This is a genomic window from Laedolimicola ammoniilytica (assembly GCF_025567165.1).
GTDB classification, from domain to species: domain Bacteria; phylum Bacillota; class Clostridia; order Lachnospirales; family Lachnospiraceae; genus Laedolimicola; species Laedolimicola ammoniilytica.
Genome location: NZ_JAOQKC010000004.1, coordinates 92,252 through 149,922 on the forward strand (window position 1 = coordinate 92,252; position 57,671 = coordinate 149,922).

Annotated in this window: 58 protein-coding genes, 1 other RNA gene and 1 pseudogene (2 of these 60 running past the window's edge); 57 read left to right on the forward strand and 3 right to left on the reverse strand. The window is 51.4% G+C overall.

Annotation, left to right across the window (positions count from 1 at the left end):
* Positions 1 to 500 carry the 3' portion of a putative ABC transporter permease gene (locus OCV63_RS04160; RefSeq protein ID WP_158362236.1) on the forward strand. Its footprint begins 850 nt before the window's first position, so only the last 500 of its 1,350 coding nucleotides appear in the window; its start codon lies beyond the left edge, outside the window; the stop codon is at positions 498 to 500.
* Between the two features lie 104 nt (positions 501 to 604).
* Positions 605 to 944: a transfer-messenger RNA gene (gene ssrA, locus OCV63_RS04165) on the forward strand.
* Positions 945 to 1,051: 107 nt separating this feature from the next.
* On the opposite strand, the gene OCV63_RS04170 is transcribed toward ssrA, so the two are convergent.
* The gene (locus OCV63_RS04170) at positions 1,052 to 2,008 is read right to left on the reverse strand and encodes an aldo/keto reductase (RefSeq protein WP_158362238.1); all 957 of its coding nucleotides are present in this window, start codon (positions 2,006 to 2,008) and stop codon (positions 1,052 to 1,054) included.
* A gap of 192 nt (positions 2,009 to 2,200) precedes the next feature.
* Between OCV63_RS04170 and plsX the strand changes: the two genes are divergently transcribed.
* From plsX to pgeF, 23 genes and pseudogenes are all read left to right on the forward strand, one after another.
* The gene (gene plsX / locus OCV63_RS04175) at positions 2,201 to 3,205 is read left to right on the forward strand and encodes a phosphate acyltransferase PlsX (RefSeq protein WP_158362455.1); all 1,005 of its coding nucleotides are present in this window, start codon (positions 2,201 to 2,203) and stop codon (positions 3,203 to 3,205) included.
* Positions 3,206 to 3,209: 4 nt separating this feature from the next.
* Positions 3,210 to 3,443 (forward strand): acyl carrier protein, encoded by a 234-nt coding sequence (gene acpP, locus OCV63_RS04180; protein ID WP_158362240.1) that lies wholly within the window; start codon positions 3,210 to 3,212, stop codon positions 3,441 to 3,443.
* 100 nt (positions 3,444 to 3,543) lie between these two features.
* Positions 3,544 to 4,227: a ribonuclease III gene (rnc, locus tag OCV63_RS04185; protein ID WP_158362242.1), complete on the forward strand. Its 684-nt coding sequence runs from the start codon at positions 3,544 to 3,546 to the stop codon at positions 4,225 to 4,227.
* Positions 4,228 to 4,238: 11 nt separating this feature from the next.
* The gene (smc, locus tag OCV63_RS04190) at positions 4,239 to 7,799 is read left to right on the forward strand and encodes a chromosome segregation protein SMC (RefSeq protein ID WP_158362244.1); all 3,561 of its coding nucleotides are present in this window, start codon (positions 4,239 to 4,241) and stop codon (positions 7,797 to 7,799) included.
* 21 nt (positions 7,800 to 7,820) lie between these two features.
* On the forward strand, positions 7,821 to 8,759 hold the full coding sequence (gene ftsY / locus OCV63_RS04195) for a signal recognition particle-docking protein FtsY (RefSeq protein ID WP_158362246.1): 939 nt from the start codon (positions 7,821 to 7,823) through the stop codon (positions 8,757 to 8,759).
* 37 nt (positions 8,760 to 8,796) lie between these two features.
* Positions 8,797 to 10,008, forward strand: a complete 1,212-nt coding sequence (gene ilvA / locus OCV63_RS04200; RefSeq protein ID WP_158362248.1) for a threonine ammonia-lyase — start codon at positions 8,797 to 8,799, stop codon at positions 10,006 to 10,008.
* Between the two features lie 15 nt (positions 10,009 to 10,023).
* Positions 10,024 to 10,602 (forward strand): manganese efflux pump MntP, encoded by a 579-nt coding sequence (locus OCV63_RS04205; RefSeq protein WP_158362250.1) that lies wholly within the window; start codon positions 10,024 to 10,026, stop codon positions 10,600 to 10,602.
* 161 nt (positions 10,603 to 10,763) lie between these two features.
* Positions 10,764 to 11,096, forward strand: a complete 333-nt coding sequence (gene ylxM / locus OCV63_RS04210; protein WP_158362252.1) for a YlxM family DNA-binding protein — start codon at positions 10,764 to 10,766, stop codon at positions 11,094 to 11,096.
* Positions 11,097 to 12,449, forward strand: coding sequence for a signal recognition particle protein (gene ffh / locus OCV63_RS04215; protein WP_158362254.1), 1,353 nt, complete (start codon positions 11,097 to 11,099; stop codon positions 12,447 to 12,449).
* A 48-nt stretch (positions 12,450 to 12,497) separates the two neighbouring features.
* Positions 12,498 to 12,743, forward strand: a complete 246-nt coding sequence (gene rpsP / locus OCV63_RS04220; RefSeq protein ID WP_158362256.1) for a 30S ribosomal protein S16 — start codon at positions 12,498 to 12,500, stop codon at positions 12,741 to 12,743.
* Positions 12,744 to 12,802: 59 nt separating this feature from the next.
* The gene (locus OCV63_RS04225; protein ID WP_158362258.1) at positions 12,803 to 13,033 is read left to right on the forward strand and encodes a KH domain-containing protein; all 231 of its coding nucleotides are present in this window, start codon (positions 12,803 to 12,805) and stop codon (positions 13,031 to 13,033) included.
* A gap of 126 nt (positions 13,034 to 13,159) precedes the next feature.
* A complete protein-coding gene (gene rimM, locus OCV63_RS04230) occupies positions 13,160 to 13,666 on the forward strand; it encodes a ribosome maturation factor RimM (RefSeq protein ID WP_158362260.1) in 507 nt (168 codons plus the stop codon).
* Positions 13,666 to 14,388, forward strand: a pseudogene (gene trmD / locus OCV63_RS17615) (tRNA (guanosine(37)-N1)-methyltransferase TrmD); the annotation flags it as partial. The gene rimM and the pseudogene trmD, both read left to right, overlap by 1 nt.
* Positions 14,368 to 15,048 (forward strand): HAD family hydrolase, encoded by a 681-nt coding sequence (locus OCV63_RS17620; protein WP_262670646.1) that lies wholly within the window; start codon positions 14,368 to 14,370, stop codon positions 15,046 to 15,048. The pseudogene trmD and the gene OCV63_RS17620, both read left to right, overlap by 21 nt.
* Before the next feature lie 23 nt (positions 15,049 to 15,071).
* Positions 15,072 to 16,424 (forward strand): MATE family efflux transporter, encoded by a 1,353-nt coding sequence (locus OCV63_RS04245; protein WP_158362264.1) that lies wholly within the window; start codon positions 15,072 to 15,074, stop codon positions 16,422 to 16,424.
* A gap of 86 nt (positions 16,425 to 16,510) precedes the next feature.
* Positions 16,511 to 17,893: a uracil-xanthine permease family protein gene (locus tag OCV63_RS04250; protein ID WP_158362265.1), complete on the forward strand. Its 1,383-nt coding sequence runs from the start codon at positions 16,511 to 16,513 to the stop codon at positions 17,891 to 17,893.
* A gap of 227 nt (positions 17,894 to 18,120) precedes the next feature.
* A complete protein-coding gene (rplS, locus tag OCV63_RS04255; RefSeq protein WP_158362267.1) occupies positions 18,121 to 18,468 on the forward strand; it encodes a 50S ribosomal protein L19 in 348 nt (115 codons plus the stop codon).
* A gap of 120 nt (positions 18,469 to 18,588) precedes the next feature.
* Positions 18,589 to 19,167: a signal peptidase I gene (gene lepB / locus OCV63_RS04260; protein ID WP_262670636.1), complete on the forward strand. Its 579-nt coding sequence runs from the start codon at positions 18,589 to 18,591 to the stop codon at positions 19,165 to 19,167.
* A gap of 32 nt (positions 19,168 to 19,199) precedes the next feature.
* The gene (gene ylqF / locus OCV63_RS04265; RefSeq protein WP_158362271.1) at positions 19,200 to 20,042 is read left to right on the forward strand and encodes a ribosome biogenesis GTPase YlqF; all 843 of its coding nucleotides are present in this window, start codon (positions 19,200 to 19,202) and stop codon (positions 20,040 to 20,042) included.
* A 16-nt stretch (positions 20,043 to 20,058) separates the two neighbouring features.
* The gene (lepB, locus tag OCV63_RS04270) at positions 20,059 to 20,634 is read left to right on the forward strand and encodes a signal peptidase I (RefSeq protein ID WP_158362273.1); all 576 of its coding nucleotides are present in this window, start codon (positions 20,059 to 20,061) and stop codon (positions 20,632 to 20,634) included.
* Positions 20,635 to 20,643: 9 nt separating this feature from the next.
* Positions 20,644 to 21,312: a ribonuclease HII gene (locus OCV63_RS04275; RefSeq protein WP_158362275.1), complete on the forward strand. Its 669-nt coding sequence runs from the start codon at positions 20,644 to 20,646 to the stop codon at positions 21,310 to 21,312.
* 10 nt (positions 21,313 to 21,322) lie between these two features.
* Positions 21,323 to 21,682 carry a YraN family protein gene (locus tag OCV63_RS04280; RefSeq protein ID WP_158362277.1) on the forward strand — a complete coding sequence of 120 codons (360 nt, stop codon included), beginning with the start codon at positions 21,323 to 21,325 and terminating at the stop codon, positions 21,680 to 21,682.
* 18 nt (positions 21,683 to 21,700) lie between these two features.
* A complete protein-coding gene (gene pgeF, locus OCV63_RS04285; protein WP_158362279.1) occupies positions 21,701 to 22,552 on the forward strand; it encodes a peptidoglycan editing factor PgeF in 852 nt (283 codons plus the stop codon).
* Positions 22,553 to 22,841: 289 nt separating this feature from the next.
* Here pgeF and OCV63_RS04290 read toward each other — a convergent pair whose 3' ends face one another.
* A complete protein-coding gene (locus OCV63_RS04290) occupies positions 22,842 to 24,026 on the reverse strand; it encodes a ribose-phosphate pyrophosphokinase (protein ID WP_158362281.1) in 1,185 nt (394 codons plus the stop codon).
* 150 nt (positions 24,027 to 24,176) lie between these two features.
* On the opposite strand from OCV63_RS04290, the gene OCV63_RS04295 reads away from it, so the two are divergent.
* The 28 genes from OCV63_RS04295 to OCV63_RS04430 all read left to right on the forward strand — a co-directional run bounded on the left by OCV63_RS04295 (position 24,177) and on the right by OCV63_RS04430 (position 53,704).
* On the forward strand, positions 24,177 to 25,502 hold the full coding sequence (locus OCV63_RS04295) for a DUF512 domain-containing protein (protein ID WP_158362283.1): 1,326 nt from the start codon (positions 24,177 to 24,179) through the stop codon (positions 25,500 to 25,502).
* Between the two features lie 35 nt (positions 25,503 to 25,537).
* Positions 25,538 to 26,866 (forward strand): ribosome biogenesis GTPase Der, encoded by a 1,329-nt coding sequence (gene der / locus OCV63_RS04300; protein ID WP_158362285.1) that lies wholly within the window; start codon positions 25,538 to 25,540, stop codon positions 26,864 to 26,866.
* On the forward strand, positions 26,863 to 27,507 hold the full coding sequence (plsY, locus tag OCV63_RS04305) for a glycerol-3-phosphate 1-O-acyltransferase PlsY (RefSeq protein ID WP_158362287.1): 645 nt from the start codon (positions 26,863 to 26,865) through the stop codon (positions 27,505 to 27,507). Before der ends, plsY begins: the two co-directional genes overlap by 4 nt.
* Positions 27,508 to 27,518: 11 nt before the next feature.
* Positions 27,519 to 28,529 carry an NAD(P)H-dependent glycerol-3-phosphate dehydrogenase gene (locus OCV63_RS04310; RefSeq protein ID WP_158362289.1) on the forward strand — a complete coding sequence of 337 codons (1,011 nt, stop codon included), beginning with the start codon at positions 27,519 to 27,521 and terminating at the stop codon, positions 28,527 to 28,529.
* 15 nt (positions 28,530 to 28,544) lie between these two features.
* Positions 28,545 to 29,606: a hypothetical protein gene (locus OCV63_RS04315; RefSeq protein ID WP_158362291.1), complete on the forward strand. Its 1,062-nt coding sequence runs from the start codon at positions 28,545 to 28,547 to the stop codon at positions 29,604 to 29,606.
* Positions 29,596 to 30,138, forward strand: coding sequence for a hypothetical protein (locus tag OCV63_RS04320; protein WP_158362293.1), 543 nt, complete (start codon positions 29,596 to 29,598; stop codon positions 30,136 to 30,138). The genes OCV63_RS04315 and OCV63_RS04320 overlap by 11 nt, the downstream gene beginning before the upstream one ends.
* Positions 30,139 to 30,435: 297 nt before the next feature.
* Complete coding sequence (locus OCV63_RS04325; RefSeq protein ID WP_158362295.1) at positions 30,436 to 31,479, forward strand: ABC transporter substrate-binding protein; 1,044 nt, start codon at positions 30,436 to 30,438, stop codon at positions 31,477 to 31,479.
* A 142-nt stretch (positions 31,480 to 31,621) separates the two neighbouring features.
* Positions 31,622 to 32,551, forward strand: a complete 930-nt coding sequence (locus OCV63_RS04330; RefSeq protein WP_158362297.1) for an ABC transporter permease — start codon at positions 31,622 to 31,624, stop codon at positions 32,549 to 32,551.
* Positions 32,544 to 33,341, forward strand: a complete 798-nt coding sequence (locus tag OCV63_RS04335; RefSeq protein ID WP_158362299.1) for an ABC transporter ATP-binding protein — start codon at positions 32,544 to 32,546, stop codon at positions 33,339 to 33,341. The genes OCV63_RS04330 and OCV63_RS04335 overlap by 8 nt, the downstream gene beginning before the upstream one ends.
* 136 nt (positions 33,342 to 33,477) lie before the next feature.
* The gene (gene ilvN, locus OCV63_RS04340; RefSeq protein ID WP_158362301.1) at positions 33,478 to 34,011 is read left to right on the forward strand and encodes an acetolactate synthase small subunit; all 534 of its coding nucleotides are present in this window, start codon (positions 33,478 to 33,480) and stop codon (positions 34,009 to 34,011) included.
* Between the two features lie 63 nt (positions 34,012 to 34,074).
* Positions 34,075 to 35,130, forward strand: coding sequence for a ketol-acid reductoisomerase (gene ilvC, locus OCV63_RS04345; protein WP_262670647.1), 1,056 nt, complete (start codon positions 34,075 to 34,077; stop codon positions 35,128 to 35,130).
* A 7-nt stretch (positions 35,131 to 35,137) separates the two neighbouring features.
* Complete coding sequence (locus OCV63_RS04350) at positions 35,138 to 36,757, forward strand: ASKHA domain-containing protein (protein ID WP_158362305.1); 1,620 nt, start codon at positions 35,138 to 35,140, stop codon at positions 36,755 to 36,757.
* A gap of 136 nt (positions 36,758 to 36,893) precedes the next feature.
* Complete coding sequence (locus tag OCV63_RS04355; RefSeq protein WP_158362307.1) at positions 36,894 to 37,973, forward strand: carbamoyl phosphate synthase small subunit; 1,080 nt, start codon at positions 36,894 to 36,896, stop codon at positions 37,971 to 37,973.
* Positions 37,966 to 41,163, forward strand: coding sequence for a carbamoyl-phosphate synthase large subunit (gene carB / locus OCV63_RS04360; protein ID WP_158362309.1), 3,198 nt, complete (start codon positions 37,966 to 37,968; stop codon positions 41,161 to 41,163). Before OCV63_RS04355 ends, carB begins: the two co-directional genes overlap by 8 nt.
* A 249-nt stretch (positions 41,164 to 41,412) precedes the next feature.
* On the forward strand, positions 41,413 to 42,393 hold the full coding sequence (locus tag OCV63_RS04365; RefSeq protein ID WP_158362311.1) for an NAD(P)H-hydrate dehydratase: 981 nt from the start codon (positions 41,413 to 41,415) through the stop codon (positions 42,391 to 42,393).
* A 56-nt stretch (positions 42,394 to 42,449) separates the two neighbouring features.
* Positions 42,450 to 43,379, forward strand: a complete 930-nt coding sequence (locus OCV63_RS04370) for an AEC family transporter (RefSeq protein ID WP_158362313.1) — start codon at positions 42,450 to 42,452, stop codon at positions 43,377 to 43,379.
* A gap of 158 nt (positions 43,380 to 43,537) precedes the next feature.
* Positions 43,538 to 44,497 carry a 50S ribosomal protein L11 methyltransferase gene (gene prmA / locus OCV63_RS04375; protein WP_158362315.1) on the forward strand — a complete coding sequence of 320 codons (960 nt, stop codon included), beginning with the start codon at positions 43,538 to 43,540 and terminating at the stop codon, positions 44,495 to 44,497.
* A gap of 1 nt (position 44,498) precedes the next feature.
* Complete coding sequence (locus OCV63_RS04380; protein ID WP_158362317.1) at positions 44,499 to 45,236, forward strand: 16S rRNA (uracil(1498)-N(3))-methyltransferase; 738 nt, start codon at positions 44,499 to 44,501, stop codon at positions 45,234 to 45,236.
* 137 nt (positions 45,237 to 45,373) lie between these two features.
* On the forward strand, positions 45,374 to 46,528 hold the full coding sequence (locus OCV63_RS04385) for a cysteine desulfurase family protein (RefSeq protein ID WP_158362319.1): 1,155 nt from the start codon (positions 45,374 to 45,376) through the stop codon (positions 46,526 to 46,528).
* A 13-nt stretch (positions 46,529 to 46,541) separates the two neighbouring features.
* Entirely contained in the window at positions 46,542 to 47,726 is a 1,185-nt protein-coding gene (gene thiI, locus OCV63_RS04390) for a tRNA uracil 4-sulfurtransferase ThiI (RefSeq protein WP_158362321.1), read from the forward strand.
* A gap of 74 nt (positions 47,727 to 47,800) precedes the next feature.
* Positions 47,801 to 48,091, forward strand: a complete 291-nt coding sequence (locus OCV63_RS04395) for a hypothetical protein (protein ID WP_158362323.1) — start codon at positions 47,801 to 47,803, stop codon at positions 48,089 to 48,091.
* A 31-nt stretch (positions 48,092 to 48,122) separates the two neighbouring features.
* Positions 48,123 to 48,392, forward strand: a complete 270-nt coding sequence (locus OCV63_RS04400; RefSeq protein WP_158362325.1) for a nucleotidyltransferase family protein — start codon at positions 48,123 to 48,125, stop codon at positions 48,390 to 48,392.
* Entirely contained in the window at positions 48,376 to 48,783 is a 408-nt protein-coding gene (locus OCV63_RS04405; protein ID WP_158362327.1) for an HI0074 family nucleotidyltransferase substrate-binding subunit, read from the forward strand. Before OCV63_RS04400 ends, OCV63_RS04405 begins: the two co-directional genes overlap by 17 nt.
* A 69-nt stretch (positions 48,784 to 48,852) precedes the next feature.
* Positions 48,853 to 49,131, forward strand: a complete 279-nt coding sequence (locus tag OCV63_RS04410; protein ID WP_158362329.1) for a helix-turn-helix transcriptional regulator — start codon at positions 48,853 to 48,855, stop codon at positions 49,129 to 49,131.
* A gap of 209 nt (positions 49,132 to 49,340) precedes the next feature.
* Entirely contained in the window at positions 49,341 to 50,030 is a 690-nt protein-coding gene (locus OCV63_RS04415) for a response regulator transcription factor (RefSeq protein WP_019162604.1), read from the forward strand.
* On the forward strand, positions 50,027 to 51,058 hold the full coding sequence (locus OCV63_RS04420) for a sensor histidine kinase (RefSeq protein ID WP_009260048.1): 1,032 nt from the start codon (positions 50,027 to 50,029) through the stop codon (positions 51,056 to 51,058). Before OCV63_RS04415 ends, OCV63_RS04420 begins: the two co-directional genes overlap by 4 nt.
* Before the next feature lie 151 nt (positions 51,059 to 51,209).
* Complete coding sequence (locus OCV63_RS04425; RefSeq protein ID WP_009260049.1) at positions 51,210 to 51,875, forward strand: ABC transporter ATP-binding protein; 666 nt, start codon at positions 51,210 to 51,212, stop codon at positions 51,873 to 51,875.
* A gap of 14 nt (positions 51,876 to 51,889) precedes the next feature.
* A complete protein-coding gene (locus tag OCV63_RS04430; RefSeq protein WP_029732304.1) occupies positions 51,890 to 53,704 on the forward strand; it encodes an ABC transporter permease in 1,815 nt (604 codons plus the stop codon).
* Between the two features lie 3 nt (positions 53,705 to 53,707).
* Here OCV63_RS04430 and OCV63_RS04435 read toward each other — a convergent pair whose 3' ends face one another.
* Positions 53,708 to 54,748 (reverse strand): DUF6076 domain-containing protein, encoded by a 1,041-nt coding sequence (locus OCV63_RS04435; protein ID WP_009260052.1) that lies wholly within the window; start codon positions 54,746 to 54,748, stop codon positions 53,708 to 53,710.
* Between the two features lie 302 nt (positions 54,749 to 55,050).
* Between OCV63_RS04435 and OCV63_RS04440 the strand changes: the two genes are divergently transcribed.
* From OCV63_RS04440 to mobQ, 4 genes are all read left to right on the forward strand, one after another.
* The gene (locus OCV63_RS04440) at positions 55,051 to 55,275 is read left to right on the forward strand and encodes a helix-turn-helix domain-containing protein (protein WP_008368839.1); all 225 of its coding nucleotides are present in this window, start codon (positions 55,051 to 55,053) and stop codon (positions 55,273 to 55,275) included.
* Between the two features lie 146 nt (positions 55,276 to 55,421).
* Positions 55,422 to 55,625, forward strand: coding sequence for a hypothetical protein (locus OCV63_RS04445; protein ID WP_004614949.1), 204 nt, complete (start codon positions 55,422 to 55,424; stop codon positions 55,623 to 55,625).
* 286 nt (positions 55,626 to 55,911) lie between these two features.
* Positions 55,912 to 56,229: a DUF3847 domain-containing protein gene (locus OCV63_RS04450; RefSeq protein WP_009260053.1), complete on the forward strand. Its 318-nt coding sequence runs from the start codon at positions 55,912 to 55,914 to the stop codon at positions 56,227 to 56,229.
* A 2-nt stretch (positions 56,230 to 56,231) separates the two neighbouring features.
* Positions 56,232 to 57,671 carry the 5' portion of a MobQ family relaxase gene (mobQ, locus tag OCV63_RS04455; protein WP_077727571.1) on the forward strand. It continues 33 nt past the right edge of the window, so the window shows 1,440 of its 1,473 coding nt (coding positions 1-1,440); the start codon lies at positions 56,232 to 56,234; its stop codon lies off the right edge, out of view.

The following is a 57,671-nucleotide window of genomic DNA, read 5'->3' on the forward strand; positions in this document are numbered from 1 at the left end:
CCTTCAGTATCGTCTGGGGGCTGGGCTGCGCGCTTCTGACAGCGGTGCTGTACCGGTATAAGGATCGGAGTGACAGCTTTATTTTCTGCTTTGGTACGGTACTGGGCGGCGCTTACGAGTACATCTGCAGCGTCTTTACGGAGCTGATATTCGGTACGGTGTTCTGGGATTATAGTAAGATTCCGTTCAATCTGGGCGGCAGAATTAACCTCCTGTATTGTTTCTTCTGGGGCATCGCTGCAGTAGTCTGGATGAAGGTGCTGTATCCGCGGTTTTCCGGCTGGATCGAAAAGATTCCGAAGAAATTCGGAACCTGGATGACCTGGATTTTGCTGGTGTTTATGATTTTTGATATCTGCCTGTCGGGACTGGCCCTGAACCGCTATACAGTGCGGCAGACAGGTGAAGGCATTGAGACGGCGGCGGACGGGTGGCTGGATACCCATTTCCCGGATGAGCGGATGGAGCGGATTTATCCCAATGCGATTCTGGTGGAATAAAAAAAGACTTGATTTTTCAGAGGTTTCGGGCTATACTGGGAACACAGATTACCCGAAGTGGGCAAAACAGCTGCCGTTCACAGCGTTTCAGGCAGCTTCAACCAGGGCTTGTACTGGTTTCGACGGGGGTCTCGCAGCTGGTGAAGCTATCCGCAGGCGATGCGTCAAATCGCGAAATTAAAAATAAACGCTGAAGATAATTTAGCATACGCTGCCTAATGGCAGCTGTCGGCCTTAGAGCACCCGCACTTTAAGAATCCGGCATCGATTATGTGGGAAACGACATGCGTTAAGCTTTGCGCGCATGGGCGTATCATGAAGCTACTGAAGTCCGCAGGGTGTTAGTTCCCGGCTGACGGAGGGAATGTCAAAGAACTGACTACGATAGTAGAAGAACAGGGAACAGGCTTTCGGACAGGGGTTCGATTCCCCTCAGGTCCATTCCGCAATCCTTTTAGATGAGGGGTTGCGGATTTTTTATTAGGCAAGAATAAATAAGGTATCGTGCATATCCGAGAGGAAGATGTATCCGCGATACCTTATTTTGCAATCTAATACATAATCACAGCCCGCACCGGACACACCGGGCTGCAGTAGCCACAGGTCAGGCATTTGTCGTGGTCGACTTCCGCCAGGCCATTGTCGTTGTAGAAGATGGCCCCGGCGGGACAGGCGGCTTTGCAGGAGCCGCAGCCCTCACAGTCCTCCTGGTTAATGTAGACCTTCTTTTTGGAGACGTCCGGGTTGTAGGTCTTCGGCATGGAGCCGTCGAGATAGGCGACGAGATCGTCCACCTCCGCATTTTTTCCAAAGCCGATCATGACCGAATCGATCTCCTCTTTGGAGAATACATAGTCAAGAGCTTCCTGATAATGGGACGTGAGACTTCCGCCGCCGAAGGCCTTCATGGAAAAGACGCCTTTTCCAGCCCGGTGGCAGCGGCGGATGGCCTCGAGCATTTCCTCTTTGGAACCGAAAGCGTCGCCCTTTCGAATTCCCAGCCCCGCGTAATTGATCAGCGGAAAGACCACGTCCAGTTCCGGCATGGAAGCGGCGGCTTCTGTGACATCAATGTGATGGGTAGAAAGTCCGATGGCCCGCACCAGCCCCTTTGCCCGGGCGTCTATGAGGGCATTCCATGCTCCGGATCGTTCTTCTAATTGCCCCGAACGTACCTCATGCATGAGAAAAATATCAATGACGTCGCGCCCCAGTTCTTCCTGCGCTTCCAGCACTGCATCCATCATTCCATCATAATCAGTGCAGAGGGATTTGGAGGAAATGACTACGTCGTCAAAGCCCCCATGTTCCAGCGCCCTTTTGATATACGGATAGGTTCGGTAATACTGTGCCGTATCCAGAAAATTGAACCCATGCTCCAGGGCGTAGCGGATCACCCCAGCTCCCTGTTCCACAGGCAGAGCCAGCTGACTTGGACCCATGGGAAGCACCCCGAAGCCCGCGACAGAGACCCGGATGTCTGTGTTTCCTAAAATTTTTTTCTTCATAAAGGTTCCCCTGAATTCCTGAAATTGTGTAAAATATATTGTCAAAATCGTTGCATTTATTGTAATTATACATGGATTAGTGAAAAAATCAAACCCAAAAGAAACTGTTGATTTCTCATTTGATATTTAGTATTATGATAAAGGATCTGTATACATAGATCTGAAGATCAGGAGGAAAGATTCATGCAGGATATGATCAGAGTTGCGGTGGACGCAATGGGTGGCGACAATGCGCCGGACGAGATTATCAAGGGTGCCATGGAAGCCGTAGCGCTGCGGGAGGACATTCAGGTTCTGCTCGTGGGAAAAGAAGAGCTGATTCGGGAGAAGCTGAAAGATTATTCCTATAGAGAGCAGCAGGTAGAGATTGTGAATGCGACAGAAGTGATCGAGACGGCAGAGCCGCCGGTGGCTGCGATTCGAACGAAGAAGGATTCTTCCATTGTAGTCGGACTGAAGCTGGTAAAAGAGGAAAAGGCGGACGCTTTCGTATCGGCAGGCAGCTCAGGAGCCGTACTGGCAGGAGGACAGCTTCTGGTGGGACGGATCAAGGGCGTGGAGAGACCGCCTCTGGCACCGCTGATTCCCACAGAGAAGGGCGTATCCCTGTTGATAGACTGCGGAGCCAATGTGGATGCCAGACCATCTCATCTGGTACAGTTTGCGAAGATGGGTTCCATCTACATGGAGCATGTCATGGGCGTCAGGAATCCCCGCGTAGCCATCGTCAATATCGGAGCCGAGGAGGAGAAGGGCAATGCCCTGGTAAAAGAGACCTACCCGCTTTTGAAAGAGTGCGACGGTATCAATTTCGTGGGCAACATTGAGGCGAGAGATATCCCCCACGGACAGGCGGATGTCATCGTCTGTGAGGCCTTTGTGGGAAATGTGATCCTGAAGCTTTATGAAGGCGTGGGAGCCGTGCTGGTCAGCAAGATCAAGGCCGGTATGATGAGCACCCTCAGAAGCAAAATCGGCGCGCTTCTGGTGAAGCCGGCGCTGAAGGAGACGTTGAAGTCCTTTGATGCTACCGAATACGGCGGAGCGCCGCTTCTGGGCCTTCGGGGACTGGTAGTCAAGACCCACGGAAGCTCTAAGGCGAAAGAAGTCAAGAACTCTATTATCCAGTGCGTAACATTTAAAGAGCAGCGGATTAATGATAAGATCAAAGAGAATATTGTAAGAGAGGAAGGATGAAACAATGGAATTTGAAAAACTGAAAGAAATTATCGCGGATGTCCTGAACGTGGACGAGGATGAGATCACCATGGACACCACATTCGTGGACGATCTGGGAGCAGATTCTCTGGATGTATTTCAGATTATCATGGGAATCGAGGAGGAATTCGACATTGAGATCGCCCAGGAAGAGGCAGAGAAAATCGTATCCGTCGGTGACGCGGTGGAAGCCATTCGCAATCTGAAGAAGGACTAAGAAGATTATAAAACTTGTCTCAGAAAGGCCGCGGCTTTTCTGAGACATTTTTGTGTTGCTGTGAACGAAGTGGGCAGTAACACTTTTGTGAGGAGAACAAATGAAGCTGGAAGAATTAGAAAACAAACTGGGTTACCATTTTCACGACCGGAGGCTTTTGGAACACGCCCTGTGCCACAGCTCCTACGCCAACGAGCGCCACTGGGACAAGCTCATGAACAACGAGCGCCTGGAGTTCTTAGGGGACGCGGTGCTGGAGCTTGCCACCAGCGAATATCTGTATCAGAATTATCCGACCATGCCAGAGGGCGAGGCCACCCGTACCCGGGCCAGTATCGTCTGCGAGCAGACCCTGGCGCTGTGCGCGCGTGATCTGGGCTTGGGCGAATGGCTAATGCTTGGCAAGGGCGAAGAACTGACTGGAGGAAGAGACCGGGATTCCATCACCTCAGACGCCATGGAGGCATTGCTGGGAGCCATTTATCTGGACGGTGGTTTTGCTAATGCAAAAGAATTCGTACATCATTTTATCTTAAATGATATCGAGCACAAAAAACTCTTTTATGATAGCAAGACTATCCTTCAGGAGCAGATTCAGAGTGAGACCGAGGAACCGATCCACTATGAACTGGTGAAGGAAGAGGGACCGGATCACAATAAGCGGTTTACGGTAAATGTGGTATTGGGTGAGAAGGTGCTTGGAAGCGGCAGCGGCCGGACCAAGAAGGCGGCTGAGCAGGAAGCGGCGTACCGGGCACTTCTGGCCAGAAAAGTCCGCGGATAACGGGGTAAGGAATGTATTTAAAAAGTATAGAAGTACAGGGCTTTAAGTCCTTCGCAAATAAAATCGTATTTGATTTTCACAACGGCATTACCGGCATTGTGGGCCCCAACGGCAGCGGTAAGAGCAACGTGGCGGACGCAGTGCGCTGGGTCCTGGGCGAACAGCGTGTGAAGCAGCTGCGAGGCGGTACCATGCAGGACGTCATTTTCGCGGGAACGGAGAACCGGCGGCCCTTAAGCTACGCCTATGTGGCCATTACGCTGGACAATTCAGACCATCAGCTGTCCATCGACTACGAAGAGGTGACCGTATCGAGACGGCTTTACCGCTCCGGCGAGAGCGAGTACCTGATCAACGGCGCGGCCTGCCGCCTGAAAGACATTAACGAGCTGTTTTACGATACCGGTATCGGTAAAGAGGGCTATTCCATTATCGGACAGGGTCAGATCGACCGAATTTTAAGCAGTAAGCCCGAGGAGTCCAGGGAGCTCTTCGACGAGGCCACCGGCATCGTGAAATTCAAGCGTCGGAAGAACACAGCCCAGAAGAAGCTGGAGGACGAGAAGCAGAACATCGTCCGTATCAACGACATCCTGGCGGAGCTTGAAAAGCAGCTGGGGCCCCTGGAGAAGCAGTCCGCGGTGGCCCGGGAATATCTGAAGAAAAAAGAAGCATTAAAGCTTTACGATGTGAATATGTTTCTTCTGGAGACCGGGCGTGTCCAGAGGGCTATTACAGAGCTTGAGACAAAGATCGGCGACGCGGATCGGGAGCTGAAAGAGACCACCGAACAGTATGAGAAGATCAAAAAAGAGCATGCCCGCATCGAAGAAGAGTTAGAGGAACTGAACCGACGCCTGGATGAGACGAAGGAGGCTGCTTCCAGGGCAGGCCTTGGCCGCCAGCAGCTGGAGGGTCAGATTGAAGTTCTGAAGGAGCAGATTCATTCAGTGCAGCAGGGCGGCGAGCAGCTGGAAGGCCGTCTGAAAAATATCGCGGCGGATATGAAAGAGCGTCAGGAAGCCAGAGAAAAACTGGCGGCAGAGCAGGCGGAGCTTGCGAAGCAGCTGGAGGCCGCGACGGCAGTCTCCACCGAGGCGGACGCGCGTCTGCAGGAACTGCGGGCCCGGATCGAGGCGGAGAATACAGCCGCGGAGACCAGCAAGAACAGTATCATCAGCCTGTTAAATGAGCGGGCTTCCACGAAGGGCCGTCTGCAGCGCTACGATGCCATGCAGGAGCAGGCCCAGATTCGGAGAACCGAGCTGAATCAGAAGCTGCTGCTGGCGAAAAGTAGTGAGGAAGAGCAGCGGGGACAGTACGAGGGATACCGAAAGGAACTGGAAGAGGTTTCCGGCCGGATTATTGAGCTGTCTGAAATCCAGCGGGAGAAAGAGGCCGAGGCCGAGAGCCTGCGCCGGGAGCTGGGGAAAAAGAATGAGGAGCTGGAGATTGGCCAGAGCGCCTTCCACCGGGAATCCTCCCGTCTGGAATCTTTGCGGAACATGGCCGAGCGCTACGACGGCTATGGCAACAGCATCCGGAAGATCATGGAGCAGAAAAAGAACGTCCCAGGTATCGAGGGCGTAGTCGCAGATCTTATCAAGGTGGATCAGCGTTATGAGACCGCCGTCGAGACGGCTCTGGGCGGCAGCATCCAGAACATCGTCACAGAAAATGAGGAGACTGCCAAGCGGCTCATCGAATATCTGAAAAAGAACCGTTTCGGCCGGGCCACCTTCCTGCCCCTGACCAGCGTGGGCGGAAGAGGCGGCTTTGCGAAGCCGGAGGCCCTGAAGGAAAAGGGAGCCATCGGCCTTGCAAGTACTCTGGTACGGGCGGATAAAAAATATGACCGGGTGGTACAGCATCTGCTGGGCCGGGTGCTGGTGGCGGAGCATATCGACGATGCCATCCGCATTGCCCGCAAATACAACCATTCCATCTTTATCGTTACCCTGGAGGGCGAGTCTTTAAGCCCCGGAGGTTCCATGACCGGCGGAGCCTTCCGCAATTCCAGCAACCTGCTTGGCCGAAAGCGGGAGCTGACGGAGCTGGAAGAGAACGTACAGAAGCTGGAAGCGGATATCAGAGAGGCCCGTCTTCGGATCGAAGCCCTGCGGGAGCAGCGCCGGGCGCGCCGGACGGAGGCAGAAAGTCTGAACGCAGAGCTGCAGCAGTTGTATCTGAATCAGAATACGGCGAAAATGAATTCCGATCAGGCGAAAGCAAGACTGGATGAGATTATCGAGGGCTATTCCGGGCTTCGAAAGGAACTCTCAGAAATCGAGAAGCAGTTTGCGGACATCCGGGACAGCCGGGAAGCCATTTTCCGGGAGATTCGGGAATCTGAGGAGCAGGAAAAGCAGAATGAGGCCAGAATTGAGGCAGCCCAGATCGCTTTGACGGAACTGAAGCAGAAGGAGTCCGCGGGAATCAGTGAGAATGAAAGGGCGCACCTGAACCTGGCGGCTCTGACCCAGAAAGCAGGCTTCGTGGATGAGAACGCAGCCCGGATCGAGCGGGAACTGACTCGTCTCCATGCGGAGGAGCAGGAGATTCAGGAAAGCATGCAGAAGGGCGACGCGGACATCGAGGCCAAGAAAGAGGGCATCGGTGCATTGCAAAAGCAGATCGAAGCGATGATTGCGGAGAGTGAGCGCTTAAGCAGCGAGACTGCGGAGCTTGGCGGCAGGCGGGAGGCCCTGCTGACCGGCCAGAAGGACTTCTTCACCAGGCGGGAGGAGCTGTCTGAGAAGCAGACCCACCTGGATAAAGAAGTCTTCCGCCTGAACAGTCAGAGGGAAAAACTGGAAGAAACTGCGGATTCCCTGACGGACTACATGTGGGAGGAATACGAGCTGACTTATAATACAGCCCTTCCCATGAAAAAGGAAGAATACACGGATCTGGCGGCATTGAAGAAGCAGACCAGCGTGCTGAAGGATGAGATCCGGAAGCTGGGCGACGTCAATGTGAACGCCATCGAGGATTATAAAAATATCTCGGAGCGGTATGAATTTATGAACACCCAGCGGAATGACCTGGTGAAGGCTGAGGAGACCCTGATGGGCATCATCGAAGAGCTGGATACGGGCATGCGCCGCCAGTTCGAGGAGCAGTTCGCCCGGATTCGGGTGGAGTTTGATAAGGCCTTCAAGGAACTGTTCGGCGGCGGAAAGGGAACCCTGGAACTGGATCCGGATGCGGATATGCTGGAGGCAGGCGTGCGGATTATCGCCCAGCCGCCCGGTAAGAAGCTGCAGAACATGATGCAGCTTTCCGGTGGCGAGAAGGCTCTGACAGCCATCTCCCTGCTGTTCGCCATTCAGAACCTGAAGCCCTCGCCCTTCTGTCTGCTGGACGAGATTGAGGCGGCTCTGGATGATTCCAACGTAAATCGCTTCGCAAAATATCTTCATAAGTTGACAAAGAATACACAGTTTATTATTATTACACATAGGAAGGGAACCATGGAGTCCGCAGATCGTCTGTATGGTATCACCATGCAGGAGAAGGGCGTCTCCACCCTGGTTTCCGTAAACCTGATTGAAGAGGAATTAGATGAATAGTTAAATTCAGGGGGAAATGAAATGTCTGAGGAGAAAAAAGGTTTTTTCAGCCGGCTGGTCTCCGGTCTTGCCAAGACCAGAGCGAACATCGCGGCCGGTATTGACAGTATTTTCAGCGGGTATTCCGCGATTGACGACGATTTCTATGAGGAAATCGAGGAGATCCTGATTATGGGCGACATCGGCATCAACGCCACCAACGCCATTCTGGAAGATTTGAAGCAGAAGGTAAAGGAGCAGCACATCAAGGATCCCTCCCAGTGCAAGGAGCTTCTGATCAACAGCATCCGGGAGCAGATGCGGGTGGGCGAGGTGGCTTACCGTTTCGAGCAGGAGAAGTCCGTGGTGCTGGTCATCGGCGTCAACGGCGTGGGCAAAACCACATCCGTGGGCAAGCTTGCAGGCAAGCTCAAAGATCAGGGCAAAAAGGTCATTCTGGCGGCGGCAGATACCTTCCGCGCAGCAGCAGGCGAGCAGCTCACCGAGTGGGCGAACCGGGCCGGCGTGGAGATCATCGGCGGCAGCGAGGGCGCGGATCCGGCTTCCGTAGTCTACGACGCGGTCTGCGCGGCAAAAGCAAGACATGCGGACGTATTGCTCTGCGATACGGCAGGACGCCTTCATAATAAGAAAAATCTGATGGAGGAGCTTCGGAAAATCAACCGGATTATCGACCGGGAGTACCCGGACGCCTTCCGTGAGACCCTGGTCGTCCTGGACGGCACCACCGGACAGAACGCCCTGGAGCAGGCCCGCCAGTTCAAGGAGGTCTGCGACATCACCGGCATCATTCTTACAAAGCTGGACGGCACAGCCAAGGGTGGTATTGCGGTGGCAATCCAGTCCGAGCTTGGTATCCCGGTGAAATACATCGGCGTGGGTGAGAGCATCGAAGATCTGCAGAAGTTCGACGCGGATGAATTTGTGAATGCCCTGTTCCATCAGGAAAGTAATGACTGACAAAATTTGTAAATACATAATATAAGAGGAGAAAAACATGCTTACACTGGAAAAATTTGAAGAAGCCTCAGAGGTGGTAAAAAAAGTAGCGATTGAGACCAAACTGTTATACAGCCCATATTTCAGCGAAAAGACCGGGAACAAGGTATACCTGAAGCCTGAGAACATGCAGGTAACCGGCGCCTACAAGATTCGCGGTGCTTACTACAAGATCAGTACCTTAAGCGACGAGGAGCGTGCCAAGGGACTGATTACCGCGTCCGCCGGAAATCACGCCCAGGGCGTGGCTTATGCGGCAAAGGCTTACGGCGTGAAAGCAGTGATCGTTATGCCAACCACCACACCGCTGATGAAGGTGGAGCGCACCAAGAGTTATGGCGCGGAGGTTGTGCTGTACGGAGACGTATATGATGAGGCGTGTGAGTATGCCTATAAGCTGGCCGAGGAGCACGGCTATACCTTTATCCATCCCTTCGACGATCTGGCGGTAGCCACTGGCCAGGGAACCATCGCCATGGAGATTGTGAAGGAGCTTCCGCTGGTAGACTACATTCTGGTGCCTATCGGAGGAGGCGGACTTTCCACCGGCGTCTCCACCCTGGTGAAGCTGTTGAACCCCAATATTAAGGTTATTGGCGTGGAGCCCGCAGGAGCGAACTGCATGCAGGAATCCCTGAAGAATAAAAAGGTGACCACACTTCCGACGGTCAGCACCATTGCCGACGGTACTGCGGTTAAGACGCCGGGAACCAAGATCTTCCCGTATATCCAGAAGAATCTGGATGATATCATCACTGTCACCGACGACGAGCTCATTGGCGCGTTCCTGGATATCGTGGAGAATCACAAGATGGTAGTGGAGAACTCCGGTCTTCTGACCGTAGCGGCCCTGAACCATCTGAACGTAAAGGGCAAGAAGATTGTCTCCATTTTAAGCGGCGGCAACATGGATATCATTACCATGTCCTCCATGGTACAGTTCGGCCTGATCCAGAGAGATCGGATTTTCACCGTATCCACCATGCTTCCGGACAAGCCCGGAGAGATGGTCAAGATCTCCCAGGTCATCGCCGACGAGAACGGCAATATCGTCAAACTGGATCACAATCAGTTCATCGGTACCAACCGAAACGAGGGCGTGGAGCTTCGTATTACCATCGAAGCCTTCGGCACCGAGCACAAGAACCGCATCGTTAAGAAGCTGGACGAGGCAGGATTCAGACCGCGTCTTGTAAAGATCAATCTGTAAAAAGCAGGGGTAACTATGGGATTACTGGAACTTCTTATCCTTGCGGTAGGCCTGTCCATGGACGCCTTCGCCGTATCGGTCTGTAAGGGCTTAAGCGTTCCCCGGGCAGGCGCCGGGGAATGCTGTATCGCAGGCGTCTGGTTCGGCGGCTTCCAGGCGCTGATGCCGCTTCTGGGCTATCTGCTGGGCAGTCAGTTTAAGGATTACATCACCAGCGTCGATCACTGGATTGCCTTTGTGTTGATTCTCATCATCGGTGTCAATATGATTCGGGAGGCCCAGGGAAAAGAAGAGGACGCGGAGGTCTGTCCGAAGGAAGAGAATCCGTTTGCATTCAAAACCATGCTGATGCTGGCGGTAGCCACCAGTATTGACGCCCTGGCCGTGGGAATCACCCTGGCCTTTTTAAATGTGGCGCTGATTCCTTCCGTAACATTTATCGGTGTAACAACTTTTGTGATTTCCGCCATCGGTATTCGTATCGGCAATCTCTTCGGTATGAAGTACAAATCCAGAGCTGAATTCGCGGGCGGCGTGATTCTCATCTGTATCGGCCTGAAGATTCTGCTGGAGCACCTGGGCATTCTGGGATAAAAAAGAATGTGCCATTGGCACATTCTCGCGCCGAGGCGCGGTTGCCTTAGCGACATGATTCCATTCCGCCGCAGTGTGATAATTTTTTAAAGATTTTGTCAAGAAAAAATACTTGACAATAAGGCTCCGATTGTGTATGATAAGTCAGGCAGGTGAGAAGTATGGATAAAATTCTGGAGCAGACGCTGCTGTATGATTTTTACGGAGAACTGCTGACGGATCATCAGAAGCAGATTTACGAGGACGTGGTGCTGAACGATTATTCCTTCAGCGAGGTGGCAGAAGAAAAGGGTATCAGCCGTCAGGGCGTGCATGATCTGATTAAGCGGTGCAATAAGATTCTGCAGGAATACGAGTCGAAGCTTCACCTGGTTGAGAAGTTTGTAACCATCAAAGAGCAGATCGAAGAGATGGAAAAGTCCTTAAGGGAGACCGAAGAACCGGACAAGGAAGCTCTTGTACGGCAGCTAAACGGGATATTGGAGAATTTATAGATGGCATTTGAAAGTTTATCTGATAAATTACAGAATGTATTTAAGAACCTGCGGGGCAAGGGACGTCTTTCCGAGGCGGATGTAAAAGCATCCTTAAAGGAAGTCAAGATGGCTCTTCTGGAAGCAGACGTAAGCTTTAAGGTCGTAAAGCAGTTTATCAAGTCCGTAGAGGAGCGCGCCATCGGCGCGGATGTGATGAACAGCCTGACGCCGGGACAGCAGGTGGTGAAGATTGTCCACGAGGAACTGATTTCTCTGATGGGCAGCGAGACCACGGAGCTGAAGCTGAAGAACCCCAGTGATGTGACCGTCCTCATGATGATGGGTCTTCAGGGAGCCGGTAAGACCACCACGGCGGCCAAGCTGGCAGGAAAGCTGAAGAGCAAGGGCCGTAAGGTATTGCTGGTAGCCTGCGACGTTTACCGACCGGCAGCGATCAAGCAGCTGCAGGTCAACGGCGAGAAGCAGGGTGTCGAGGTATTTACCATGGGCGAGAATCAGAAGCCGGTAAATATCGCCAAGGGCGCTTATGAGTACGCCAGGAAAAACAACTTTAACGTGGTCATTCTCGATACGGCAGGCCGACTGCATGTGGACGAGGACATGATGGAGGAGCTGCAGCAGATCAAAGAAAATCTGCATGTGGATCAGGCTCTTCTGACTGTAGACGCCATGACCGGACAGGACGCTGTGAATGTGGCGACCGTGTTCAACGATAAGATTGGCATCGACGGCGTGATTTTAACGAAGCTGGATGGCGATACCAGAGGCGGAGCGGCCCTGTCTGTCAAGGCAGTGACCGGAAAGCCGATTTTATATATAGGTATGGGCGAGAAGCTGTCGGATCTGGAGCAGTTTTATCCGGACCGTATGGCGTCCCGTATCCTCGGAATGGGCGATGTGCTGACCCTGATTGAGAAGGCACAGGAGACCGTAGACGAGGAAAAAGCCAAGGCCATGACGCAGAAGCTGAAGAAAGCGCAGTTTGGCTTTGACGATTATCTGGAGAGTATGAACCAGATGAAAAAAATGGGAGGCCTTTCCAGTGTGCTGGCTATGATGCCGGGTCTGGGAAGCCAGATGAAGGACATTGAAAATGCCATCGACGAGAAGAAGATGGCGCGCACTGAGGCGATTATTCTTTCGATGACGCCGAAGGAGCGGTCCAATCCCGAGATTCTGAACCCCTCAAGAAAGCACCGTATCGCCAGAGGCGCCGGTGTGGACATTGCGGAGGTCAACCGCCTGGTGAAGCAGTTCGAGCAGATGCGTAAGATGATGAAGCAGATGCCCGGCATGATGGGAATGGGCGGCAAACGTGGTAAAAAGGGACGTATGCGTTTTCCTTTTTAAATAAATAAAAATACTATATTAACAGCAGAAAATGCGGAGGTGAAACAAATGGCAGTAAAGATTAGATTAAGAAGAATGGGTCAGAAGAAAGCTCCTTTCTATAGAATTATCGTAGCAGATTCCAGATCCCCGAGAGACGGTCGTTTTATCGAGGAGATCGGAACTTACGATCCGAGCACAGATCCGAGTACTTTCAAGGTAGACGTTGAGGCAGCTAAGAAGTGGCTTGCAAACGGCGCTCAGCCGACTGAGATGGTAGGCAAGATCCTGAAGGCAGCAGGCGTAGAGAAATAATCGTAATGATTCAGTACAGCCCGAAGCACTAGCTGCTGAGGAAACAATCGAGGTATCTGATGAAAGAATTAGTAGAAGTGATTGCAAAATCACTGGTGGAGCATCCGGATGAGGTTGTCGTTACGGAGACAGAGAATGAGAAAACCATTCTGGTCGAGCTCCGCGTAGCGCCTTCTGATATGGGTAAGGTAATCGGCAAACAGGGCCGAATTGCCAAGGCCATTCGCAGCGTTGTCAAGGCAGCGTCATCTAAGGAAGAGAAAAAAGTAGTTGTGGAGATTCTTCAGTAGAATTCCGCACAGACGGCGGGTGGAGACACCCGCTGTTCTTTTATACAATAGTTCCTATTGTATAAAAGGCGGAGAATCCTGCAAGGCAGGATTCTATTATCAATGAGTGAAAAGGGAGGAAACACAATGGAACAGTATCTGCGTGTAGGCGTCATCGCATCCACACACGGCCTGAAGGGCGAGGTAAAGGTATTTCCCACCACTGATGATCCGGAGCGTTTCCGGAAGCTGAAAAAGATATATCTGGATACGGGAAAAGAGTATAAGGAGCTTCAGGTTGCCGGTGTAAAGTTTTTTAAGAATCAGGTGATTCTGAAATTTAAGGAATTCCAGGATATCAACGAGGTAGAAAAATACAGAGGAAAAGATCTCTTGATCGATAGAGAGCAGGCGGTCCCGCTTGCGGAGAATGAAAACTTCATCGTGGATCTGATTGATATGGACGTATACGATGAGGAGGAGAAGCGTCTGGGCACGCTGACAGATGTGCTGCAGACCGGCGCCAACGACGTCTATGTGGTGGAGACCGAAGAAGGAAAGGAAATCCTGCTTCCGGCCATTCCCTCCTGTATTCTTACGGTGGACGTGGAGAACGCAAGGATGGTTGTGCGGATTCCGGAGGGCCTTCTGTGATGAACCAATATCATGTACTGACCTTATTTCCGGAAATGATTGAAAATGGCCTGAAAACCAGTATTACAGGCCGGGCCATTGAGCAGGGCGTCATTGGTCTGAATGCGGTAAACATTCGCGACTTTGCAGACAATAAGCACAATAAAGTGGACGATTACCCCTATGGCGGCGGCGCGGGCATGGTCATGCAGGCGGAGCCGGTGTATCGGGCCTGGGCTTCGGTGACGGAGAAAATCGGGAAAAAGGCCCGGACCATCTATGTGACGCCCCAGGGGACCACCTTCCATCAGGGCATGGCGGAGGAGCTGGCAAAGGAGGAGCATGTGATTTTCCTTTGCGGCCATTACGAGGGGATCGACGAGCGGGTGCTGACGGAGGTCGTGACGGATTACGTGTCCATCGGGGATTACGTGCTGACCGGAGGGGAATTCCCAGCTATGGTCATGATTGACGCCATTTCCCGGCTGGTGCCGGGGGTTCTGAATAATGAAGTGTCCGCGGAGTTTGAAAGCTTTCAGGACGGACTTCTGGAATATCCCCAGTACAGCCGTCCGGAGGTGTGGCACGGAAAAGAAGTGCCGCCGGTACTGCTGTCCGGTAACCATACGAATATTGAAGGCTGGCGGCGGGAGCTGTCCATCATGCGAACGAAAGAGCGGCGGCCGGATCTCTACGAGACCTACCGGGAGCAGCAAAAGGAAATGCAGGAGAAAAATAAGAGAAAACGCCGTTTCAAGGGCGTCATCTTTGACATGGACGGTTGTCTAATTGATTCCGAGCGTCTTTATGCCCAGTGCTGGAAGATGGCCTTTCATAAGATGGGGATTCCCATTTCGGATGAGACACTGGACAGTTGGAACGGCATCGGCGGAAAGGATCTGGATCGTGCGATTGAGAGCGTGACCGGAGAAGCGCGTCTTACATCGGAGCTGCGCGCGATTCGCGACGGATATCTGGCCGGGGCGCTGGAGGATGGCCGTATGCCCCTGATGCCTTACGCAAAGGAAATCGTGACACTGGCGAAAGAAAAGGGTATGACAGTAGGTGTGGCCAGCGGTTCCGTGCGGGAACGGGCGGAGAAAATGCTGCGTTTTCACGGAATCTATGAGATGCTGGACTGTACAGCTTTTGGAAATGAAGTACAGGCAGGAAAACCGGCGCCGGATCTGTATCGGCTGGCCATGAAGCGAGGGGGCTTAAAGCCTTCCGAGGTTATCGCCTTTGAGGATTCGCTCAGCGGCGTAAAGGCAGCCCGGGCGGCCGGACTTCGGACTGTCTATGTCCCACAGCCGGGCTTCCGGGATCTGGAGCCGGATGTGAATTATTATCGGAAAATCGGCGATCTGGCAGAGGGTATGGCGATTTTGCGCGCTCTGCCGTAACAAGAGAGAAAAGGGAAGAGGCATTGGAAGGAAATTTGACGAAGGGTCCCATTTTGAAAACATTGACGAAGCTTGCGATTCCCATCATGGCTTCATCTTTCCTTGGGACTTTGTATAATATTACGGATATGGCCTGGATCGGACGGCTGGGCTCCAAGGCGGTGGCCGGTGTCGGCGTGGGCGGCATGTATATCTGGCTGTCCCAGGGGCTGGCGTCCATGGCCCGCATGGGCGGTCAGGTACAGGTGGCTCAGTGTATCGGACGGGGAGACCGGGAGGCGGCCCGGGGCTATGCCCAGACAGCGGTGCAACTGGCGACGGTTCTGGGACTGGCTTTTTCGGCGATCTGCGTAATTTTTCTGCATCCGCTGGTGGATTTTTTCAAACTGACGGATCCGGAGGCCCTGGAGGCGGCCTTCTCTTATACGCTGGTAGCCTGCGGCCTGTTGGTATTTTCATTTCTGACGCTGACCCTGACCGGCCTCTATACGGCCCAGGGTGATTCGAAGACCCCCTTTGTGGCGAATTTCATCGGTCTGGTGACGAATATGATCCTCGATCCGGTGCTGATTCTGGGTCCGGGTCCGTTCCCGAAGCTGGGCGCGGTGGGAGCGGCCATTGCCACGGTAACCGCGCAGTTTATCGTCATGGGAATCATGATTCTGGGCGTGGTGCTGCGACAGAACGGAAATGTATTGAAGGGCATGCGGTTGTTCGCAAAGCCCCAGGTGGAATATGTGAGCGGCATCTGCAAAATCGGAATTCCCACGGCCCTGCAGGGTATGGCCTACTGTGCCATTTCCATGGTGCTGACCCGGATGGTATCGGCCTTCGGTGCTGCTGCCGTGGCAGTACAGCGGGTGGGCGGCCAGATAGAATCCGTCTCCTGGAACACAGCGGACGGCTTCGGGGCGGCCCTGAATGCCTTCATCGGGCAGAATTACGGCGCAGACAAAATGGATCGGGTGAGAAAGGGCTACCGGGCTTCCCTCTGGACCGTGGGAGTCTGGGGTGCCCTGATTACCCTGATTTTTGTGCTGCTGCCGGAGCCTATCGCGAAAATCTTTTTCTATGAGCCGGAAGCCATCGCCATTGCGGTGGGCTATCTGATTATCATCGGCTTCTGCGAGGGCTTCATGTGCGAAGAGCTGATGACAGTGGGCGCTTTATCGGGCCTCGGACGGACCCGCCTGTGCAGTGTCATCAGCATCACCTTCACCAGCGCCCGGATTCCGCTGGCCATTCTTTTGGGCGGACGCATGGGCCTGACCGGCATCTGGTGGGCGTTCTCATCCACATCCATTGCAAAAGGGATTATTTTTGTGCTGACTTTTTTCTATATTACCCGGGAGACGAAAAATTCAGCGGTTCGGTGAAAAAATTCTTGTAATAGAGGACAAATGTCACTATAATAAATAAGATTAAGCAACTATAAAACTATTTTTGAACGAAGGAGAACGTTATGAATGAATCAAATGGAGTAATTCGTGATGCCAGGAAACTGGGTATACCCAAGATGCTGATTCTGGGTCTGCAGCACATGTTCGCCATGTTCGGAGCTACGATTCTGGTTCCGATTCTGGTCAACAGCTATTTCGTGGATGCCTGCGGAGAGGGACCGACAAGAGGACTGACCGTAGCTGTAACACTGTTCTGCGCGGGCTTCGGAACCCTGCTGTTCCATGTCTGCACCAAGTTTAAGGTGCCGGCATTCCTGGGATCTTCCTTTGCTTTCTTAAGCGGATTTTCTACCGTGGCGCATCTGGACACCGGTATGTACGCTGCTATGGGAGCCAATGAGAAAGCGGCTTATGCCTGCGGTGGTGTCGTAGTGGCAGGTCTTCTGTATCTGGTTCTGGCTCTTATTATCCGCCTGGTAGGCGTAAAGCGCGTGATGCGTTTCCTCCCGCCGGTTGTGACCGGACCGGTTATCATCTGTATCGGACTGAGCCTGGCAGGATCCGCCATCAACAACGCTTCCACCAACTGGTTCCTGGCACTGGTTGCTCTGGCTGTCATCATCGTATTCAATATCTGGGGCAAGGGAATGTTCAAGATTATCCCCATCCTGATGGGCGTTATGATTTCCTATGTGGTCGCTCTTCTGATGACCATGGCAGGCATGACAAACCCGGACGGATCTGCGATCCTGAACTTCTCAGCCATCGCTACTTCCGGCTGGGTAGGAGTTCCACCTCTTCAGATCTGCAAATTTGATGTAACCGCCATTCTGGTTATGGCGCCCATCGCCATCGCTACCATGATGGAGCACGTGGGCGATATGTCCGCGATTTCCGCTACCGTAGAAGAGAACTTCATCGCAGATCCGGGTCTTCACAGAACCCTGATGGGCGACGGTCTGGCTACCGCCATGGCTGGTTTCCTGGGCGGACCTGCGAACACCACTTACGGCGAGAACACCGGCGTACTGGAGCTGAGCCGGGTACACGACCCGCGCGTCATCCGTATTGCGGCGATCTTTGCCATTATCGTAAGCTTTATTCCGAAGGTTTCTGCTATCATCAGTACCATGCCTTCCGCTATCATCGGCGGCGTCAGCTTTATGCTGTACGGTATGATTTCCGCTATCGGTGTGCGGAATGTGGTAGAGAACAAGGTAGATTTGACCAAGTCCAGAAACCTGATTATCGCAGGCGTTATCTTTGTATGCGGACTGGGCTTCAGCAGCGGCATCACCTTCACGGTAGGCGGCACCCCGATTACCCTGACTGCACTGGCTATCGCAGCCATCGCAGGCATCCTGCTGAACATGATTCTGCCGGGCAATGATTATGAGTTCGGCGTGAATGAGTCCGGCGACGAGAACCGGGGTATTCATGCGTAAAATTAAGAAACTTTATAGAAAATAAGCCTTGCATTTTCGTAAGGCTTATGATAAAATTAACCACGTTGTGATAAAAAGCAGATGGTCCGCTGCTGCAGCAGTTGGAAAGGGCATCTTTTGATAAATTCGAGAGAGAAGCGAGACAGATACGCGCCGGCCTCCGGTGCGGTTTCGGGTCCTTCGTACTGGCGGTAAGAACATCCAGAAAACAAGGAGGAGACAACGAAATGAACGAGATTATTAAGAACATTGAAGCTGAGCAGCTGAAGGCTGAAGTACCGGAGTTTAAGGTAGGAGATACCGTAAAGGTATACGGCAAGATTAAAGAGGGAAACCGTGAGCGTATTCAGGTATTCGAGGGTATCGTACTGAAGAAGCAGGGCGGCGGAGCTCGCGCTACCTTTACTGTAAGAAAGAATTCCAACGGCGTAGGCGTTGAGAAGACATGGCCGCTGCATTCCCCGAACGTAGAGAAGGTTGAGGTTATCCGTCATGGTAAGGTAAGACGTGCGAAACTGAACTACTTAAGAGGACGTGTAGGAAAGCGCGCAAAGGTTAAAGAGCTTGTAAAATAATCACGAAGGTTGTAAAGATAAGAGGGAGAATGTATATTCTCCCTTTTTCTTTCATGTAGCCCATCGCTATGTGAAAGGCTATTCGGCAGAATCCCATGAAAAGGTACGGGAGGTATAACGATGCGAAGAAGAGGACTGAATTTCCGGCGGAGAAAAAAGAAGCTGAATCTGACGGCTCTGCAGGGCGCGGCTTTCTGGATAGGCGAGGTGATTCTTGCCTTTGTGGTGGGCTGTATGGTGGTCTGGTTCTTCGGCTACACCTTAAGCAATGTGGGCGAGTCCATGGAGCCGACCCTGAAAAGCGGCGACCGGGTGTTGATCAACCGCCTGGTCTATGAGATCAAGTCGCCGTCTTACGGAGATTTGATTGTATTTAAGCCCAATGGCAATCAGAACGCCCATTACCACATCAAGCGGGTGGTAGGAAAGCCTGGAGACACTATTACCATCAAGAGTGGGCGAGTCTTTGTGAACGGCGAGCTGCTGAATGAGACCGTGCAGACAGCGAGTATGCAGGATGCGGGTCTTGCAGAAGATGGTGTGAAACTGGGGGCAGACGAGTATTTTGTTCTGGGCGACAACCGCAACAACAGCGAGGACAGCCGAAGCGCCAATATCGGCAATGTGAAGAAGGAAGATATACTGGGCCAGGCCTGGTTTGTAGTGACGCCCGGAGAGCGTTTCGGGCGGCTGAAATAGATTTTATTTGATTTTCAAATGGAGAATACTATATGAATATACAGTGGTATCCGGGACATATGACCAAGGCCCGGAGAATGATGCAGGAAAATATCAAGCTGGTGGATCTGGTCATCGAGCTGGTGGACGCCCGGGTGCCTTTAAGCAGCCGGAACCCGGACATCGACGATCTGGGACGTAATAAGGCGAGACTGCTGCTTCTGAACAAGTCGGATCTGGCAGACGAGGCAGCCAACGAGGCATGGAGCGCTTATTTCAGGGCAAAGGGCTTTCAGGTCGTAAAGCTGAATTCCCGCAGCGGCGCAGGCTTTAAAAGCGTAAACGCAGCCGTACAGGAAGCCTGCAAAGAAAAAATCGAGCGTGACCGGCGAAGAGGAATTCTGAACCGGCCGGTCCGGGCCATGGTGGCAGGTATCCCCAACGTGGGAAAATCCACCTTTATCAACAGCTTTGCGGGCAAGGCCTGCACCAAGACTGGCAATAAGCCCGGCGTCACCAAGGGCGCCCAGTGGGTGCGCCTGAATAAGCAGGTGGAACTCTTAGATACCCCGGGTATCCTGTGGCCCAAGTTTGAGGATCAGGAAGTGGGTATCAAGCTGGCCATGATTGGATCGATTAAAGAAGAAGTTCTGAATACCGAGGAGCTGTCTCTGGAGCTTCTGAAGCTTTTGAAGGCCCGCTACAGCGGCACCATAGGTGAGCGATACGGCGCGGACGAGACCCTGGGTGAGGTAGAGCTTCTGGGCGAGATCGCGAAACGGCGGGGCTGTCTGCAGAAGGGCGGCGAACCGGATCTGACTAAGGCGGCAGCGATTCTTTTGGAGGATTTCCGGAGCGGAAAGCTGGGACGTATTACCCTGGAACTGCCGGAATAAGCAGGAGGACAGATAAATGGCAAGGAAAGACAGACAGGAAGAAATCGAAGAAGAGAAGCCGAACGTCATGCGGGAGCTCCTGGGAATGCTGGTCTATGTGGGCATTGTTCTGGCGATCACCTTCCTGATTATTACCTTTGTGGGACAGCGGACCCATGTGAGCGGCGAGTCCATGGAGAATACCCTGGACGACGGGGATCAGCTCATTGTGGATAAGCTTACATACCGGTTCCACGATCCGGAGCGGTTTGATATCATCGTATTCCCGTTCCGATATAAGGATAATACCTACTATATCAAGCGAATCATCGGACTGCCGGGTGAGACCGTGCAGATCGTGGATGGAGAGATCTATATCAATGGCGAGTTGCTCGAGGAGTCCTATGGCCGTGAAGTCATGCAGGATGCAGGCCTGGCGGCGGAGCCCATTACCCTGGGGGACGACGAGTACTTTGTGCTGGGTGATAACCGGAATTACAGCTCAGACAGCCGTGACCCAAGCGTGGCGCTGATTCACCGGAAGGAGATCATCGGACGGGCATGGCTGCGAATCTGGCCGCTGAATTCTTTTGGAATTCTGAAGCATCAGTAGGAGTGGAATATGACAAAGACAGAGCAGCTGCGCCTGGAGCGCGAGCAGCGGAAGCTGGAAAAATTACAGAAGGAGCGTGAGCGTCTGGAGGCTATGCGTTCCTTTGAGCACCAGTATGAGGGCTATGGGGCTGTCTGTGGTATCGACGAGGTGGGAAGAGGCCCGCTGGCCGGTCCGGTGGTGGCTGGAGCGGTGATTCTGCCGACAGACTGTGAGATTCTGTATCTCAACGATTCCAAGAAGCTGTCGGAGAAAAAGAGAGAGCTTCTGTACGACGAGATTATGGAAAAGGCCGTGGCCACGGGAATCGGCGTTATCAGCCCGGCCCGCATTGACGAGATCAATATCCTGCAGGCCACCTATGAGGCTATGCGGATGGCGATTTCTAATCTAAAGGTACAGCCTTCCGTCCTGTTAAATGACGCCGTAACGATTCCGTTGGTGGAGATTCCCCAGGTGCCCATCATCAAGGGCGACGCCAAGAGCGTGTCCATCGCGGCGGCCAGTATCATTGCCAAGGTAACCAGGGATCATATGATGGTGGAGTATGAGGAGATTTATCCGGGCTACAGCTTTGCCTCCAATAAAGGCTACGGATCGGCCCAGCATATCGCGGCCTTGAAGGAGCTGGGGCCGACGCCGATTCATCGCCGGACCTTTATAAAAAACATTCTTTAGGAGGGCTTCTATGCAGAACCGCCGTCAAATCGGCACAGAAGAGGAAGCTTTGGCCGCTGAATTCCTGGAAGGCAGAGGCTATCGGATAGTGGAACGGAATTTTCGCTGCCGTCTGGGCGAGATCGATCTGATCGCCCGGGACGGCAGCGTCCTTGTATTTATTGAGGTAAAATACCGGAAGACCGGAGCGTACGGGGATCCGGCGGAGGCAGTGGATTACCGGAAGCAACAGAAGATTTGCAAGACGGCAGATTATTACCGGATGCTGCGGCGGATCCCGGACAATCAGAGCTGCCGCTTTGATGTGGTGGCGATTCGGGGACGCAAGATCCGGGTGATTCGGAACGCGTTTCCGTATTGCTTTTATTAAACAAAGGAGGGAAGTCCCATGGAACAGAACTGGAAAAAAGTAAAAGGCAGAGTAACCACAAGACTTGTGGAGCGTGCAGGGGTGCCTTTCTTAAGCTTTCCGCTGCTGGAAGAAACCGGAATCGTCACCCAGGGCTTTTCCACCCGGCTGGGCGGTGTGAGCGAGGGAGACTGTAGCAGTATGAATGTGAGCTTCACCAGAGGAGATCGGGAAGAGGCGGTGCGGGAAAATTACCGGAGGCTGGGGGAGGCCATAGGCTTTGACTGCGAAAGCCTGGTCTGCTCCGATCAGACCCATACCACGAACGTACGGGTGATGACGGAAGACGACCGGGGAAAGGGTTTTGCCAGACCCAAGGATTATCAGAACGTGGACGGCATGATTACCAATGTGCCGGGCCTGACGCTGGCTACCTTTTACGCGGACTGTGTCCCGCTGTATTTTGTGGATCCGGTAAAGCGAGCCATCGGTCTGTCCCATTCCGGCTGGCGGGGAACCGTAGGAAAGATAGGAAAGAAAACCGTGGAACGGATGGAAGAAACCTACGGAAGCGACCCGGCGGATATCCGGGTGGTCATCGGCCCCTCCATCTGTCAGGACTGCTATGAGGTCAGCGTCGATGTGATAGATGAATTCCGGCAGGCCTTTTCCGAAGAATCCTGGCCGGAGCTGTTTTACGAAAAAGCAGACGGCAAATACCAGTTAAACCTCTGGAAAGCCAATGAGTGGATTTTTGCGGAGGCAGGTATCCGAAGAGAGCATATGGCAGTTACGGATCTCTGTACCTGCTGTAATCCCACCCTGCTGTTCAGCCACCGGGCGAGCCACGGAAGGCGGGGCAATCTGGGCGCGTTCCTGATGTTGAAATAAAGCTGTCATTTATATAAAACAACAGACAGTGTCTGTTATTTTCATGTAACAGGAAATTCTTATGGAATCCCCTGTTACATAAAAAATATTATCGCACTGCGGCGGAGATGTAGTATGTCGCTTACGCGACCCGCCGCAGGCGGAGAATGTGCCAATGGCACATTCTTTTTTAAATAACGCGACACAGCAAGGTTGATGCATGTATAAAAACGGGGCAGATGTAACGCCATCCTTTCGATGACCTTACATCCGCCCCTGTTTTATCAGAGCATTTTATCGGATTCCGGATTTATTTCCCAAACTCACCGTTCTGCCGCTTCTCTAAGAGCTTCCGGATCTTCTCCGTCGGGTTGTTGATCTTTCCGATAGGAGTGTCATGATTCATGGTATCGATAATGGTAGCCAGGAACTTGGTCATATCCGCTTCGGTGTAGTAGGGCTTCTCAAGAAGCTCCGGAGAGCGGTAGTTCAGGTTTGTGGTGACGATACGCTTGATGTAGCCCTTCTCGTAGTACTCGTCGAACTTCTTGAAGCCATCGGTGAACAGGCCGAAAGTGCAGCATACATAGACGTTGCGGGCTCCCCTCTCCTTCATCTGCTTGGCCACATCCAGCATACTTCCGCCGGAGGAAATCATGTCGTCAATGATGATGACGTCCTTGCCGGTCAGGGAGGTTCCCAGGAACTCGTGGGCTACAATTGGGTTCTTGCCATTGATGATGGTGGAGTAATCTCTTCTCTTATAGAACATACCCAGGTCAATTCCCAGTACGTTGGAGAAGTATACCGCACGCTCCATGGCACCCTCATCGGGGGCAATGATCATCAGGTGGTCGTTATCTACCTGGAGATCCGGCTCGGTGCGGAGCAGCGCCTTCATAAACTGATAGGGCGGCTGGAAGTTATCGAAGCCATTCAGCGGCGTCGCGTTCTGGACACGGGGGTCATGGGCGTCGAAGGTAATGATATTGGTCACACCCATATTCTGAAGTTCCTGCAGAGCCAGCGCGCAGTCCAGGGATTCGCGGCTGGTGCGGCGGTGCTGACGGCCCTCATAGAGGAACGGAATTACCACATTGATGCGGTGCGCCTTACCGGTGGCAGCAGAAATGATACGCTTCAGATCCTGATAGTGATCGTCCGGGGACATATGATTCTCATGGCCGCAGACATTGTAGGTAATGCTGTAGTTGCACACGTCCACGATGACGAAGAGGTCGCTTCCACGGACGGATTCGCCGAGACGGCCTTTCGCTTCACCGGTTCCAAAACGGGGACAGGAGCAGTCGATCAGGTAGGAATCCTGGGCATACTCCTGAAAATAGACATTATCGCGGTGCTGCATATTGGCGGTCTTACGGAAATCCACCAGATAGTTGTCCACCTTTTTAGCGAAATACATACTGCTTTCCAGGGCGGCGATTTTCAGCGGCGCGATAGGTAAAATATTATCAAACTGATTTGTATCTGACATGACTGTCCTCCGAATAATATGACATTTTTAGATATGCAGTGAAAAACACACTATATATAAATTTATACCATTTTCCGATACAGATCGTCAAGACAGATTGCTTTTTATTTTCAAATAATGTATGATGATGAAGGAGAAAAAGGAGTATTTATGAAAAAAGTAAAAGAACACGTGATCAAGACTATAGAACCGGGCAGTATCGCCGAGGAACTGGAGCTGGAACCGGGAGACGTGCTGGTGTCGGTGAACGGCCAGCCGGTAAAAGACGTCTTTGATTATCATTATCTGATTAACGAGGAATATCTGGAGATTCTGGTCCGGAAGCCAAGCGGAGAAGAATGGGAGCTGGAGATCGAGAAGGAATACGAGGACGATCTGGGCATTGAATTCGAGAACGGCATGATGGATGATTACCGTTCCTGCAGCAATAAATGTATCTTCTGTTTTATCGATCAATTGCCGAAGGGCATGCGGGACACGCTGTATTTCAAGGATGACGATTCCCGTCTGTCCTTTTTACAGGGCAATTACGTGACTCTGACGAATATGAGTGACGCGGACGTGCAGCGGATCATCACTTATCGCATGGAGCCCATTAATATCTCCTTCCAGGCCATGCACCCGGAGCTGCGCTGTCAGATGCTCCATAACCGCTTCGCCGGGGAAGCTCTGAAGAAGGTGGACCGCTTCTATGAGGCGGGCATCATCATGAACGGCCAGATCGTGCTCTGCAAGGGCGTGAACGATGGAAAAGAACTGGAATACAGCATTGAACAGCTGGTAAAATACCTGCCCTATCTGCAGAGTGTATCGGTGGTTCCGGTGGGCTTGACCCGCTATCGGGATGGCCTCTATCCGCTGACGCCCTTTACGAAGGAGGACGCGTGCGCAGTGTTGGCCCTGATTCACAGCTGGCAGGAGCGCCTTTACAAAGAATACGGCAATCACTTCATCCACGCAGGCGACGAGTGGTATCTGCTGGCGGAAGAGGAGATACCGGCGGAGGACAGCTATGACGGTTATCTGCAGTTGGAAAATGGCGTTGGTATGATAAGGCTTCTCCGGGAAGAGGTACATGAACAACTGGCGGCTCTTCCGGGAGATGACAGAAAGCGCCATGTCACCATTGCTACAGGTGAGCTGGCAGCGCCGATTCTGACCGGACTTGGCAAAGAGGTGAAAGAGAAGTTCCCGAAGCTGGATCTGCAGGTAAAAGCTGTGAAGAATGAATTTTTCGGCGGCAAGATTACCGTGGCCGGACTTCTGACCGGACAGGATCTGAAAAAGCAGTTAGCTGATCTGAACCTGGGCGAGGAGCTTCTGCTGACTGAACATATGCTGAAGAGCGGCGAGCGGGTCTTCCTGGACGATGTGACTGTGGAAGAACTGTCCAGGGCTTTACAAGTGCCCATAACTATTGTAAAATCAGACGGAAAATCTTTTCTAGATGCCGTACTTGGCCGATCTGAGAATTAAGATATAGTATCAAGAAGAATAGGAGAAATTAGAGAATGAGTAAACCGATAGTAGCGATTGTCGGACGCCCGAACGTGGGAAAATCCACCCTGTTTAACGCGCTTGCGGGAGAGAATATTTCCATTGTAAAGGACACGCCCGGAGTAACGAGAGACCGTATTTACGCGGATGTGACGTGGCTGGATCACGCTTTTACCCTGATAGACACCGGTGGCATCGAGCCGGACAGCAGCGACGTCATCCTGTCCCAGATGCGGGAACAGGCCCAGATTGCCATTGATACCGCGGACGTAATCATCTTCCTGGCGGATGTGCGTCAGGGCCTGGTGGACGCGGATTCCAAGGTGGCGGACATGCTGCGCCGTTCCAGAAAGCCCATTGTGCTGGCTATCAATAAGGTAGACAGCTTCCAGAAGTTTATGGCGGATACCTACGAGTTTTATAACCTGGGTATCGGCGATCCGGTGCCGATTTCCGCAGCTTCTCGTCTGGGTATCGGCGATCTGCTGGACGAGGTCGTGAAGCATTTCCCGGAGCAGACCGGTGAGATTGAGGAGGACGACCGTCCCCGCATCGCCATCGTGGGCAAACCGAACGTGGGAAAATCCTCCATTATCAATAAGTTGATCGGCGAAAACCGCGTCATCGTGTCCAATATCGCAGGCACCACCCGGGACGCCATCGACACCGAGGTACGCCGGAACGGTAAGGACTACATTTTCATTGACACGGCAGGACTGCGCCGCAAGAACAAGATCAAAGAGGAGCTGGAGCGCTACAGCATTATCCGTACCGTGACGGCAGTGGAGCGGGCCGACGTGGTCATTCTGGTCATCGACGCGAAAGAGGGCGTCACCGAGCAGGACGCGAAGATCGCCGGTATCGCCCATGAGCGCGGCAAGGGCATCATCATTGCGGTCAATAAATGGGACGCCATCGAGAAAAATGACAAGACTGTCTATGAATATACCAACAAGATCCGGAATATTCTGTCTTATATGCCTTACGCGGAGATTACGTTCATTTCCGCTGTGACCGGTCAGCGTCTGCCGAAGCTCTTTGAGCTCATCGACATGGTCATCCAGAACCAGAACCTGCGCGTAGCCACCGGCGTGCTGAACGAGATCATGACCGAAGCTGTGGCTCTGCAGCAGCCGCCCTCAGACAAGGGAAAGCGCCTGAAGCTTTTCTATATTACACAGGTGGCAGTGAAGCCGCCCACCTTCGTCATTTTTGTAAATGACAAGGAGCTGATGCATTTTTCTTATACCAGATATCTGGAAAATAAGATCCGGGATGCTTTCGGCTTCAAGGGAACCGCGCTCCGGTTCCTGATTCGGGAAAGAAAGGGTGATCAGCAGTGATACGTCTGGCATGTGTGGCCATCGGCTATGTGTTCGGTTTGTTTCAGACCGGTTATATCTATGGAGAATTAAAAGGTACGGATATCCGCCAGCATGGAAGCGGCAACGCGGGCGCTACCAACGCGCTCCGGACGCTTGGCTGGAAGGCAGGCCTTATTACCCTGCTGGGAGACTGCTTTAAGTGTGTCTTTGCGGTGCTTCTGGTACGAGCCCTGTTTGCGGGCCGTTATCCGGATGAAAATATGGGCGTGCTTCTGGGAATGTACGCAGCCCTGGGTGTGATTTTGGGACATAACTTTCCCTTTTATCTGAAGTTTAAGGGCGGAAAGGGCATTGCGGCTACCGCAGGTCTGTACCTGTCCCTGGATCCGGTTATGACTCTGGTGGCCATTGTATTATTTGGAGGTGCCGTAGGCGCGACCCGTTACGTATCCCTGGGATCCATTCTGGTCAGCATCTGGCTGCCGGTGGGAACGATTCTGTTTGGCCGGCAGGGACATTGGGGATTGTCCCAGGGGCATCTCTATGAGCTTTACGCGATTACGATTTTCTTATGCCTGATGGCGATTTACCGCCACCGGAAGAACATTGGAAGACTGTTGAACGGCACCGAGAGCAAGCTCGGGCAGAAGGCGAAATAAGGAGAGATACTATGGCGAAAACAGGTGTGATTGGAGCAGGAAGCTGGGGAACGGCCCTTGCGCTGGTACTCCACAATAACGGGCATGAGGTCGTCCTCTGGTCCCATTCAAAGACCTCTGTGGAGAGTCTTTCAGAGAACAGGGAACTGATCGGAAAGCTGCCGGGCGTGAAAATCCCGGAGACGATTGCGATTACCAATGATCTGGAAGCGGCGATGAAGGAGAAGGACATGCTGGTACTGGCGGTTCCGTCCGCCTGCATCCGCAGCACGGCCCACAATATGGCTCCCTATGTGGCGGATGGTCAGCTGATCGTGTGCGTCTCCAAGGGCATCGAAGAGAGCACCCTGAAGATTATGACCGAGGTTATAGAGGATGAAATTCCGAACTGCCGGGCAGCAGTGCTGTCGGGACCCAGCCATGCGGAGGAGGTTAGCCGCGGCCTACCGACGACGGTAGTGGCGGGCGCCCACGACCGTGAGACAGCAGAGCACATCCAGAACCTCTTTATGAATCAGGTCTTTCGTGTATACACAAGCCCGGACATGCTCGGCATCGAGCTGGGCGGTGCCCTGAAAAATGTCATCGCGCTGGCGGCAGGCATCGCCGACGGCCTGGGCTACGGCGACAATACCAAGGCCGCTCTGATTACCCGGGGAATCGCGGAGATGAGCCGCATCGGCACCGCCATGGGCGGCCGCCAGGAGACCTTCAACGGCCTGTCCGGTATCGGCGATTTGATTGTAACCTGTGCCTCCGTACACAGCCGGAACCGCAAGGCCGGTTATCTGATGGGCCAGGGCCGCACCATGCGGGAGGCCATGGACGAGGTGAAAATGGTGGTCGAGGGCGTCTATTCCGCCAAGGCAGCCGTGGCTCTTGCCCGGAAATACAACATCGAAATCCCGATTATCGAACAGGTCAACAAGGTACTCTTTGAGGACAAGTCCCCGAAGGAGGCCGTGACCGAGCTGATGCTTCGCGATAAAAAAATCGAAAATTCACAACTCCCCTGGGAGTAGGAGGGAGGGCCGCCTGTGCGCTGTTACAACTGCAATAAGAAATTTGACTACGAGAAATATTACGGCATCTGTCCCAAATGCGGCTGCTTTAACCGGCAGGAGACTGCTGAGGAACAGCATGAGGCCGTGCACGACCGCTTTGGCGACAGCTCCGATGAGGACTGTCATAGAAGCCACCGAACCTTCAGCGCCCATCCAGGCGAAGAACGGGATGGAAGCTTTACTTATCAGGAGGACGGCTATACCTATACGGACTTTGAAGGAGAGACGGCGAAGAAAAAGGGCGTGGGCTTCTTTGTATTCTGCATCCTGTTCTTTGTGCTCAGCGTGTTCCTGCTGATTGGAACCATAATCTATACGACAGTCAATCCCATGGTAAGCGTATTTGTGACTGATCCGGAGAATGGAAGCGGTCTGGAAATCGTGAAACATGAGGCGGGTGCTTCTTTTATCTTCCAGGAGAAAATGACGCTGCAGGTACTGGAGTGCCGGGAGGTGGCAGATTCGAGTATCTTCCCAACCATGGAAGAGGGAAAAAAGCTGGTGGCGGTTCATGTACAGGGCGAGAGCGACGGCCAGTACGAGGATTACAACGGGCTTTATGGCATCTATCTGGAGACAGAAGGCCATTACCGGGAACCCATTTCCAGCTATTATTTTGAGCCCTACGCGCAGATTCTGGGCGTGTACCCGGCGCTGGATGACAGTTCCTTCAAAGGGGAAGCATACTGCGACGGCTGGTACGGTTTCCTGGTGGACGCAGACGCGGACACAGCGGTGCTGTGGCTGGATGAGTACGACTGCACCGATTGGGATGGCGGGAAGCTGATCCGCACCCATCGGATCGAACTGCCCATCGAGAACCTGACCGAGGACGAGGCCGCGGAGCTGGAGCAGGCCGCAGATGAGGCGGAAGCGGAAGGTTTGCTGCAGGAGGAAATTTTCATTGACGGGACGGAAGTAGAAGGACAGTCATCGGAGGAAATTTCTGTCGACGAGAATGGTAACCTGTCCGTTGCGGTACCCGGTCCGGAAGACTTTGAAGCGCAGGAAGGAGGTGCCGGGGATGGAATCTAGGACAACGGAGAAAAATACACTGATATTTCGGATTGTCGGCGGTATCTTTCTGGTCTTCGGAATTATTTTCCTGGCAGTCACTTTTAAGCTTTGGCTCAGAGGGAGTGTTCCCGGCATGATGACCGCAGATACCAGCGGCTCCTACTGCACCCTGGAGCCCGTAGGCAGCGAGTGCCTGGGAGCCACCTATGAAGGCGCGCAGGCAGAGGAGGGATATACCTTCTACCGGCTGGATTTCCAGGTCACCAACGAGGGCGATGAGACCCGCTACATGGACAACTACTACGGTATCTATTTTAACGAGGACAACGGCAATTACAACGATGTGCTGGACTGGTGGCATACCGAAGAGGAAGAGAGCCAGCCCCGGTACCTGTTTGAAGACTACGATTACACCTACCTCCCCGCAGGCCGTACCGGCACCTACCAGATGGTAGTGCAGATCCTGGACGGCGTGAAGAGCTTCACGGTGGATTATTATCCGGGGGATGTAAGCGGAGAGAGAATCAGTTTTGATATGACAATCGAATAACGGACGAACAATCCAAAACGTAGATCTCCGGAGAGAAACAGAAAGCCCTCGGGGGGACGTTAGCTGATTTTCCGTAGGGACGAGTAGGAAAATCTGCGTGTCTCCGAGGGCTTTCTGTTTCTCTCCAGAGCCCATAGCCTTTCGGTCTTTCCACCATATATTTTCCCAAATTAAGCATTGACAAACAGCACCTCGCGGTATACAATGTAAAAAGTAATGCGGCACTTTAATACGTCAAAGCATCGTGGCGTCAAAGCATTAGCGCCGCAAAATGGAGGATATACAGGAGGATTTACTATGAAAAAGTTACTCGCATTAGCACTGGCAGGAACCATGACCCTGTCACTGGCGGCCTGCGGAGGAAGTAAGGCTGATACCACAACCACAGATACCGCGGCAGCAGAAGAAACCACAGAGACAGCCGATACCGCAGACGCGGCTTCCACAGACGGACAGACCTACACCATAGGTATTTGTCAGCTGGTACAGCATGAGGCGCTGGATGCAGCGACCCAGGGCTTTAAGGATGCAGTGGAAGAAGGACTTGGAAAGGATAACGTAACCTTTGAGGAGCAGAATGCGTCCGGAGATTCCGCTACTTGCGCGACGATCATCAATCAGTTTGTATCCGATAATGTGGATCTGATTCTGGCAAACGCCACACCGGCCCTGCAGGCGGCAGCACAGGGAACCGATACCATTCCGGTACTGGGAACCGCTGTTACAGAGTATGGCGTAGCGCTTGATATCGACAATTTTGACGGCCTGGTAGGAACCAACGTATCCGGTACTTCCGACCTGGCGCCGCTGGATCAGCAGGCAGCTATGCTGCAGGAGCTGTTCCCGGATGCAAAGAATGTAGGACTTCTGTACTGCTCCGCTGAGGCAAACTCCCAGTACCAGGTAGACACCGTACAGGCAGCCCTGGAGAAGCTTGGCTATACCTGCAAGCAGTATTCCTTCTCTGATTCCAACGATCTGGCTTCCGTAGCTACAACTGCTGCAAATGAAAGCGATGTCATATATCTGCCGACTGATAATACCGTAGCGTCCAATACAGAAATTGTCCGCAATATCTGCGAGCCGGCCGGTGTTCCGATTATCGCCGGTGAGGAAGGCATCTGCGCAGGCTGCGGCGTGGCAACTCTTTCCATCAGCTACTACGATCTGGGCGTAGCAACCGGTAAGATGGCAGTGAAGATTCTGACCGGCGAGGCAAACGTATCTGAGATGCCCATCGAGTATGCACCGGAGTTCACAAAGAAATACAATCCGGAGCTGGCAGAGGCTATGGGCGCAACCATTCCGGATGACTATGTAGCAATTGAGACAGCAGAGTAAGCTGGAACAGTACATTTCGCATGAATTTAAAAAAGAATGTGTTGAGGCGGGTAAAAAGGACTTCCCTTTTTACCTGCTTTTTGCTATAATATTGAAAGCTTTACGCATTTTTTGCGTGATTACAAGGCAGGAGGATAGAAAAGTGGATGTTTTAAAGTTTTTGAATGCATTGCCCGGTCCCTGCGCGCAGGGTCTGATCTGGGGTATTATGGCAATTGGTGTGTACATCACCTATAAGGTGTTGGATTTGGCGGATCTGACGGTAGACGGAACCATGGCTACCGGAGGCGCGGTCTGTATTATGATGATGCAGAGCGGCCATTCCGTATGGATGTCCCTGTTTGTGGCGTTCCTGGCAGGTATGCTGGCAGGTCTGGTGACCGGTTTATTCCATACAGCCATGGGAATTCCGGCGATTCTGGCAGGAATCTTGACCCAGCTGGGACTCTACTCGATCAATCTCCGTATCATGGGGGAAAAGGCAAACCAGGCCCTGGCTTTCGGAAAGTATGACCAGATTGTTTCCCTTCGCTGGGTAAAGGGTGTTCCCTTCTATCAGAATACCAATTTTGTGGCGGGCGTGTTTGTCCTTTTCATTATCGGAATTCTGTACTGGTTCTTCGGAACAGAGCTGGGCTGCTCCATCCGGGCGACCGGCAATAATGAGCATATGTCCAGAGCCCAGGGTATCAATACCGATACCAGCAAGATCCTTGGTCTGATGATTTCCAACGGTATCGTGGCTCTGTCCAGCGGCCTGTATGCCCAGTACAACGGCTTCGCCGACGTCAACGCAGGCCGTGGCGCCATCGTTATCGGACTGGCAGCCGTTATCATCGGAAACGTTATCTTCGGAAAAATCAGCCGGAACTTCGGCTTTAAGCTCTTTACGGTAGTGCTTGGCGCTATCATTTACTGGATTGTATATCAGCTGGTTATCATGGCAGGCCTGAACGCCAACGACATGAAGCTGATCTCCGCCCTGGTAGTGGCCGTATTCCTGGCTATCCCGTACCTGAAGGGCAAATATTTTGCAAAACCGGTAAAAAAGGGAGGTGCGGCAAATGCTTAGAGTAGAAAATGTATGGAAGACCTTCAACGCAGGAACCGTAAATGAAAAGACGGCTCTGTCCGGACTGAATCTTCATCTGAACGAGGGAGATTTCGTTACGGTCATCGGCGGTAACGGAGCGGGAAAATCCACCATGCTGAACGCGGTGGCAGGCGTGTGGCCCGTGGACGAGGGAAAAATCTTTATTGACAATGTGGACGTGACAAAGCTTCCGGAGCACAAGCGCGCGGCATATCTTGGACGCGTGTTCCAGGATCCCATGACCGGAACCGCAGCCGGTATGCAGATTGAGGAAAATATGGCGCTGGCTGCCAGAAGAGGCGCGATGCGCTTTCTGAAGCCGGGCATTACCCAGAAGGAGCGGGAGTATTATAAGGAACGCCTGTCAGCCTTGGGACTGGGCCTGGAGGATCGTCTGACCAGCAAGGTCGGCCTTCTGTCCGGCGGACAGAGACAGGCGCTGACCCTTCTGATGGCGACCCTAAAGAAGCCGCGGCTTCTGCTCCTGGACGAGCATACCGCAGCTCTGGATCCGAAGACCGCGGCCAAGGTACTGGATGCCACTGACCGCATCGTCGGCGAGGATCACCTGACTACCCTGATGATCACCCACAATATGAAGGATGCTATCGCCCATGGTAATCGTCTGATCATGATGTACGAGGGCCATGTCATCTACGATGTGGCGGGCGAGGAGAAGAAAAATCTGAAGGTATCCGACCTGCTGACCAAATTCGAAGAGGTCAGCGGCGGTGAGTTTGCCAACGACCGGATGATGCTGACCAACTAGACAAAGCAGAAAGCGAAGATTCCCTGTTGAAATGGTTGACAACGGGTGTCGAACTTGGTAGAATCAAGAGAAAGATTTGCCTGCGCGGACGGGACAACTGTCCGCGCAGCGAACACTTAAAAGGGAAGGGAAAGCTATGAAACGAGTTGTATTTTCTATTCTGGTCGATAATACCTCCGGTGTGTTAAGCCGCATCGCAGGCCTGTTCAGCCGCCGTGGTTATAATATCGACAGTCTGACGGTTGGCGTAACCGCCGATCCCCGTTATTCCCGTGCTACCGTAGTAGCCAAGGGCGACGAGATTATTATGCAGCAGATTGAGAACCAGTTGAATAAGCTGGTAGACGTGATTGATATCAAGCGCCTGGAGCCCGAAACTTCTATCTGCCGCGAGCTGATTATGATTAAGCTGAAGGTCAGTGAGGAGAACCGCCAGTCCCTCATCGCAGTGGCCAATATTTTCCGCGCGAAGATCGTGGATGTGGCCAAGGAATCCCTGGTCATCGAACTGACCGGCAATCAGTCCAAGGTGGACGCCTTTATCGACCTGTTAAGCGGGTATGAGATTCTGGAGCTGGCGAGAACCGGTATCACCGGTCTGTCCCGGGGCACCTTCGATGTGAAGATGTACGATGAGGACGGTCGGCTTATGGACTACGATTTCAGCTAATTTTATTTACGATACTTTAGGTGACCCATTACCGGCTGCGGGCCGGATGCCGCCGCCTCAAGCATAAATTTATTACACAAAATAAAACGGAGGAATGAAAAAATGGCAAAGATCTATTATCAGGAAGACTGCAATCTGTCTCTGCTGGATGGAAAGACCATCGCAGTGATCGGATACGGCAGCCAGGGACACGCACAGGCACTGAACGCAAAGGAGTCCGGATGCCATGTCATTATCGGCCTTTATGAGGGAAGCAAATCCTGGAAGAGAGCAGAGGAGCAGGGATTTGAGGTTTATACAGCAGCAGAGGCTGCAAAGCGCGCAGACATCATTATGATTCTGATCAATGACGAGCTGCAGGCAGCTATGTACAAGAAGGATATCGAGCCGAACCTGGAAGAGGGCAATATGCTGATGTTCTCCCATGGCTTCAACATCCACTTTAATCAGATCGTACCGCCGAAGAATGTAGACGTTACCATGATCGCTCCGAAGGCGCCGGGCCACACCGTAAGAAGCGAGTATCAGGCCGGCAAGGGAACGCCCTGTCTGGTAGCGGTAGAGCAGGATGCGACTGGCAAGGCTCTGGAGTATGCACTGGCATACGGCCTGGCTATCGGCGGAGCAAGAGCCGGTATCCTGGAGACCACATTCAGAACCGAGACAGAGACAGACCTGTTCGGTGAGCAGGCAGTTCTGTGCGGCGGCGTATGCGCTCTGATGCAGGCTGGTTTCGAGACTCTGGTTGAGGCTGGCTATGATCCGAGAAATGCTTACTTCGAGTGTATCCATGAGATGAAGCTCATCGTAGACCTGATTTACCAGTCCGGCTTTGAAGGAATGCGTTATTCTATCTCCAATACTGCAGAGTACGGCGATTACATCACCGGACCGAAGCTTATCACAGAGGAGACTAAGAAGACCATGAAGAAGATCCTGAAGGATATCCAGGACGGTACCTTCGCAAAGGACTTCCTGCTTGACATGTCTCCGGCAGGTGGACAGGCTCACTTCAAGGCTATGAGAAAGCTGGCTGCTGAGCATCCGTCAGAGAAGGTTGGAAAGGAAATCCGTAAGCTGTACAGCTGGAACGGCCAGGACAAGCTGCTGGATAACTAGTTAGAATATGAAGGAATGGAGCAGAAAAGTATATTTAAAATTGCCCCGTCCCTGTGAGGAGGACCACAGATCCATGCAAAAGCGGCTTTTGGCTGCTCTCAGGGACTGTGGTTCTTTCTATACGGACAAAGAGGCAGATATCCGGATTCGTCCGTTGGTGCTGTCGGAATGTCTGGCGATCTGTGAGCAGGCAGACTGGCAGGTGACGGCATCGCTTGGCTTTGACGGACGCATCTGGGAGCTGCTGGCGCTGGAGCCAGGAGACACAACGGCGCAGCATTATGGCCTCTGCGCGGATCTGGGCAGCACCACGATTGTAATGGAACTGGTGGATTTGAATACCGGAGAGACGTTTGCCTCGGAAAGTGTATTCAATCCACAGATCGCCTACGGGGACGATATTCTGACCCGTATCTTCTATACCAAGGATCACCCGGAGCGGCGGCGCGAGCTTCAGGAAGTTACGGCGAGGGGCTTTCGGATGCTGATAGAGAAGCTTTTGGAAAAGACCGGCGTGGACGCGCGGCAGTGCAACATCCTGACTGTGGCAGGCAATACGACCATGATGCATTTCCTGCTGGGGCTGGATGCCTTCGGGGTTTTTCAGTCGCCCTACGCGGTTCAGACCCTGGAGCCGGAGGTGTGCCGGGGAGCGGAGCTTGGAATTCCGGTACAGGGCTTTGTATACCTTTGTCCGGCCATGGAGAATTACCTGGGCGGGGATATCATCAGCGGTATGCTGGCCACTGGGATTCCCGACCGGGAGGAGATCAGTGTCTTTCTGGACGTGGGAACCAACGGAGAACTGGTGGTAGGCAATCAGGAATTCCTGCTGGCTGGCGCAGGTGCGGCAGGACCGGCCCTGGAGGGCGGTTCGGTACGCACGGGTATGCGGGCGGAGAACGGCGCGGTAGACAGGGTGATCACAGAGCATGGGCGATTGAAGGTTCATGTGATTGGTGAGACGGAGGCGAAGGGCATCTGCGGCTCCGGTATCGTGGATCTGCTGGCAGAGCTTTATCTGAATGGCTGGATTGATCTGCGGGGGAGATTTCAGGTAGCGGAAAATCAGATGGAAAAGGAAGACGGCGGGAAGCAGTTCCGGATTCCAGGTCTCCGAAAGTGTCAGAAAGTAGACGCGGCCTCCGAAAATGATGTGGAGTACGCCATTGAGTACGCGCCGGGGCTCTGCTTCTATCAGAGCGATATCGACGAGTTCATCCGCACTAAGGCCGCAGCCATGACCATGGTGGAATACATGATGAACCTTATCGGCCTCACCATGGAGGATGTGGGACGCTTCTATGTGGCCGGAGCTTTCGGCACTCACATTGATAAGGAGTCGGCGGTGACCATCGGCATGTACCCGGATATCGACCGGGACAAAATCATTTCCCCGGGAAATACGTCCCTGCAGGGCGCGCGGAAGCTGCTGCTGGATCGCGGCCTTAGGGAGAAAGCAGAGGAGAACATCGAACGGATGCAGTACGTCCAGTTTGGCGCGGTGGAGGAGTTCCTGGAGATCATGCGGGCGGCCCAGGCCATTCCACACACAGATCTGCAGCGGTTTCCAACCGTGGAGCGACGGCTTTTGGAACGGCAGAAAAAAATAGAAAAAAACTCTTGAACATCAAAAAGAGTTATAGTATAATAACTTCAATTTGAGGAAAAAAGACTGGAAATGCGAGTGGGCATGGTATGTCTTTTTTTTTTGAGAAAGTATATACAAAGAGACTATAATTTTGAAAGGAACAGGTGGACGAATGAAAGCTTTTCTGATATTGGAAGACGGACATGTGTTTACAGGCACCAGCATCGGTTCAGAGCGCGAGGTCGTAAGTGAGATCGTGTTCAATACATCAATGACCGGTTATCTGGAAGTGCTGACCGACCCCTCCTACGCGGGACAGGCAGTGGTAATGACTTATCCGTTGATTGGTAATTATGGAATATGTTATGAGGATATGGAGTCCGGACGTCCCTGGCCGGATGGATATATTGTTCGGGAGCTTTCTCGCCTTCCTAGCAATTTCAGAAGTACAGATACCATTCAGAATTTCCTGAAAAAATATGATATTCCCGGAATCGCAGGTATTGATACCCGTGCGCTGACCAAGATTTTGCGTGAGAGTGGCACCATGAACGGTATGATTACCACAAAAGAATATGAAAACCTGGACGAGGTACTGCCCCGTTTAAAGGCATACCGTACCGGTAAGGTGGTCGAAAAGGTTACCTGCAAGGAAAAGTCTGTGATGAAAAATGACGGCTACAAGGTAGCGCTCCTGGACCTTGGCGCAAAGCGCAACATCGCCCGTTCCCTCCATGAGAGAGGCTGCGAGGTTACGATTTACCCGGCGGGAACCAAGGCAGAGGAAATCATCGCGTCCAATCCGGACGGCATCATGCTTTCCAACGGCCCCGGAGACCCCAAGGACTGTGGTCCCATCATCGACGAGGTGCGGAAGCTCTATGAAAGCGACATTCCGATTTTTGCCATCTGTCTGGGACATCAGCTGATGGCCCTGGCCACCGGCGCAGACACCTACAAGCTGAAATACGGCCACAGAGGCGGCAATCACCCGGTAAAGGATCTGGAGACCGGAAGAGTCTATATTTCCTCCCAGAACCACGGCTATGCCGTAGATGTGAACAGCTTGAACCCGGCTGTAGCGACAGCGGCCTTTGAAAATGTCAATGACAAAACCAACGAGGGTCTGAAATACACCGGTAAGAACATTTTTACCGTACAGTTCCATCCGGAGGCATGCCCGGGTCCCCAGGATTCCAGCTACCTGTTTGACCGGTTTATTCGCATGATGGAGGTGAAGAAAAATGCCTAAGAATCCGTCTATCAAAAAAGTACTTGTCATCGGCTCCGGCCCGATCATCATCGGCCAGGCAGCCGAGTTCGACTATGCGGGCACCCAGGCCTGCCGTTCCCTGAAGGAGGAGGGCATCGAGGTTGTCCTCTTAAATTCCAACCCGGCTACCATCATGACCGATAAGGATATCGCAGATCGCGTATACATCGAGCCGCTGACCGTAGAGGTGGTAGAGCAGCTGATTTTGAAGGAACAGCCCGACAGCGTCCTGCCGACTCTGGGCGGCCAGGCGGGACTGAATCTGGCCATGGAGCTGGAGGAGCGTGGCTTCTTAAAGGAGCATAACGTACGTCTCATCGGAACTACTTCCGAGACCATCAAGAAGGCCGAGGACCGTCTGGAGTTCAAGAGCACCATGGAGAAAATCGGCGAGCCCGTGGCGGCTTCCGAGGTAGTAAAGGACGTAGAGGCAGGTATTGCCTTTGCCAATAAAATCGGTTACCCGGTGGTTCTTCGTCCGGCTTACACCCTGGGTGGCAGCGGCGGCGGAATCGCCCACAACCAGGTGGAGCTGGAGGAGATTCTGGCCAACGGTCTCCGGCTTTCCCGTGTGGGCGAGGTTCTGGTGGAGCGCTGCATTGCAGGCTGGAAAGAGATCGAGTATGAGGTTATGCGGGACGGCGCCGGCAACTGCATCACCGTATGTAACATGGAAAATATCGACCCGGTAGGCGTACACACCGGCGACAGCATCGTTGTAGCTCCTTCCCAGACCCTGGGCGACAAGGAGTACCAGATGCTGCGTACCTCTGCCCTGAATATCATTAGCGAGCTGAACATCACTGGCGGCTGCAACGTTCAGTATGCCCTGCATCCGGAGAGCTTCGAATACTGCGTCATCGAGGTAAATCCCCGAGTGAGCCGTTCCTCTGCGCTGGCTTCCAAGGCTACGGGCTACCCCATTGCCAAGGTAGCGGCTAAGATTGCCCTGGGTTATACCCTGGACGAGATTCCCAACGCCATTACCGGACAGACCAAGGCCAGCTTTGAGCCTATGCTGGACTACTGTGTCGTGAAGATGCCCCGTCTGCCCTTTGATAAATTTATCAGCGCAAAACGTACCCTGACCACACAGATGAAGGCCACCGGCGAGGTTATGGCCATCTGTAACAACTTCGAGGGCGCACTGATGAAGGCCATCCGTTCTTTGGAGCAGCACGTGGACAGCCTGATGTCCTATGATTTTACAAATCTTTCCAGAGAGGAAATCCTGGATCAGCTTCATGTGGTGGACGACCGCCGTATCTGGCTGATTGCGGAAGCCATCCGCAAGGGCATTTCCTATGAGGAGATTCATGCCATTACCCAGATTGATCTCTGGTTCATTGATAAAATTGCGATTCTGGTGGAAATGGAGCAGGCGCTGAAGAGTGAGCCCCTGACGCCGGAGCTCTTAAAAGAAGCGAAACGGATCGAGTTCCCGGACAATGTCATTGCCCGCCTGACCGGCAAGACGGAGGAGGAGATTAAAGAGCTCCGTTACGCCAACGGCATCACCGCTGCGTACAAAATGGTAGATACCTGTGCGGCAGAGTTCGAGGCAAGCACACCCTATTACTACTCTGTATTTGGCAGTGAAAATGAAGTCGTAGAAACAAAAGACCGTAAGAAGGTACTGGTTCTGGGCAGCGGCCCCATCCGGATCGGACAGGGTATCGAGTTCGACTTCTGCTCTGTACACTGTACCTGGGCCTTTGCGAAAGAGGGCTATGAGACCATCATCATCAACAATAACCCGGAGACGGTAAGTACCGACTTCGATATTGCGGATAAGCTGTATTTCGAGCCGCTGACCCCGGAGGATGTGGAGAGCATCGTGCGTCTGGAGAAGCCGGATGGAGCTGTGGTACAGTTCGGCGGACAGACTGCCATCAAGCTGACCGAGGCCCTGATGAAGATGGGCGTGCCCATCCTGGGAACCTCTGCGGAGAACGTGGACGCGGCAGAGGACCGGGAGCTCTTCGACGAGATTCTGGAGCAGTGTCAGATTCCGAGACCCAAGGGACATACGGTATTTACCGCCGAGGAGGCAAAGAAGGCAGCAAACGAGCTGGGCTATCCGGTTCTGGTGCGTCCCTCCTACGTGCTGGGCGGCCAGGGTATGCAGATTGCCATCAACGATAAGGACGTGGAGGAATTTATCGGTATCATCAACCGGATTGCCCAGGAGCATCCCATTCTGGTAGATAAGTACCTGCAGGGCAAGGAGATCGAGGTTGATGCCGTGTGCGACGGCGAGGATATCCTGATTCCGGGTATCATGGAGCATATCGAGCGCGCGGGTATCCATTCCGGAGACAGTATCTCAGTCTATCCGGCCAAGAGCATCAGCGATAAGGTGAAGGCTACCATCGAGGAATACACGAAGCGCCTGGCACGGTCCCTGCATGTGATCGGTCTGATTAACATTCAGTTTATCGCGGTAGGCGACGAGGTATACGTGATCGAGGTAAATCCCCGTTCCAGCCGTACGGTTCCCTATATCAGCAAGGTGACCGGTATTCCGATTGTGCCGCTGGCTACCAAGGTCATCTTGGGTTACAAGATCAAGGATCTGGGCTATCAGCCGGGCCTTCAGCCGGAGGCAGATTATTATGCGGTGAAGATGCCGGTATTCTCCTTTGAGAAGATCCGCGGCGCGGACATCAGCCTGGGACCGGAGATGAAATCCACCGGTGAGTGTCTGGGTATTGCCAAAACCTTCAACGAGGCCCTTTACAAGGCCTTCCTGGGCGCAGGCATCCGTCTGCCCAAGCATAAAAATATGATTATGACTGTCCGGGACGAGGATAAGGAAGAAGCAGTGGAGATTGCGAAGCGTTTTGAGGCGCTGGGCTACTGTATCTATGCCACCAAGGGCACCGCAAGAGCACTCATGGAGGCAGACGTCTCCGTGCGCCTGACCAGAAAGCTGGAGCAGGAGTCCCCCAATATTCTGGATCTGATTCTGGGCCACAAGATCGACCTGGTTATCGACACGCCCTCCCAGGGTGTAGATCACAGCCACGACGGCTTTGTCATCCGTAGGAATGCCATTGAGACAGGTGTTAATGTGCTGACAGCGATCGATACCGCCAAGGCTCTGGTAACCAGTCTGGAGAATACGGACGTGAAGACCTTAAGCCTCATTGATATTGCAACGATTTAAGTGAGAATAGAGTGATAAAATAGTAGAAAGGACTTTCCGGGAAGGAGAGTCCTTTTTGCAGCTGTGGGAAAAGTCCATAATCTCAATTTACTCCTCGAATTCGAGGAGCTTAGGAAACAGGACACGAAGGAAGCTTAATCGTATGCGATTCGAGGCGGTTAAACAGAAGGAAAAGTACACAGAGGTTCACAGTCCGGAAAGTTTGTGCTACAATGGATACAGATTTTTTCGGAAAAAGGCGGTGGGCGTATGGAAAAGCAGATTTTTACAAAGGAACTGGCAGCAAAGCTTCTTCCGGTACGGAACCCGGACGGTCACAAGGGTGATTTTGGACGGGTCAGTATCACGGGCGGAAGTGTAGGCTTTACAGGCGCTCCGGTACTGGCAGCTTATGGCGCAGCCCGCAGTGGAAGCGGGTTGGTGTTCTTGGGGGTGCCCGAACCGGTATACCCTATCGTGGCGGGGCACTGTCTGGAAGTGATGCCGTCGCCGCTGCCTGCAGCCCGCGGGAAGATTTCCAAGGACGCTTTTTTCCCGATTCTGGAGCGGTTGAACAGCTGCGACGCCGGGCTTCTGGGGCCGGGACTGGGACGCTCCCAGGAGTTGCCAAAGTTGATAAGTAAAATTCTGGAAGAAACAGAGACGCCGCTGATTCTGGACGCGGACGGGCTGTATGCCATTAAGGATCGAAAGGATGTACTGCGGAAGCGGGCGGAAAAAGGATTGCTTACGATTCTGACGCCCCATGAGGGAGAATTTCACTATCTGGGCGGTGAACTGGCGGCTGGCCGGGAAACGGCGGCGCTGGATTTTGCAAAGGAATACGGCTGTATCCTGGTACTGAAGGGGCCGGGAACCGTGACCGCATTGCCGGACGGAAGCTGTTATGTGAATCCTACCGGGAATAACGGGATGGCCAAGGGAGGCAGCGGGGACGTGCTGGGCGGCATGATTCTGGGGCTGCTGGGACAACTGGTGGCTGCGCACAAAAATGACGGAAAGTACACAGGTAATTCTATACGGACAGAGGCAATAGAACAGGCACAGAAAGAAAGCTCATTTTTGAAAGAAACCGGACGTATGACAGCCCTGGCTGTTTATCTTCACGGCCTGGCCGGAGATCTGGCCCGGACAGAACTTGGCGAGTACGGTATGCTGCCCTCAGATCTGACTGCGCGGATCCCGGCGGCAATTCTGGAGCTTCAGAAGAATCAATTGCATCATTTTTAAAGCGGGAAAAAGAAAGATATATATATAAAAATCAGACAGCAAAAGAGGAAAACATAATGGTAGATATGAAAAGCCTGCTGACCATGCAGGGCATGATGTTTACGATGCTCCTTGTGGGCGTCTTTATCAGAAGAAAGGGAATCGTCACATCGGAGGGACGCAAGAGCCTGACCAATCTATTGGTCAACCTGATTCTCCCCTGCAATATTCTCTACGCCTTTTCCAAGTCGGACACTTCGGCTTTTCGCTCTATGATCGTAGTCATTATCATGTCAGCCCTGATTCAGCTGACCTGGTATATCTTAAGTAAATTTTTATGGAAAAACATGGACAACAGCCGCCGCGGTATTATGCGCTACGCCTTCCAGTTTGCCAACTGCGGTTATCTGGGCAATCCGGTCATCGAGGGCCTGTACGGCGCGCCAGGACTGGTATACGCTTCCGTGTTCCTACTTCCGGTGCGGATATTCATGTGGAGCGTAGGGTTAGAATGTTTTCAGGAGGGTGTGGGCAGTTTTTCGAAAACCTTGAAGAGAACGATTACGCATCCCTGCGTACTGGCGACCATCATCGGTGTGGTATGGATGTTTTTCCCCCAGGCGAAGCTGCCGGATTTCCTGCATAATACCATTTACGGCTTTAATCAGTGCCTGACACCTATGACCATGCTGACCATTGGTTTTATCATGGGAGAGACCGACATGCGTCGGATCTTCTGTAGGGATCTGGGTGTTATCACGGTACTTCGTCTGGGTATCCAGCCCCTTATCGTGCTGGGCGTCTGCTACCTGCTCCATCTGGAGCCTCTGGTGGCGGAGGTCATCACAGTTCTGGTCTCCATGCCGGTGGCCAATACTACGGCGCTTCTGGCCTCCCAGCATGACTGCGACTATGGCTTTGCCAGCGGTCTGGTGGTGTTCACCACACTGGTGTCCATGGTGACGATTCCCATTTACGGAATGCTGGTAGGTGTCGTGTTTGCGTAAAATCAGATTTATCTGAGAAATATCTTAGAAATGGCGGGAAAACGCTTCGGCAGTACTTGTCGGAGCGCTTTTTTTATGCTATCCTAGTATAGAGTGTGGGCACTTGTCGGACGAGTGCCTGTTTTGTTGTGACCTAAAAGATATGAGAGGTGCATTTTATGAAATGGAATAAATACACATTGAAGACCCGGACGGAGGCAGAGGATCTCATCAGCAGTATGATGCAGGATGTGGGCATCGAGGGAATCGAGATCGAGGACAAGGTTCCCCTGTCCCAGAGAGAAAAGGAGCAGATGTTTGTGGACATTCTGCCGGAGGGACCGGCGGACGACGGCGTGGCCTATATCAGCTTTTATCTGGAGCCGGATGCGGATCAGGAGGAAATGCTGGAGCGGGTGCGCGAGGGTTTAAAGGAAATCGCGGGCTGGGGCGTGGAGATCGGAGAAGCTACGATTCAGGCCTCTGAAACCGAGGATAAGGACTGGATCAACAACTGGAAGGAGTTCTTCCATCAGTTTTACGTGGACGATATCCTGATCAAGCCCTCCTGGGAAGAGGTGAAGCCGGAGGATCGGGAAAAGCTTCTGATTCAGATTGATCCGGGAACCGCCTTCGGAACCGGTATGCATGAGACGACACAGCTGTGTATCCGCCAGCTTCGCAAGTTTCTGACGCCGGAGACGGAGCTTCTGGACGTGGGAACCGGCAGCGGTATCCTGTCCATCATCAGTCTGAAGCTGGGAGCGAAGCACGCGGTAGGAACCGATCTGGATCCCTGCGCGGTAGAGGCTGTAAGGGAAAATATGGAAGTGAATGGCATCGACCCGGCTTCCTTTGAAATGATGATTGGCAATATTATCACAGAGAAAGAGATTCAGGAACGGGTTGGCTATGGATGCTATGATATCGTAGTGGCGAACATTCTGGCGGAGGTGCTGGTGCCGTTGACGCCGGTGATTCTGTCCCAGCTGAAGCCGGGCGGCGTCTATATTACATCCGGTATCATTGACGATAAGGAAGACCTGGTGGTGGAGACCGTGAAGAAATGTGGCCTGACCGTACTGGAGGTCACCCATCAGGGCGAGTGGGTCAGCGTAACGGCCCGTAAGGAGCAGTAGGATGCATCGTTTTTTTGCGGAACCCGGTCAGATCGGGGAAAAGGAAATCGTAATCACTGGAGCAGATGTGAACCATATCCGGAATGTCCTTCGTATGCGGGCAGACGAGGAAGTGCTGATCGCTGACGGCCAAGGCGCAGAGTACCGCTGTAAGCTTACCGATCTTGGTGAAAATGAGGTGCGCGCCCAGATTCTCTGGAAGCTTGACGGCAATGCGGAGCTTGCCTCGGCCATTACCCTGTTTCAGGGGCTGCCGAAAAGCGATAAGATGGATCTCATCGTCCAGAAATGCGTGGAGCTGGGAGTGGACCGGATTGTTCCGGTATCCACGAAGCGTGCTGTGGTGAAGCTGGACGCAAAAAAGGAGCAGACACGGCTGAAGCGCTGGAATACCATCTCGGAGAGCGCGGCCAAGCAGTCCGGCCGTGGTGTGATCCCCGAGGTCAGCGGCGTCATGTCCTTTGGGAAGGCCCTGGAGGAGGCAAAGAAGCTGGATGTGCTTCTGATCCCTTATGAGCGGGCTGAGCATATGGCCGAAACCAGGCGGGTTATGGGTGAAATCAGACCCGGCCAGTCCGTAGGTATTTTCATCGGCCCGGAGGGCGGCTTTGAAGAAAGCGAAGTAGAGGAAGCAGTGGCAGCAGGAGCGAAGGCTATTACGCTGGGAAAGCGAATTCTGCGGACTGAGACGGCAGGGCTGGCGGTGATGGCCATGCTGAGTTACCTGCTGGAAGAATAGAAATATAAGTTCATAGTTGTTATCTTGTAGGAGGATTTATATAGCTGGGTTAGAGGATAATCTTTACAGAGCTAAAGATATGTATGATGCGTTTGAGATAAAAGCTATGAATATAGAAAATAAAAAAGAGGAATATCATGGAAGTTTATTTAGATAATTCAGCCACCACCCGCTGCTTCCCGGAGGCAGCGAAGCTGATGTACAAGGTTCTGACCGAGGACTACGGCAACCCGTCCTCCTTACATCAGAAGGGTATGGACGCGGAGAAATACGTCCGTGAGGCGAAAGAAATCATTGCGAAGAATCTGAAGGTGGAGCCCAAGGAGATCTATTTTACCTCCGGCGGGACAGAGAGCGATAACCTGGCGCTCATGGGCGCGGCCCATGCCAATCAGCGGGCAGGAAAGCACCTGATTACCACCCGGATTGAGCACCCGGCTATTTTGAATACCATGAAGGAGCTGGAAAAGCAGGGCTTTCAGGTAACCTACCTGCCGGTAGACGGACAGGGACGGGTGCAGATCGCGGATCTGGAAGAGGCGCTGACGGACGAGACCATTCTGGTGTCTGTCATGTATGTGAACAATGAGATTGGCGCGGTACAGCCCATCGAGGAGATAGGAAGGCTTCTGAAAAACCGGGAGAAACCCGTTTTGTTCCATGTGGATGCGGTGCAGGGCTACGGAAAGTTCCGGATTCTGCCGAAAAAGCTGGGTATTGACATGCTGAGTGTCAGCGGTCATAAGATTCATGGGCCCAAGGGCATGGGAATTCTGTATGTAGACGAGCATGTGAAGATTCATCCGATTCTTTTCGGAGGCGGCCAGCAGAGAGACTTACGCTCCGGTACGGAAAATGTGCCGGGTATCGCAGGGCTGGGCGAGGCCGTAAAAGAGATTTATACAGATTTCAACGAGAAGATGGAGCGGCTGTATGGGCTCCGGGAATACTTTGTCGAAGAGATCGAAAAGATAGAGGGAACCATTGTAAACGGACCGGAGGGCAGAGAGGGCGCGCCCCATATTGTCAGCGTCAGCTTTGCGGGAGTACGAAGCGAGGTGCTGCTTCATTCTCTGGAGGATAAGGGCATTTACGTGTCCTCCGGATCTGCCTGCGCTTCCAATCACCCGGCGGTCAGTGAGACATTGAAGGCCATTCACGTAAAGAAGGAGCTTCTGGACTCCACCATCCGGTTCAGCTTCAGTGAATTTACGACAAAAGAGGAGCTGGATTACACACTGGAGGCGCTTCGGGCCCTACTTCCGATGCTGCGCCGGTTTACGAGAAGATAGAAAGGGGAACAACATGTTTTTTCACGCATTTTTGATTAAATACGGAGAAATCGGGATCAAGGGAAAGAACCGGTATCTCTTTGAGGACGCGCTGGTAGCGCAGATCCGCCATGCCCTGAAGCATGTGGAGGGCACGTTTAAAGTAACCAAGGATCAGGGACGTATCTATGTCCACACCGAGGGCGAGTACGATTACGACGACGCGGTGGCAGCCATGCGCCGGGTATTCGGTATCGTGGGCATCTGCCCGGTGGTGATTCTGGAGGACGAAGGCTTTGAGAAGCTGGGCGACGATGTGGTGGCTTACTTAAAGGCCCGCTACGGCGAGAATTGTGAGAAAACCTTTAAAGTACAGGCCCGCCGCGCCCGCAAGACTTATCCGAAGGCTTCCATGGAGATGAACGCGGAGCTGGGAGGCCGGATTCTGGATGCGTTTCCGGGTATGCGCGTAGATGTGCATGAGCCGGAGCTGATGATTCATGTGGAAGTGCGGGAGCATATTTATCTGTACTCTGACATTATCCCGGGTCCGGGCGGTATGCCCATCGGCACCAACGGAAAATCCATGCTGCTTTTATCCGGTGGTATTGACAGCCCGGTGGCAGGCTACATGGTAGCTAAGCGCGGCGTCAAGATTGACGCGGTATATTTCCATGCGCCGCCCTACACCAGCGAGCGCGCAAAGCAGAAGGTGGTAGATCTGGCGGCGAAGGTGGCCCGTTATACCGGCCCCATTTACCTGTATGTGGTAAACTTTACGGAGATTCAGTTATATATCTATGAGAAATGTCCTCACGACGAACTGACGATTATCATGCGCCGTTATATGATGCGGATCGCAGAGCGGATCGCGGAGAAGACAGGGTCTCTCGGCCTGATTACCGGCGAGAGTATCGGCCAGGTAGCCAGCCAGACCGTACACAGCCTGGCAGCTACCAACGAGGTCTGCACTATGCCGGTATTCCGTCCGCTGATTGCGTACGATAAGGAAGATATCGTAACGATTTCCAAGCAGATTGATACTTATGAGACGTCGATTCAGCCCTTTGAGGACTGCTGTACGATATTTGTTGCCAAGCATCCGGTGACCAAGCCGAACATCAATGTGATCAAGCGCTCCGAACAGAAGCTGATGGAGCAGATCGATGAGATGGTGGATAAGGCCATCGAGACGGCGGAACTGATTGTGGTAGGTTAAAGGGTATAAAGAAACCATACGAGCCGGCTGGGACAATATTGATTATTATCAGGAAAACAAAGGAGATTAATCACATGGGAGTAAATTCAATTGACGCTGAAGACGATCAGTTCGCATACCGTTATGATACCCAGCTTCTGATTGAGCGCAGGGATCAGGACCTGGACGAGGATGAAATTTCCGATTACATCACCGAGCATTTTGAGGGCAACAGCCTGATTGCGGCGGGAGACGAGGATCTGGTGAAGATTCATTTCCATACCAATGAGCCCTGGAAAATTCTGGAATACTGCAATTCCATAGGAGAAATTTTCGATATTGTGGTGGAGGATATGATCCGCCAGACTAACGGGCTGCACGGCTAAAAGTGGCAATGACAGAAAGAGGGTGTCGCAGATGACCGCAGAAGAAGTAATACAGGAAGCAGCAAAGCTTTGCAGAAGCTTTCATGCCCAAAGAGTGATTTTATATGGATCCAGGGCAAAGCATACGGAACGGGAGAGAAGCGACATTGACATTGCCGTGACAGGAGTGGAAAAATTTGAACTGTTGGCAGAAAAAATAGAGGAGCTTCCAACTCTTTACAGTGTGGACCTGTTGAATCTGGATACCTGTAAAAATCAGTTGTTATTGGAGGATATCAGGCAATATGGACGAGAAATTTAAAAGACGGTTCACATCATTTTGTAACTCACTGGATGCGCTGGCGGAGGCAAAACAGAGGGATCTTTCCGATTCCTTTGTTTTAAGCGGTACCAGCGCCAAATTCAGTATTACCTTTGATTTGGCATGGAAGGTTATGAAGGATATCCTGGTGCAACACTATGCGATTACCGGTTTTGTGGCAGGATCGCCGCGAGAGGTGCTTCGGGAGGCTTTCAAGGCGAATCTGATTTCTGATGACGCCTGGATGGAAATGCTGAAGGTGAGAAATGAGCTGATGCATGATTATGACTGCGAAATTGTGAAGGAACATTGTAGTACGATAGTGGAAACCTATATTGATTTGTTTTACGAGTTTGAAGAAACCGTAAAAAGATTGCCGGTTGCGCGATAGTTGGTGGAAGCAACCACCCGCGTTTGCTATGATTCCCGCATCAAAGACAGAACAGGAGGATTCTATCTTATGCTGATCGGAACTATTGTCACTTTCATCAATCTGTTCATTTTCGCGCTGATCGTCGGTGGACTGATTTACCTTTTTGTCCTGCTGGTAAAAGCCCTGCGGAAATACCTGAAAGCAGAGCCCGTTCGCAAAGAAAAGGCAGAGACTGCCCGTACTCTGGGCGAGATCCTGAAAGCCCATCGGGCTGCGTGCAAAATGACGCAGGAATTCGTAGCCGAGGCCCTGGGCGTCAGCCGCCAGGCCGTCTCCAAATGGGAGAGCGGAGTTTCCCATAGTTAAAGATACCACACCAAATATGATGAACCCACGCTTATACACTACCAGCTATAATAAGCCGTAAGGACAGCAATTTGACACTGCTGTCCTTTCTTTATATAAAATTGCAGTACACAGAAAAAAGCTGTAAAATAATAAATATATTTGTCCTTGTAACAATTCTCGGACATTTGCCTGTTATACTATCTGCAAAAAGAAAAGGAAGTGACAATATGAAGCAGATTTTAATTGTCGAAGACGATAATCTTTTGAATAAAACGCTTACTTATAATTTGGAATTGGACGGTTACACAATAACTTCTGTTCTGAATGCAAGGACAGCCGCTGAATCATTAAAAACAAACATTTTTGATTTGGTATTGCTGGATATAAATTTACCAGACGGAAATGGTTATGACCTATGCCGTCTTATCAAGCCAGAGCATCCTGATACAGTAGTTATATTTCTAACTGCCAACGATCAGGAAAGCGATCAGATACGAGGATATGAAGCTGGTGCAGTGGATTATATCACGAAACCTTTTTCGATTAGTGCTTTGCAGCGAAAGATCAAAGCCATGTTCGCTATGTTGGAACATCACAAACCAGCTAAGGATATTTACGAGGATGGTAGCCTGTTTCTGGATTTTTCGGAACAATTTGCAAGTTTGAACGGGAAACCATTAGCGCTTTCTGCGATGGAATATAAAATGCTGAACCTATTTCTTAAAAATCCGAAGCAGGTACTTACCCGCCAACAACTTTTGGAAAGGCTGTGGGACATTGATGAAAAATATGTAGATGAACATACCCTTACTACTTCTATCAGCCGCATTCGCAGTAAGATTGAAGCGGATGGCGACACATATATCAAAACGGTTTACGGTATGGGGTATCAATGGACAGGAGGCGAAAAGAAATGAAACTGAATAACCTTTCTGCTAAGAAAATTTGTAGACTGATTAGTGCTGGCATGGTTTTCTCTATGCTGGTAATTACCGGTATTCTCGGCGGTATAATGCAGGATATACGAATTTTCATAGCAGGTGGAACATTGACACTCTGTGCATTTTTCTGGATTTGGCTATTGGTGCTGTCTTTTGGAAAACGCCTTTCTCATTTTACTTCTAATTTGTGCCGGACGCTGGACAACATGATTGATGGAAACGAGGAATTACAAAAGTCAAATGATAGTGAAACTCTTTTTGCCCGTATCAACCACCGCTTAATCCGGTTGTATGAGATTATGCAGGAAAATCGGCACAAGGTAGACATGGAACGACAGGAGCTTCAAATGCTGATTTCTGATATTTCGCATCAAGTCAAAACGCCTGTCAGCAATTTGCAAATGGTAACGGACACACTTTTAACAAAGCCTGTTTCAGAAGAAGAACGGATGGACTTTTTGCAAGGCATACGCAGTCAGACTGATAAACTGGATTTTCTGTTCCAAGCACTGGTTAAAACATCCCGGTTAGAAACCGGAGCAATACGATTAGAAAAGAAAGACAGCAGCTTATTCCATACGCTTGCACAAGCTATGAGCAGTATTGTATATGCCGCAGAGAAAAAAGAAATTGCTGTATCCGTGGATTGCCCGGAAAATTTGATAATCTCCCATGACAGCAAGTGGACAAGCGAAGCCCTTTTCAATCTGCTGGACAATGCAGTAAAATACACTCCGTCAGGTGGAAAGATTTCTGTATCAGTGGTTCAGTGGGAAATGTACGTAGAGGTCAAAGTGACCGACACCGGCAGGGGCATTTCAGAAAGCAATCAGGCTGCCATCTTTCGGCGCTTCTATCGTGAGGAAGAAGTACACGATCAACAGGGTGTGGGAATAGGTTTGTATTTGGCTCGTGAGATTGTAACAAGGCAAGGGGGCTATATCAAGGTCGTTTCAGAGCTGGGGCAAGGCTCAGAATTTTCTATTATGCTTCCTGTAAGGTAAGATACAGCCACTTTTTTTGAAATGTCCGAGCGTTGTAACATTTCATCTCGATTTTCGATAAAAATTTTTCCTACCTCGGACATTTGTGTAACATTTGTGGTTTACAATGACTTCATCAACAGGTAGAAAGCCTTGAAAGGAGCATTTGAATATGAGCATTTTACAAACAATCGACTTAAAGAAGTATTACGGCACAGAACCAAACATCACTCGTGCCCTTGATGGTGTAAATTTTACTGTGGAACAGGGAGAATTTGTTGCCGTAGTTGGAACTTCCGGCAGCGGCAAGTCTACGTTACTCCACATGATGGGAGGACTTGATACCCCCACTTCCGGCAGCGTGATTGTACGGGGGGAAGAACTTGCGAAAAAGAATGATGATGAATTGACAATTTTCCGCCGTCGTAACATAGGGTTTATTTTCCAAAACTACAATCTGGTTCCGATTTTGAATGTATATGAAAACATCGCCCTGCCTGTGGAATTGGATGGTGATACCGTAGATAAGAAATTTATGGACGAAGTTGTGTATATGCTGGCTTTAGAAGATAAGCTGGAAAATATGCCAAACAATCTTTCAGGCGGTCAACAGCAGCGTGTAGCGATTGCACGAGCTTTAATTACAAAGCCGGCGATTGTCCTTGCTGACGAACCGACTGGAAATCTCGACAGCAAGACCAGTGCAGATGTGTTAGGGCTTTTGAAACGTACCAGCGGAGAATTTAATCAGACCATTGTAATGATTACTCACAATAACGAGATTGCCCAGCTCGCAGACCGCATTGTGCGGATTGAGGATGGCAAAATTGTAGGTTAAAGGAGGTGGGAATTATGAATTATCCTTTTGAAAATGATACAGAGAGAATAGAGAAAAGGATTGCTGAAAAGAGTGTATTCTCTGAAAAGAATAGGACATTTCTAATCAGAGTTATCATCTTGATTGCGGCATTTCTGTTGAGCTTTTCTGGTATTCTTTTGTGCAATGCAACGCTTAGTACGCAGCAGATCGCCCATGTAAATAATACAACTGAAGCAGTAGGAACTGTTTTAGGAATTGTTATTGTACTTCTTTGTACGGCAGGGCTGGCTGTCAAAAATATTCTTTATGTATCTGTACTGCAACGAGTACATGAATTTGCACAATTACGGGCAATCGGCGCAACATACCAGCAAATTAAATCAGTGGTCAAGAAAGAACGTGACAAAATAGCAAAACCTTGCATTGTGTTGGGAACAGTCATCGGTTTTCTGGTAAACATAGTTTTACCACTTCATTTTTACTGGATACCAAGCATTGTATGTGCGGTAATCTCCGGCATATTTATTTGGATTATCACAGCTTTGGCTTTTCAAGCACCAGCGAAAATGGCTGCATCTACATCACCAATAGAAGCACAACATACACAGGCAACAAACTATTTTAGAAGTGTTGGGGCAAAGCGTAAACTTACGCCTATAAGAATCGGGTGGATGTATTGTAGAGCCAATAGAAAGAAAGCTGCCTATACATTTTTATCTCTCATTATGAGTGGGATTTTAATGTTCGGTGTTTTTTCAATATTGAATGCGATAAATCCCGAAAGACTTGCGTCACAACCTTACCAGGGAAATAGTGATGTATTTGTACTACTAAATTCAACGGCTGATGAAGAATCCACCTATGATTTAATGAAATCTACACCATTTACAGAAGAAAAAAAGCAAAAATTGTATAACATTTCAGGTGTAAAAGATGTTTATGAATTGTATATGCTGGACGGCATTCTGACAAATTCAGAGGGGGAAAAATTTGAACTGTCCATTGAAAATGCTGTAAATCCAGAAACATTTAAAAATGAAATTGTTGAGGGTATGCAACCAAGTCATGAATTACAGAATGGAGCAATTCCTGTTGCTATCAATAGACAGTCTCCTTATTATCAGAAACTGAATATGCAGCTTCAAGTTGGAGATTATCTGCCGTATATCATAGATACAGGATATGGTCAAAAAGAAGTGGAGTTAGTTGTAAGCGGATTTGTAGAAAACAGCGATACTGGGCTTGTTATTTATACAAGTGGTGAAAATATGAAATCACTGTCAGAAATGAATTGTACGCTTGCATGGTATATTTGTTTGGATGATAACGGAAAAGACGTAGCAACAGAGATAATCAAAGAAATTTTTATAGATGACGACAGAGTTGATGTGTCTGTTTTGGCTGATGATGTTATGGCATTGGAAGATTACTTCCATAATGCGAAAGTCATCATTACAGTTTTGGTGGTGCTTATTAGTCTGTTTTCATTTATAAATATGCTGAATACCAGCATTACAAATGCCATTGCCAGAAGACACGACTATGCACTACTGGAAGCTACAGGTATGACAAAATTGCAGTTGCGAAAAGTACAGCAGTCGGAAAGTTTCATCTATCTGGTTGGAAGTTTTATAGGAAGCTGCATTTTAGGCATACCAATCGGATTGCTGCTTTGTACCCAAATATCAAAAATTCCCGGACTTTCATACTTTGAATATCACTTCCCAGTTCTTTTTGTGCTTTTATACTTTGCTGCGGTTGTGATGGTCTATCATGTAGTATCAGTATATCAAAAGAAATCTTTGCAACAGCACTCAATTATAGAGCGCATTAGAACGATAGGCTAAGTTTTAATAATCCGTCAGCTCCACAATTACATTACTCTGCTGATACAGCCAGTCCGTAAATTCTTTCGGGCTGGCTGTTCCTGTTTTTACAGCCTTTTTTCTCTGCAAGGCTTCTTTCTTAAAGTCGGAAAAGGCAGCCTGTATTTTTTCCAGACGGTCAGCCGGAAAGCCTGCGGTATTTTTTACCCGGTTTATTTTGTTGCGCCAGTTCTGGCATTCATTTTTATAAAGCAGGTCATAGTTATTTTCTCTTGCCCTTTCGTCAAATTCCCGCTTGTTTTGAAGCGCCTGTGCTTTTCGGCACTTGTCGCTGCACAGTTCATACCGCTGGCTCTTTGCCAGAAAATATTTCCCACAGACCTTGCACTGCCGGAAGCAAAGCCCCCAGTCATTCAGCCGGTTCAGATAATAGGTAATCAACGGGTAGAGGGACGCATAGGCAGACACACATTCTTCTGTGCGCCGGTTGTCCGGAAACCAGAGGTCAAGTCGGGTATCTTCTGATGGTGCGCCTTTGAAATAAAGGCTGCCAGCTTGAAAATGTTTCGGTTTTCCTGTCTCCCTGTCAAAGCTCATGGATTCGTTTTGGAATACCCCGGTCAGTCTGCTCATTTTATCCATGAAGCGGTCACAGGCAGTGTTACGGTCACGGGGTTCTCTGGCAAGCAGATAGCTGTTCCAGATACGGAACGCCACATACATTTTCAGAGGGTCATTGCTAAGATATTTTCCCCAGAGAAATTCGCTTGCCGCCTGTTCCAGCTCCGGCTGTTTCCATCGGTTGGAGTGGAGGGCTTGCCGCAGCGGAGAAAGCCCGTATAAGTTCCAGTCTCTGTCCGTGTCACGCTCAAAGTTTATCAAAAAAGTTCCCAGCGGGCGTGTCATATCACAAAGCACCTCTGCGTTTTGGCTCCCGTTCAGCCGGAAGCGGATCTGCTGTTCTTCCCCAATCAAAATCCGCTCTTTCATTTTCTTCCTGTCCAGCGTCAGGACAAACAAAATCCTCTCAAAACATGGCTCATGCCGTATAAACTGATTCTCCATCCCTATCCCCTGCCTTTGTCTATGGTAATTATATAATTTAGTTATATCCGTTACACTCATGGTATCGCAGAAGCATTGTTTTGTCAAGGATAGTCCGCTATGATGATTGCAGTTGGTAATTTCGTGCCACACAGTACCTTGACAAGTGAATGACCGTCCAAAAGGGATATGACCGGCAGGAGAAGTGACGCATCCGGCGCACCAATGCAGGGAAACACCGCAGGAATGGGGCAGGAAAACGGATTTTGGGGAGAACGGCAACAGGAAGCATTTTAACCTATTTGATTTATGGGAGGAACAGAATGAACGATAAAAAGAGATTGAACAGCTATGAGGATTTACCGCTGGTTCTGGATGTAGCGGACATTCAGCGGATTATGGGAATTTCAAGAGCGAGCGCCTATGAGCTAGTACACACACCCGGCTTTCCGGCGTTCCGCAGGGGTAGGCTTATCAAGGTCAGCAAAATTGCTTTCTTTGAATGGATGGCAAAAGGCTCCGAAACCGTACCGAGAAGCGACAAATAAGCGTGAGGTATCATTCCCTGACTGCAATACTGCCGCACTTTCCAAAGGAGCATACAGAGGGAAAAAAACTTAAAAATGATACCGAAACGCTACACCAAAACAGCCTATCTGTGTACATCAGGTAGAAATGGAGAAAGGAGCCGGTTATGGCAAGAATGAGCAACAAGCGGCGGCTGGAATGGTCTTTCTTCTTAAATGACCGCAGCCGTATCACTTACAACGAACTGTGCCGGAAATGCCAGCACGAATGTAAACAGAGCTTCCGGGCGGTTGTGGTTGACTGCCCGAAGTATCTTTCCAAGCGTTCCAAGAAAAAGGACAAAACTGCCGGAAACGGCAAAATCCCTTAGGAACTAAGGGCGCACTTCTATACATAGTCTAAAGACCATGTATCGTGCGTCCTGCGGAGCTTACCTCTGCCGCTGATAAAATCAGCAATCCGAGGTCTGCGTTCGCTTTGCTCCGACAAGGTGGCTACACCCCCTTGCGCCGCTAAAGCGGCTATCCCCTGTGTACCCGCCGCAAAGAGAAATCCGCTTTGCGGTTTTCCCTTTTCATCGGGTTTTATAGAAGCACTGACACACGGACTGTCTGCGGATGGTCTTTCTTTATCTTATCAGCAAAGGATGTGAGAACATGGAAAAATCTTTGGAACAGTTGAAGCAGGAATATGAAAAAACCACTGTCCTGCTGGAACGGGAAAAACGGAAAATGCAGCGTTTGAAAAACCGGCAGGCGTATCTGGAAAGCGGTTCCCGGAAACAGAGGACGCACCGGCTAATTACCCGTGGGGCAGCCGTTGAGAGCATTGCGCCACAGACAAAGGAGCTATCCGAAGCGGAATTTTATTCCCTCATGGAAAACATTTTGAATCTGCCGCAGGCGGAGCATTTCATCCGGTCTGCCACTGAGAACCACGCCCGTATTTCCGGGCAGGAGAAAGGCGGTGACTAAGGATAGCACTTTATCATTTTTCAATCGCACAGATAAAGCGTAGCGCCGGTCAGAGCGCCATTGCAAGCGCAGCCTACCGATCCGGGGAGCGTCTTTACAGCAGCTACTATGGAGAAGTCAGCGATTACACCAAAAAGGGCGGCGTGATTGCTTCGGAAATCATGCTGCCGCCCCATGCGCCGGAAATATATCTTGACCGGGCGACCCTCTGGAATGCTGTGGAGAGCTGCGAGAAACATCCAAAAGCACAGCTTGCCTATTCCTTTGATATTGCCATGCAGAATGAATTGACGCTGGAAGAAAACATGGAGCTGGCAAGGAAGTTCGTGCAGGAGCAGTTTGTGGCAAAAGGCATGATTGCCGATCTTGCTTTTCACAACCCGGAGAAAGAGGACGGCGGCATCCCTAACCCGCATTTCCATGTGATGACAACCATGCGCCCTTTGAACCCGGATGGCACATGGGGACAAAAACAGCGGCGGGAATATCTTCTTGATGAAGATGGAAACCGAATCCGGGATAAAAACGGCGATTATATGTTTAACGCTGTCCATACAACAGACTGGCATGAGCCGGAAACGCTGGAACACTGGCGGGAGCAGTGGGCGGCAGCCGTTAATACAAAATTTGAGGAAAAAGGGCTGGATGTGCGTATCGACCACCGTTCCTATGTGCGGCAGGGGCTTGACCTGATACCTACTGTCCACGAGGGAGCTAATGTCCGGCAGATGGAAGCAAAGGGCATCCGCACCGAGAAAGGGGAACTGAACCGCTGGATTAAAGCCACCAACCGGCTTATACAGGATGTGAGGAAGAAGATCAAAGCCCTGTTTGTCTGGATGGCAGAGGTAAAAGAAGAACTTTCCAAACCCCAGACACCGAGCCTTGCCGACCTGCTGATCGCTTATTACAACCAGCGCAACGCAGGGGCATGGAGCAATAAAGCCAGAACCGGAAACTTAAAGCAGTTTGCCGAAGCCGTCAATTATCTGACGGAAAACAAGCTGCTCACATTAGAGGATTTGCAGGAGCGTCTTTCCTCTGTCAGTGAAGAATTTGAAGCATTAAGCGGCTCCATGAAAAAGAAATCTGCCCGGATAAAGGAATTGCAGGAATTGATACGGGAGGGCGAGAATTACCAGCGGCTAAAACCTATTCATACGGAATTGAACAATATCAAGTTTAAGAAACAGAGGGAGAAATTTGAAACATCCCACGATGCGGAGTTACGGCTGTTTTATGCCGCCCGCCGTATTCTGAAAGAAAAACTGGACGGAAAACCCATTGCCCTGAAAGCATGGAAACAGGAATACGCACAGTTAAAAACAGAGTATGCCGAACTGTCTCCGCAGCACAAGCCGCTCCGGGAGGAAGTCATACGGCTGCGGCAGGTGCAGAACGCCGTAGATACCGCACTGCGCCGGAGGGAGCAGCCACAGGAA

Coding starts and splice junctions, on each gene's coding strand:
- OCV63_RS04445 (WP_004614949.1), top strand. CDS start 55,422: ATGGCAAGAATGAGCAACAAGCGGCGGCTGGAATGGTCTTTCTTCTTA.
- OCV63_RS04405 (WP_158362327.1), top strand. CDS start 48,376: ATGGACGAGAAATTTAAAAGACGGTTCACATCATTTTGTAACTCACTG.
- ylqF (WP_158362271.1), top strand. CDS start 19,200: ATGAATATACAGTGGTATCCGGGACATATGACCAAGGCCCGGAGAATG.
- OCV63_RS04320 (WP_158362293.1), top strand. CDS start 29,596: ATGGAATCTAGGACAACGGAGAAAAATACACTGATATTTCGGATTGTC.
- pgeF (WP_158362279.1), top strand. CDS start 21,701: ATGGAACAGAACTGGAAAAAAGTAAAAGGCAGAGTAACCACAAGACTT.
- acpP (WP_158362240.1), top strand. CDS start 3,210: ATGGAATTTGAAAAACTGAAAGAAATTATCGCGGATGTCCTGAACGTG.
- ftsY (WP_158362246.1), top strand. CDS start 7,821: ATGTCTGAGGAGAAAAAAGGTTTTTTCAGCCGGCTGGTCTCCGGTCTT.
- OCV63_RS04310 (WP_158362289.1), top strand. CDS start 27,519: ATGGCGAAAACAGGTGTGATTGGAGCAGGAAGCTGGGGAACGGCCCTT.
- lepB (WP_158362273.1), top strand. CDS start 20,059: ATGGCAAGGAAAGACAGACAGGAAGAAATCGAAGAAGAGAAGCCGAAC.
- thiI (WP_158362321.1), top strand. CDS start 46,542: ATGTTTTTTCACGCATTTTTGATTAAATACGGAGAAATCGGGATCAAG.
- OCV63_RS04370 (WP_158362313.1), top strand. CDS start 42,450: ATGGTAGATATGAAAAGCCTGCTGACCATGCAGGGCATGATGTTTACG.
- OCV63_RS04335 (WP_158362299.1), top strand. CDS start 32,544: ATGCTTAGAGTAGAAAATGTATGGAAGACCTTCAACGCAGGAACCGTA.
- lepB (WP_262670636.1), top strand. CDS start 18,589: ATGCGAAGAAGAGGACTGAATTTCCGGCGGAGAAAAAAGAAGCTGAAT.
- prmA (WP_158362315.1), top strand. CDS start 43,538: ATGAAATGGAATAAATACACATTGAAGACCCGGACGGAGGCAGAGGAT.
- smc (WP_158362244.1), top strand. CDS start 4,239: ATGTATTTAAAAAGTATAGAAGTACAGGGCTTTAAGTCCTTCGCAAAT.
- OCV63_RS04350 (WP_158362305.1), top strand. CDS start 35,138: ATGAAGGAATGGAGCAGAAAAGTATATTTAAAATTGCCCCGTCCCTGT.
- OCV63_RS04410 (WP_158362329.1), top strand. CDS start 48,853: ATGCTGATCGGAACTATTGTCACTTTCATCAATCTGTTCATTTTCGCG.
- OCV63_RS04440 (WP_008368839.1), top strand. CDS start 55,051: ATGAACGATAAAAAGAGATTGAACAGCTATGAGGATTTACCGCTGGTT.
- carB (WP_158362309.1), top strand. CDS start 37,966: ATGCCTAAGAATCCGTCTATCAAAAAAGTACTTGTCATCGGCTCCGGC.
- OCV63_RS04355 (WP_158362307.1), top strand. CDS start 36,894: ATGAAAGCTTTTCTGATATTGGAAGACGGACATGTGTTTACAGGCACC.
- OCV63_RS04325 (WP_158362295.1), top strand. CDS start 30,436: ATGAAAAAGTTACTCGCATTAGCACTGGCAGGAACCATGACCCTGTCA.
- OCV63_RS04415 (WP_019162604.1), top strand. CDS start 49,341: ATGAAGCAGATTTTAATTGTCGAAGACGATAATCTTTTGAATAAAACG.
- ffh (WP_158362254.1), top strand. CDS start 11,097: ATGGCATTTGAAAGTTTATCTGATAAATTACAGAATGTATTTAAGAAC.
- ilvA (WP_158362248.1), top strand. CDS start 8,797: ATGCTTACACTGGAAAAATTTGAAGAAGCCTCAGAGGTGGTAAAAAAA.
- OCV63_RS04400 (WP_158362325.1), top strand. CDS start 48,123: ATGACCGCAGAAGAAGTAATACAGGAAGCAGCAAAGCTTTGCAGAAGC.
- plsX (WP_158362455.1), top strand. CDS start 2,201: ATGATCAGAGTTGCGGTGGACGCAATGGGTGGCGACAATGCGCCGGAC.
- OCV63_RS04250 (WP_158362265.1), top strand. CDS start 16,511: ATGAATGAATCAAATGGAGTAATTCGTGATGCCAGGAAACTGGGTATA.
- rimM (WP_158362260.1), top strand. CDS start 13,160: ATGGAACAGTATCTGCGTGTAGGCGTCATCGCATCCACACACGGCCTG.
- OCV63_RS04420 (WP_009260048.1), top strand. CDS start 50,027: ATGAAACTGAATAACCTTTCTGCTAAGAAAATTTGTAGACTGATTAGT.
- rplS (WP_158362267.1), top strand. CDS start 18,121: ATGAACGAGATTATTAAGAACATTGAAGCTGAGCAGCTGAAGGCTGAA.
- OCV63_RS17620 (WP_262670646.1), top strand. CDS start 14,368: ATGCAGGAGAAAAATAAGAGAAAACGCCGTTTCAAGGGCGTCATCTTT.
- ilvN (WP_158362301.1), top strand. CDS start 33,478: ATGAAACGAGTTGTATTTTCTATTCTGGTCGATAATACCTCCGGTGTG.
- OCV63_RS04290 (WP_158362281.1), bottom strand. CDS start 24,026: ATGTCAGATACAAATCAGTTTGATAATATTTTACCTATCGCGCCGCTG.
- OCV63_RS04365 (WP_158362311.1), top strand. CDS start 41,413: ATGGAAAAGCAGATTTTTACAAAGGAACTGGCAGCAAAGCTTCTTCCG.
- OCV63_RS04280 (WP_158362277.1), top strand. CDS start 21,323: ATGCAGAACCGCCGTCAAATCGGCACAGAAGAGGAAGCTTTGGCCGCT.
- OCV63_RS04170 (WP_158362238.1), bottom strand. CDS start 2,008: ATGAAGAAAAAAATTTTAGGAAACACAGACATCCGGGTCTCTGTCGCG.
- OCV63_RS04385 (WP_158362319.1), top strand. CDS start 45,374: ATGGAAGTTTATTTAGATAATTCAGCCACCACCCGCTGCTTCCCGGAG.
- OCV63_RS04275 (WP_158362275.1), top strand. CDS start 20,644: ATGACAAAGACAGAGCAGCTGCGCCTGGAGCGCGAGCAGCGGAAGCTG.
- OCV63_RS04450 (WP_009260053.1), top strand. CDS start 55,912: ATGGAAAAATCTTTGGAACAGTTGAAGCAGGAATATGAAAAAACCACT.
- OCV63_RS04380 (WP_158362317.1), top strand. CDS start 44,499: ATGCATCGTTTTTTTGCGGAACCCGGTCAGATCGGGGAAAAGGAAATC.
- OCV63_RS04435 (WP_009260052.1), bottom strand. CDS start 54,748: ATGGAGAATCAGTTTATACGGCATGAGCCATGTTTTGAGAGGATTTTG.
- OCV63_RS04205 (WP_158362250.1), top strand. CDS start 10,024: ATGGGATTACTGGAACTTCTTATCCTTGCGGTAGGCCTGTCCATGGAC.
- OCV63_RS04295 (WP_158362283.1), top strand. CDS start 24,177: ATGAAAAAAGTAAAAGAACACGTGATCAAGACTATAGAACCGGGCAGT.
- rpsP (WP_158362256.1), top strand. CDS start 12,498: ATGGCAGTAAAGATTAGATTAAGAAGAATGGGTCAGAAGAAAGCTCCT.
- OCV63_RS04430 (WP_029732304.1), top strand. CDS start 51,890: ATGAATTATCCTTTTGAAAATGATACAGAGAGAATAGAGAAAAGGATT.
- OCV63_RS04225 (WP_158362258.1), top strand. CDS start 12,803: ATGAAAGAATTAGTAGAAGTGATTGCAAAATCACTGGTGGAGCATCCG.
- OCV63_RS04425 (WP_009260049.1), top strand. CDS start 51,210: ATGAGCATTTTACAAACAATCGACTTAAAGAAGTATTACGGCACAGAA.
- OCV63_RS04395 (WP_158362323.1), top strand. CDS start 47,801: ATGGGAGTAAATTCAATTGACGCTGAAGACGATCAGTTCGCATACCGT.
- der (WP_158362285.1), top strand. CDS start 25,538: ATGAGTAAACCGATAGTAGCGATTGTCGGACGCCCGAACGTGGGAAAA.
- rnc (WP_158362242.1), top strand. CDS start 3,544: ATGAAGCTGGAAGAATTAGAAAACAAACTGGGTTACCATTTTCACGAC.
- ylxM (WP_158362252.1), top strand. CDS start 10,764: ATGGATAAAATTCTGGAGCAGACGCTGCTGTATGATTTTTACGGAGAA.